Below are 45,302 nucleotides of genomic sequence, written 5' to 3'. Positions count from 1 at the left end.
CAGTGTGACGCGGTCCACCACTGCCCTGTCAATCGGAGCGGCTCCGGGGCATCCGTCACCCCGCACACTCCGCCTTAGTGACAAAGGACTCATCCTTCCCGCCGCGCGCTACGCGCGGGCGGAAGGGTCTGCAAGGAAAACCGGGCGTGCTGCTTGGCGAATGCGCGAGAGTACTGCCGAGCAAATACGCGGGAGTCCTACGAAAACGCGTGCGCCCCACTGGTTTTGGTTATGCCCGACGGCGCGCGTAGCGCCGCCGGATGGATGAGCCCTTAGTCACTCCGGGTGACGGCGCGTGGTGACAGACGCTCCGGAGCCGCTCCGATATAAGTCGAGTGGTGTACTGCGTCACACTGGCGGTTTGAGCGGCTTTCTTTTGCCTACTTTTCTTTGCCGCTGCAAAGAAAAGTAGGTGCCGCCCCGCACAGGGGCAACACCAATATACCGACATGAAAACAAGGAAAGGCCAACACCCAGCGATCCCCACCAAACCCAAAAACCTAAGACCTCCAAACCAAATAACGATATCGCAAAGCACTACATTGCCATGGCGCGTCAACCACGCGCCTGCCGCCACTGCAAATATCTCGCAGTCAATCTACGCGTGCGAAGCTGATCAACCACAAGACTATATACGGCCGAATAGCGGTGCCCAGGCCGCCCGCCGGCCGCAATCGCTCGCAGCCTGCGCTTGACGAGCGCCATAGTCGCCAGCCCGGCCATGGCCTTGTCGCGCCACCCGACGGTAATCACCGGCGCATCGACACTTTGCCCCTCGCGCCAGCGACGCGGCAGGTCCGGCACCGCAGCAAGCGCACTCGCCATACCCACAACGGCCACGCCTTCCTCGATCACAGCCTCGGCCACCGATTTCCTCCGAATACCCCCCGTCGTCATGATCGGCATGCGTGCGACCGCAGCAATCTCCTGCGCGAACGTCAAGAAATAAGCCTCGCGCGCAAGCGTTCTGCCATCCGCCGTGCGCCCCTGCATGGCAGGACTCTCATAGCTCCCGCCCGACAGTTCCACCAGATCGACGGCCTCGTCGTTCAGCCATAGCACGATCTGCCGCGCGTCCGCCTCGGAAAACCCGCCGCGCTGGAAGTCGGCGGAATTGATCTTGACCGCGACGCTAAACGACGCGCCAACGCGTGCGCGCACCGCACGCACGACCGAGAGCAGCAGCCTTGCGCGGTTTTCAAGCGGGCCGCCCCATGCATCGTCGCGCCGGTTGGTCAGCGGCGAGAGAAACTGCGACAGCAAATAGCCGTGCGCAGCATGGATCTGCACGCCATCGAAGCCGGCTTGCTGCGCGGCTCGCGCGGTATCCGCAAAGCGTTCGATCACTTCGTGAATTTCCGCTTCCGTCATCGCGCGCGGTTCGGCAAACAGCTTGCTGTGCCGCCCCAGATCGAGCGGGACAGCCGAGGGCGCCCATGCGTCGCGCCCCATCGCCGCAATGACCTGACGGCCCGGATGATTGATCTGCATCCAGATCCGCGCGCCGTGCTTGCGCGCTCCAGCCGCCCAGCGCCTGAATGGCTCGAGCGGCGTGCCGCGCTCCAGCACGACGCCGCCAGGACCGGTCAGCGCGCGTGCGTCGATCATCACGTTGCCAGTGATCAGCAGGCCGGTGCCGCCCGCCCCCCATGCCTCGTAGAGGCGCCACAGCGCCATGCCCGGCAGTTGGCCGGCATCCGCCAGGTTTTCTTCCATCGCAGCCTTCGCGATGCGGTTGGGCAGGGTGCCGCCATTGGGCAGGGTGAGCGGAGTAAACAGTGAGGTTGCCATCGAAAGACCTTTTCGGCGCTGGAGACCGGCGTATACTAAGTTTCAAGTTCACTTGAAGGTCAAGCGCGATGAAGATTGGAGAACTGGCGGCTCGCACGGGCATCGCTGCCTCGGCAATCCGCTTTTACGAGCAAAGCGGCCTGCTGCCGCCGGCAAGCCGCGGCGCGAATGGCTACCGGATCTATGACGAAGCGGCTGAGGAGCGGTTGAGGCAGATTCAGCTCGCGCAGCGGCTTGGCTTCTCGCTGGAGGACATGCGCGCGAGTGTCGAGCAAATACAGGGCTTTTCGAAGGAAGGGCTGCTCGAGCGCATCGAGCAGCGTCTGCACGAGATCGACGCGCTGCGCGTGCGGCTCGACGAGCAGCGCACGGCGCTGCTGGGCGTGCGCGAGGCGCTCGAGGCCGAATGGGCAGCGGGGCGGTGCTTCAAGGTCGAGCGGCTCGAAACACCGGCGCCGGCAGCCGCGAAACGGCGTAGCGAGAAGCGGGCGCCGGCGCAGCGCGGCTCGGCTGCACGGGCTCGGGGCGCGTGAGCGCGGGCCAGGATTTCAGGCTGCAAGCAGGTTCAAGCCTCGTCGCGATCCTCGCGTTCCACGAGGGCCGCCAGCCGCACGAGCGCCTGATCCCAGCGCGCGGAGATCTGGCCGAGGTAGCGTTGCGCCTCCTCCAGCCGCAACGGCTCGAGCCGCCACAGGCTTTCGCGGCCGCTACGCTCGCTGCATACGAGACCGGCGTCCGAGAGCGCGTGCAGATGTTTCGTCACGGCCTGGCGCGAGATGTCCGCGCCCTCGGTGAGCCGCACGATCGACAGGGGGCCCGCTTCGCACAGCCTCGAGACGATTCGAAGCCGCGCGGGGTCGCCGAGTGCCGCGAATACGGGCGCCGCACTGAGGAGCTTTTTGGCGGCGGTTGATGAGGAGTGCGTCACGATGGGAGTCGCTCGAGGTACTTCGCGATGAGCTTCGACTGATGCGTCCAGCCGCCCTCGTTGCTCGTGAAGGCCTTGGCCCGGCGCTCGAGCGGGATGGCATCGAAGCCCGATTCCGTGATCGTCAGCAGCGTGCCTTCGTTCGCGTCCTCCAACCGGAATTCGACGAGCGTCATGGCTTCGGCCGAATAGTCCGCGTTGCGCTCGACCGCGTTCGGATGCCAGCGAAACGAGAACAGGCTCATCGGCTCGATCCGCTCGATATGGAAATCGAACGGAAAGCCGGCATAGGGCTGCTGCATCTTCGCCACCTCGGGATCGACCTGGGTCGGGGCGATCCGACCTGTGATGCGGGCACCGGCCGCAAATTCGCCGTCGAACGCGACGCCGAACCAGCTGCCGAATTGCCTGGCCTCGCTAATCGCGCGCCAGACGCGCTCGCGCGGCGCGCGCAGGACGATACGTTTTTCGATACGGTCAGAAACAGGGCTCATAACGCAACCTCCAGGTTGCATAAAGACTAGCACGGGGGTTTCGGAATTGCAACCTGCGGGTTGCGTGATTTCCGTGCCGGTTGATTGAGCCCGGAGCGCATACGAGCGCATACAATCGAGCCATACGGATGAAAGGACGAGCGGCAATGCGGATTCTCGTGATCGAAGACGAACCCAAGACCGGTGCCTACCTGAAAAAAGGCCTCGAGGAATCGGGCTACGCCGTCGACGTGGCCACGGACGGCGCCGAAGGCCTGATTCTCGCGAGGGAAGAAGCGTACGACGTGATCGTGCTCGATGTGATGCTGCCGGCCATGGATGGCTGGTCGGTGCTCAAGGTGCTGCGCACGACGCACACCACGCCCGTGCTGTTCCTTACCGCGCGCGACGACGTGAACGACCGCGTCAAGGGGCTGGAGCTGGGCGCCGACGATTATCTCGTCAAGCCGTTTGCGTTCGTCGAGCTGCTCGCGCGCGTGCGCACGCTCGCGCGGCGCGGTCCGCCGCGCGAGACCGACGTGATGTCGCTGGGAGACCTCGAAATCGACGTCACGCGGCGCCGCGTGCGCCGCGGCACCGCGCGCATCGACCTCACGCCGCGCGAGTTCTCGCTGCTGCAACTGCTCGTGCGCCGCCAGGGCGAGGTGCTCACGCGCACGCAGATCGCCTCGTACGTGTGGGACATGAATTTCGACAGCGACACCAACGTGGTCGAAGTCGCCATCCGCCGCCTGCGCGCCAAGGTCGACGACGACTATCCCGTCAAGCTGATCCACACCGTGCGCGGCGTGGGCTACGTGGCCGAAATCAAAGAGAGCGCCTGATGGCCGCGCGCTCGCTGACCACTACGCTCGCGCTCTGTTTCGCGGGCACCACGCTCGCCGTGTTCGCGCTGGTGGGCAGCACGCTCTACTTCACGCTCGGCCGCGAAATCCGCCAGCAGGACGATCTGGATATCGTGCTGATCGCGCGCCATCTGCGCCGGCTCGCCGCCGAGCTGCACAACGCGGCGGACGTGCGCGAGCACGCGCCGCGCCTCACGAGCCAGGTGCTGGGCAATTCGGCGCTGGCCATGGAAGTGCTCGGCGCCGATGGCGCGCCGCTCATCGAGCACAACACACAGGGCATTGCCGACGGGAAGTTTCCCGCCACGCCGCTTGCGGCGCGCCTCGATGCGGCCCAACGCATCACCGAAGACGACGTGCACGAGTGGCGCAACGCGCGCGATGTGCCGGTGCGCGGGCTCGCTGCCGACGCGACGCTCGGCGACGGCACGCCCGTCACCGTGGTCATCGCGCGCGATATGTCCGACCGCTGGCGCGTGCTCGACCACTATCGCGAGCGGCTCTATGGGTTCGGCTTCGCGGGCATGCTGCTCGCGTTCCTGATGAGCTGGCTGCTCGTGCGCGAGTCGCTGCGCCCGCTGCGCGAGATGACCGCGCGCGCGGCCACGGTCACGGTCGAGCGGCTCGATACCGCCATCGAAGTGGACGGCGCGCCGAGTGAGCTCGATGCGCTGGTGAAGTCGCTCAACGCGATGCTCGAACGGCTGCACGGCGGCTTCGAGCGCATGTCGCAATACACTGCCGATCTCGCGCACGACATGCGCACCCCGCTTGGCAACCTGCGTGGCGCGACCGAGGTGGCGCTCGCGCGCGAGCGCACGGCGCCCGAATACGAAGCGCTGCTCGAATCGAATCTGGAGGAGTGCGCGCGGCTCTCGCGCATGATCGAGAGCGTGATCTTCCTCGCGCGCGCGGAGCATCCGCAGTTCATCACGACGCTCGCCGAATTCGACGCCGTGGAGGCCCTCGCGCAAATCGCCGACTACTTCGAGGGTCTCGCCGACGAGGCCGGCGTGCGCATCCGCGTGACGGGCGAGGGGCGGCTGCGTGCGGACAAGGAGCTGTTCCGGCGCGCGGTCAGCAACCTGCTCGCCAATGCCCTGCGCTATACGCCGCGCGGCGGCGAGATCATGCTGAGCGCCGCGCTCGAGCCCACGACGCTCGACGTCACGGTGGCCAATCCGGGCCCACCCATCGACGCCGCGCTGCTCGAGCGCATCTTCGACCGCTTCTACCGCGTGGATGCCTCACGCCACAGCGAGCCGCACGCAGCGGGCTCGGCGGGCCTCGGGCTCGCGATCGTGCGCACGATCATGACGCTGCACGGCGGCACCGCGCGCGCCGAAAGCGACGCCGCCGGCACGCGCTTCATCCTTTCGTTTGCGCGGCGCTGAGTGACGCGCTTTGAGCCGCGCTTTTTGTCGCGGTGTTCGCGTTGCTGTTGGCCTTGCTGTTTGCCGCGCTGTTTGCCTTGCTGTTGGCCTTTAGCGATTCGCTATTGCCGTTCAGCGCCGTGCGATCCCACCCGCCGCCGAGTGCTTCGAGCAGATGCACGCTCGCATCGAGCCGACGCTGCGCGATCTCATCCCCGTTGCGTTCGTTCTGGAGTGCGATGGTCTGCGCCGTCACCACGTCGAGATAGTTCACGGCGCCCGCCTGATAGCGGTTGGTCGTGAGCTTGAGCGAGAGCTCTGCAGCAGCCGTCGCGCGTTGCTGGCTGTCCGCTTCGCCCGCGAGCGTGCCGAGCGCGCTCAGGTTGTCCTCGACCTGCTGGAACGCCGTGAGCACCGTCTGCCGATAAGCGGCAACGGTCGCGTCGTATTGCGCGTCGGCGCCCTTGAGCGTGGCGTCGCGTCGTCCGCCGTCGAACAGCGTGCCCGCGAGCTGCGCGCCGAGCGACCAGAAGAGGCTGGAGGCCGTGAGCCACGGTCCGAAGAACGTGCTTTCGAGTCCCGCCGATGCCGATAGCGTGAGGTCCGGATAGAAGGCCGCGTGCGCCTCGCCGATGCGCGCGTTGGCGGCGGCCACGCGGCGCTCGGCAGCGGCGATGTCGGGGCGCCGCTCGAGCAGCGCGGAGGGCACGTCGGCGGGGATCGCCGGCACCATGGCCGGTTCGACCAACGGCGGCAGCGCGAACGTCGAAGCCGGCTCGCCGACGAGCGTCGCGATCGCGTGCTGGAGCTGCGCACGCTGCACGTCGATGTCCTGGTCCGCCGTGCGCGCGCTTTCGAGCTGCGTCTGCGCCTGCGCGACCGCCGAGGCGTCGATGGCGCCATCGGCGAGCTGCTGCTGAACGATGCGCAGCGCGGCGCCATAGGCGGTCACGGTGTCGTCGAGCAGCTTCTTCTGGCGATCGAGCGAGCGCAGATCGAAGTAGTCCGAAGCGAGATCGCTCGCCACCGAGAGGCGCACCGATTCGAGATCGGCCTGGCTCGCCTGGGCGTTATCGCGCGCCTCGACCGTGGCGTCCTTCACGCGCCCGAACAGGTCGGGCTCCCAGCTCGCACCCACGCCCACCGAATAGTCGGGAATCGTCTTGCCCGCGAGCGAGTGGTCCACGAGGTTCTGCGAAGTGCGGTAGCGCTGTTGCGCAGCGCCCGCCGTCACGGTAGGCGAGTATCCCGCGCGCTGGTAGTCGACCATCGCGCGGGCGGCCTGGAGCTGCGCGACGGCCTGCTTCACGGTCTGGTTCGAAACGTCCACGCGTGCTTCGAGGCGGTTCAGTTCGTCATCCTGAAAGAGCGTCCACCAGGGGCCGCGTGGCTGGCCGTCGGCGGGCGCCGCGACGGCCCAGCCTGGCGCCGTGGGTGGCGCGCTCGCGTAGTGCGCGGGCACGGCGACCTCGGGCACGCTGTAATGGGGCAACGTCGAGCAGGCGGCAAGCGTTGCCGCCGTGCAGACCACGACGATCCTGCGCAGTGGCGCGGAAAAGATATCGAGCATGATGGGCCTCGCCTATGCCTTGCCGCCTGGCGCGGCCGCAGCCACGGCGGGCGTGCCGGCGGCATCGGTAGAGCCCGCTGCCACGCGCACGCTCTGGCCGTTCGCGATGGCGTCGCCAGGATTGTTGATGACGCGGTCGGTGGGCGCGAGACCCGTGGCAATCTCAACGTAAGTGCCGAAGTCGCGGCCGATGCTCACCTGGCGCAACTGCACCTTGTCGTGAGCGTCCACCACGGCGACGGTCACGCCGTCGGGGCGGAACAGCAGCGCGCTCACCGGCACTTCGAGCGCCGGCGTGGTCGTCGTGAGCGCAAGATGGACCTGCGCGTAGGCGCCGGGCATCAGCGCGCCGTCGGCGTTGTCGACGTCGACTTCCACATGCAGCGTGCGGCTCACCGGATCGATCGCGTTGGCGCTGCGCGCCACCGTCGCCGGGAAACGCCGCCCCGGATACTGCTGCGTCGTGAGCCAGACGGCGGTGCCGGGCGTGACGCGGCTCGCGTCGTCCTGCGGCACGTCCACGTAGACGCGCAGCCGGTCCGTCTGCTCGATATGGAACAGCTCGCCGGGCATCGTGGCGAGACCGGGCGTGCCGCCCGCGGTCACGAGCGCGCCCACTTGAACGTTGCGCACGGTAATGACGCCGTCGAACGGCGCCGTCACGTTCTGGTAAGCGACCATCTCCTGGAGCCGCGCGACATTGGCCTGCGTGGCTTGCAGTGTGGCGAGCTTTGCGGCCGCGTCGCTCGTCTTCGCGTCGGCGTCCTGCTGGGCCACCGACTGCGTCTGCAGCATCGTCTGCCAGCGCTGCGCGGTGCTGCTCGCAAAGCGGTAGTTCGCCTGCGCCGTGGCCTCGTCGGCGCGCGCCTGCTGCAATTGCGCGTCGAGCTCGGGCGTGTCGATCTGCGCGAGCGTCTGGCCCGCCTTCACGTGTGCGCCAATGTCGGCATACCAGTGCTGCACATAGCCGCTCGTGCGCGCGTAGATCGAAGCGTCGGCCCACGGCATGACCGCGCCCGGCAACAGCAGATCCTGGGTCGCTGGCGCGGGCTTGGGCGCGACCGTGGCAACGCTCAGTTCGCGCTGCACGGCCACCTGCGCGGCCTGCGCCTTGCGCGCGTCGAGCTTCGGCACGATGCCGGCCGCGAGCAGGGCGAGCACGAGCGCGCCGAGGCCGAGCACGAGCGCGTGGCGTTTGCGCGTGCGCGTCGAAGGCACGGCGGATGGTGAAGGCGAGGGGGGCAGTGCGGAGCTGGCCTGCGCCTCGGGCTCTGGGGCAGCGTCGCGATCCTCGAGTGGGGTTTGCGTGGTCATCTGGATTCCTTATTTATTCAACGTGAGTCACGGCCGTGGCACTGGAATCGGCATCGGCGCCCGCATCGCCGGCGCGCGCCGCGCGGCGCTTCGCGAGCCAGCCGTGCACCATGCCGAACACGACCGGCACGAATACCAGCGTCGAAAGCGTGCCGATCGCGAGGCCGCCAATCACGGCGCGCCCGAGCGGTGCGTTCTGCTCGCCGCCGTCGCCGAGGCCCAGCGCCATCGGCAGCATGCCGATCAGCATGGCCAGCGCCGTCATGACCACGGGGCGAAAGCGGTTGAAGCCAGCGTCGAGCGCAGCGGCGAGCGGCGCCATGCCGGCGGCTAGCGATTCGCGCGCGGCGTTGATCACGAGGATGCTGTTGGCGGTGGCAATCCCGATGCACAGGATCGTGCCCGTGAGCGCGGGCACGGAGAGCGTCGTTTGCGTGACGAACAACATCCACGCGATGCCGGCAATCGACGAGGGCAGGCCGCTGATGATGATGAGCGGATCGAGCCACGACTGGAAATTCACAACCATCAGCAGATAGGCGAGCGCGATCGCGAACACGAGGCCGAGCGCAAGCCCGCTGAACGAGGCGTTCATCGACTGCACCTGGCCGCGCATCACGATCGACGAGCCCGGCGGCAACTGGGCGCGCGCGGCATCGACGAGCTTCGTTACGTCGGCGGCCACGCCACCGAGATCGCGCCCCTGCGTGGAGGCGAAGATGTCGAGCACGGGCTGCACGTTGTAGTGCGAGACGACGGCCTCCTGTTCGCTGCGCGAGACCGTGCCGAGCGTGCCCAACTGATTCTGCGGATTGGCGGTGACCGCTTGCGTCGTGATGGGAATATTGGCGAGCGTCTGCAGCGAATCAATGTCGTACTGCGGCACCATCGCCATGAGCGGATAGCTCACGCCGTTCTTCGGGTCGAGCCAGAAGTTCGGCGTGGTCTGCGAGCTGCCCGAGAGCGCGATCAGCAGGTTCTGCGCCACATCGCGCTGCGTGAGGCCGGCCTGCATGGCCTTGGTGCGGTCGACGTTCACGTTGAGGGTGGGCTCGTCGCCGGGCTGCTGGATGCGCGCGTCCACGAGCCCGCGCACGCCGCGCATTTGATCGAGCAGCCGGTTCGCCACCACGCGGTTCTGCGCGAGCTTGTTGCCGACGATCTGCACGTCGATGGGCGCGGGCAGGCCGAAGTTGAGGATCTGGCTCACGATGTCGGCGGGCAGGAACGCAAAGGTCACGCCCGGGAACGCCGTATCGAGCACGTTGCGCAGCTTCGCGACGTATTGCGCGGTGGGCGCGTGTTTCGGCGCGAGCGTGATGAGGATGTCCGCGTCCTCGGGGCCGATCGGGTCCGAAGAGTCATAGGTGAGATTGATGCCGCTCACCGGCAGGCCGATGTTGTCGAGCACCGAAGCCTGCTCGGCAGCCGGAATCACGGTGCGGATCTTCGCTTCCACTTCGTCGGTGATGCGCGCGGTTTGCTCGATGCGCGTGCCGGTGGGCGCGCGCAGATGCAGGCGGATCTCGCCCGAATCGACGGCGGGGAAGAAGTCGCGTCCCGTGAACGGCACGAGCACGAGCGAGCCCAGGCAGATGGCGAGCCATATGGCGACAAAGCGGCGGCGCCGGGCAATCGCACCTTGCAGCACGGCGCGGTAGCGGTTGCGCACGGCTTCGAAGCGCTTTTCGAAGCCCAACTGGAAGCGGCTCAGCTTGCCGGCGAGCCCACGCGCGGGCGCTGCGTTGTGCGCACGTGAGCGCAGCAGATACATCGCCAGCGTGGGGATGAGCGTGCGCGAGAAGAAGTACGAGGCGCACATCGCGAACACCACGGCTTCGGCCATCGGCACGAACAGATAGTGCGCGACGCCGGTGAGCAGAAACATCGGCACGAACACGATGCAGATGGAGAGCGTCGAGACGAAGGTCGGCACGGCAATCTCGCCCGAGCCGTTGAGGATCGCGTCGTGCAATGGCGCGCCGCGTTCGAGGTGATGCGTGATGTTCTCGATCGCAACGGTGGCGTCGTCCACGAGGATGCCCACCGCGAGCGCGAGCCCGCCCAGCGTCATGATGTTGATGGTCTGGCCGAGCGCCGAAAGCGCGATCAGCGAAGTGAGCACGGACAGCGGAATCGTCACCGCGATGATGAGCGTGGCCCGCCAGCTGCCGAGAAAGAGCAGGATCATCGCGGCCGTGAGGCACGCGGCAATGAGCGCCTCGCGCACCACGCCAGAAATGGCGGACTTCACGAACAGCGACTGGTCCGAGAGCGGCGTGATCTTGAGCGCACTCGGCAGGCCCGCGGCGATCTTCGGCAGCATCGCTTTGACCTGCTGAATGATCGTGAGCGTGGAGGCGCTGCCGGTCTTTTGCACCGTGAGCAGTGCGGCGCGCTTGCCGTCCGCGCGCACGATGTTGGTCTGCGGCGCATAGCCGTCGATTACATGCGCGACGTCGCGCACATAGACGACGCTGCCGTTCACGGTCTTGACGGGCAGATCGTTGAGCGCCGCCACCGTCTGCGTGCTGCCGTTCATCTCCACGTTGTATTCGCGCGTGCCGATCTTGGCCGTGCCGCCGGGCAGGATCAGGTTCTGCGCATTCACGGCGTTCACGACGTCGATGGGCGCGAGACCCTTGGCCTGCAGCGCGTTGGGATCGAGCTGCACCATGATCTGGCGGACCTTGCCGCCATAGGGCAGCGGCACGGCCGCGCCCTGAACGGTGGCAAGCTGCGTGCGGATGAAACTGTTGCCGAGGTCGTAGAGCGACTGCTCGGGCAGCGTGTCGCTGGAGAGGCCGAGTTGCAGCACCGGCACCGTCGAGGCGCTGTAGGTGATGATGTTCGGCGGCAGCGTGCCGGGCGGCAGGACGCGCAGGATCGACGCGGAGTTCGAGGCCGCTTCGGCAATCGCTCGGTTGATGTCGGCGCCCGGATGAAAGAACACCTTCACGACCGACACGCCGTTGAGCGACTGCGACTCGATGTGCTCGATGTCGTCGACGTCCGAGGTGAGGGCGCGCTCGTAGTTCGAGGTGATGCGATGCGCCATGTCCTCGGCCGAAAAGCCGTTGTACGTCCACACGATGCTGACGACCGGGATGTCGATGTTCGGAAAAATATCCGTGGGCGTGCGCATGATCGCGAGCGGCCCGAGGATGAAGAGCAGCACGGCGAGCACGACGAACGTATAGGGGCGCCTGAGGGCCAGTTTGACGATCCACATGACGGTGTCCGGTTTGAGCCTGAAATGCAGGCTGAAGCAGAGGCTGAAACACCCGCGCCCGCAGGCTTTGGGCCGCGGAGCGCCGCTGGGCGGCGAAATGACTGGGGCAATGACTGGGGCAATTGGGGGCAAGTATGGGAATCGGGCGCTTACCTCGCGCTGACCCGCACATTACGGATTTGATATCTGCGCAGATAACAAAGTCGTAATGCGCGGGTCAGCTTCGGGCAAGCGCCGGGCAACCAGAATGCATGCAACCTTCGCGGAGACCGGATCACCGGCTTTGTCGAAGGCAGGCCGGAACTGCCTCACTTCCGGATGCAGCGGCCACTCATGCAAAGGTGAACATCATGAAAGCACTCATTTCCGCATTGCTCATTTCCTGCGCGCTGGCTGCCCCGGTTTGCGCGTTTGCCCAGGCGAATGCGGCGGCCGACACGGCCAGCACCAATGGTCCGGTCACGCGCGCCGAGGTCCGCGCCGATCTCGTGCGCCTCGAGCAGGCCGGCTATCGTCCGGCGGCAAAAGATATCAACTATCCGGACGACATCCAGCACGCCGAGGCCATCGTCGCGCAACAGGATGCGCAATCCGCTGCAGGCGCCGTAGGCGGTGTGTCGATGGCTGGCAGCTCGGATTCGGGCGCACAAGGCTCGAGCGGTCCCGCTGGACAGTCGATCTACTTCGGGCACTGAGCCGGGCGGCGCCGTGCGCTTCGGCGTCGCGGCGCCGGGCAACCTCACGTGTCAATCGTCAATTGAGCGCTGGCCGAGCGATTTTTGCGGCGAGATAGCTGCATGCGCAGCCACGCGCGGCTAAAGGCACATCATGCAGTTGGTAATTTGACGTATTACGTAATATTCGCAACTTATCACGCCTCACACACGACATTAGTACTATAATGTCGTGTATGGCGTGGCCGTCGATGTCACTGTTTGCGCAACGGTATCCGGAGCCTTCCAGCCGTGAAAATACCGACCATCCCGCCATCCAACCCGTGGAAGCTAGACGAGTTCTGAGCCTCTATCGCTTTCAACGGGCATCGATACGCACGTCATTTGCGAGGCTGTCACTCGCCGTTTTCGCTGGCATGTTTCCAGCCCATTCGATGGCGATTGGCTGTCTCACGATGACGTTCGTCGTCTTCCGTGTGCAGATAGAGACTGGTTGTGTTCAGCGATACGTGGCCGAGATTGTCGCGAATGGTGCGCAGGTCCACGCCGCCATCCGCCTGATGCGAGCCAGCGGTGTGCCGCAGCCAGTGTGCCGACGCGCGGTCGAGTTCATCGGCGCGATCGGCGAAATCCGCGCCCTTGCCGCGCAGCCATGTGGCGGCGCCCGCAAAAATGCCCTTGATGGCATCGTGAACGGCGGAACGCGACAGGCAACGCGCTGTGCCCTTGAACGGCAGAATGAGTGGCAATTCCTCGGCGCGCGCGGGAATGGCGGCCAGGCCGTTCGCGGTTCGATACCGCCGCAACTCGGCAATCAATTCGGGTGACGCGGGAACGATGCGAGCCTTGTCGCCCTTACCCACTGTTTCCAGCCACCATTGGTCCTGGCCGTCGGCGCCGAGGCGCCGGAAGAAGTCGCCCATGCGAGCGCCCGCGACTTCCGAAATGCGCATGCCCTGGAGATAGAACAGCGTCGTGAGCCAGCGGCAGCGTGCGTGATATTTGCGCTCGGCCTCGCTTTCCTGAGGGAGTTGCTCGACCCAGGTCTTGACCTCGTCCCATAGTGAGATCGACAGATAGCGGGTCACACGCGGCGCCGAGCGCTTCGCGCGCTGCCGCAGGAGCGCCATGGGATTGCCGCGCAGGTAGCCGGCGTTGACGAGCCACGTGAACATCGCGTTGAGAATGATGAGCGCCTGGCGCTGGCTGGCCGGCGAAAGCGGACCGTTGAACGGGCGCCAGCGCGCGTCGCTGCGCGGGTATTTGCCGCCGGTGGCCGACACCCAGCGGTCTGCCGGCTGCGGGTTGACGAGAAACGCCTTGTACAACAGCAGATCCTCGTGCGTGAGCGAGGATAACGGCTTGCCCAACTGCACGACGGCCCACAGCAGCAGCCGTTCAGCTTCCTTGCGGTAGTTGTCGAATGTCGTCCTGGTATCGGCGTAGTTCGAGAGCCAGGCGCGCAAGGCGTCCAGGTCGTTGTCCGCTGCGAGCTGGCTGCTTCCGGCAACGCCACGGTTGCTGCCGTCGCGGCCATCGAGCGCGGACGGAACGACGAGCGATTCAACGGGCTGGACGGCGACGAGGTCGGTATTGTTCACGACTGGAAAGCTCCGGATGGCATCGAGCAGGCAGCGACATCGGCATTGATCAAACACACGACATTATAGGCCCCGCACGTATCCGTCCTGCTTCTGCATACGGTTCGTGCCGCCGGCATGGTCTACCCGTCGAGCGTCGATAAGTTCACCAAATTACTTCAAAGCAACACGAAGGCGGCGCATGAAGACGACCTGGCCGCGTACCGCCGGACGATGACCTTGATGTCGACGATCCTGGAGCTGAGCGAGACGCTTGACCTGACTCGCCGTGCCTCCTGTCATGCGCATGGACGAAACAAGTCGGAACGCGACCGCGTTCAACCGCTTGCTCCAAATTTCAAGATTGCTCGCGGGGGATCCACAAGGCTGGCTCGCCAGTCGAATGTGCGCATCGGCGAGCCCGACACGAGCGCCCTGCCGCCCAATTCGAGGTGCGTGCGCTGCACCGTTGCCAATGGATGATTGAGCTTGCGCTCGACGGGCAAGCCCTTGTAGTATTTCGGCGCCCTTTCATCGACCACCTTCAGGCAGTTTCGCTGATGAAATCCCCGTGAGACAAAGGCCTTTTTTTATCAGTAGAATGCTGCAATCGAAGAGGTCCGCATGGCTCCGAAACCGGCCTTCAGGCCCACCAGGCTAGCGAGCCTCGTCAGAACCGTAATGCCATTGGCATACGCGCTGACCAGATTTCAAACCTTCGCGTGAGTACTTACCTGGCCGCAATATTGTGTATTCCAAAACGCAAATCGATCCGGTTGTGAGCTTTCGCAACTCGCAGGGCGAGCAGGTGCGGGGCACCATCATCAATCTCCAGCGAAAGTCCCTGGTGATGGAGGTCTATAACCCGTACTCGATTGTCCAGGTCAGTGAGGTGCTGAGCGAGCTGTCGGTCAAGATGGGCGTGGACCACGCCTATTCGGGCAAGGCGGTCGTCATCAGCATGGTCAATACCGGCCTGACTGCCATTGTCTCGGTGACGCTGATCGACGAGTGGCGCGAGCTGAGCGGCGACGCGCTGGAAGCGCGCACGGTGGGGGATGAAGCCCGCCGGTTCGCGCAGGACTGGACCGAGCGTTTCCAGATCCGCCGTGACTACCAGATCGCGGTCAACCAGATCCGGGCTTTTCTCACCGACATGTCGCGCTGGGTCGAGCAGGCGGATCTCGCCGACACCCTGCCGAAGGATGGCAAAAGCCTGCGCGAGGACTTCTTCCTCGAACTGGCATCGCCGCTGATGGAAAGGACCAAGTTCTACTTCGACGAATTCGAAGGCGAGGCGCGCCTCGTCGACGAAGAACTGGCGCCTGCGCACCGTGCCTTCGCCCAGGCCGCGCTTCATCCGCTGCTGCTGCGCTCGCCCTTCGTCTTTCGCACCTTCACGAAGCCGCTGGGCTACGCCGGCGACTACCAGATGGTCAACCAGATGCTCGACGATCCCCGCCAGGGCCCGAGCACGTATTTCCAGATCGTCAACGCGGCTTTCCTGCAAACGGCCGTGGCACGCGCGCACCGCAATCGCATCGACCTGCTGATGGACTACCTCACGCGCCTCGCCAATGAAGCGCGCGCCGCGCAGCGGCCGTTCCGGGTGCTGAACGTGGGCTGCGGCCCGGCTCAGGAGATCCAGCGCTTCATGCATGAATACGACGAGCCACAGTGGCTGTCGTTCGAACTGCTCGACTTCAGCCAGGAGACGCTGGACTGGACGCGCGAGCGCCTCGGTTCCATCGCACAGGAAACGGCCAGGCGCATGACCATCAGCTACACGCACGATTCGGTTCACCACCTGCTCAAGCGCCGGATGGATCCGGACGCACCGGGTGTCCGCGAGTTCGACGCGGTCTATTGCGCCGGCCTGTTCGACTATCTGTCCGACAAGGTCTGTGCCCGGCTGAACCAGCATTTCGCCAGCCGCACCCGACGCGGCGGCCGCCTGCTGGTCACCAATGTCCACGCCGACAACCCGGAGCGCTTCAGCATGGAGCACGTGCTGGAGTGGTACCTGATCTATCGCAACGAGGCGCAGATGGCCGAAATCATGCCGGAGAACTGCGGCGAGCCGCGCCTGTATACGGACCCGACCGGCGTGAATGTGTTTGCCGAAGTGGTGATCGGCCAGCAACAAGTAGCCTGAGATGACGACATCCCTGGTTGGGCTGCAATCGAACTATCGTGAAGAACTGCGCGACTACCGGTTACTGTGCAGCAAGGCTGGCGGCCTGACCGTGATCGTGCTGGTGCTGATGGGCATGGCGATGGACTATGTCGTGTATCCGGCTGAGCAGAAGTACTTTGCCATCGTTCGGGGGCTGACCTGCGCGGCCATCGGCCTGGCATTGCTCTCGCTTTACACGGAAGCGGGCAAGCGCCACGTGCAGGTCATCACCTTTTTCTGGCTGCTGCTGCCGCAGGCCATGATCTCCTGGATGATTTATGCCACCCAGGCAGAGGAGTCGCTGTTCTATTCCGGGCTGATGCTGACGATCTTTGCGGTGGGGATCCTGTTCCCCTCCGGCTACCTGCAAACGCTGACATTCGGCCTGGCCACGGTCTCGCTCTACTACATCGCCTGCGCGGCACATCCGGGCGGCATACAGAACCCAAGCAAGTTCCAGTTCCAGCTCATCCTGATCTTCTTCTGCGCGCTGGCCAGCTCCATTTACACCTACTTCAACGAGAAGGGCCGTTTCCAGCTTTTCCGGCTAAAGGACGAAGTGGCGCACAAAAACGATCAGCTCGCCCGCACCAATGAAAACCTCTCGCAGATCAAGGGCCAGTTGCTGCAGCAGGAGAAGATGGCGGCCATCGGTACGTTGTCCGCAGGGCTGCTCCACGAGGTCAACAACCCGGTGAACTTCTGCCTGATGGCGATCGAAATAGCCATGGAGGAGCCGCAGGCCAAGGACAGCCCGACCCTGCAGGAGTGCCTCACGGATGCCAAGCAGGGCATGCAGCGCATCCAGCATATCGTCTCGGACCTGAAAACCTTTGCCTACCGCAAGCCCGATGTCGCAGCGGACGACGTGCCGTTCCTGTTCGAGAAAGCGCTTGACTCGTCGGTCCGGCTGAGCGCGCATGAGTTGCGCGGCGTGAGCATCACGCGCGAGCTGGCCGGCGACACCCTTGTGCTGGGCGACGAAGCCGCCATCATCGGCGTGCTCATCAATCTGTTCTCGAATGCCGCACTGGCCATGCAAAAGGCCGGCACCGCATCGCCGCGGATCCATGTCACGGCGCAATGGCAGGATGGCCGGTTGCACGTGAACGTGCGCGACAACGGCCCGGGGATCGCCGAGGAGAATCTGGCGCGGGTGTTCGAACCATTCTTCACCACCCGCGAAGTCGGCCAGGGCCTCGGCCTTGGCCTGTCCATCAGCTATGCGGTGGTGGAGCGGCACGGCGGCACACTGTTTGCAGAAAGCCAGTTGGGCGAGTGGACCGCATTCAACTTCGACCTGCCGCGCGCCGAGTGATATCGAAATGAGCGAGACCCAGCAAGCACGGTGCACTGTCATCTATGCCGATGATGAGGAGCTGGCGCGCAAGTACTTTGCGCGCTCGGCGGGCAGCGACTACGAGGTGCTGCTCGCCAGCGACGCGGACGAGGCCATGTCGATCCTGCGCCGCGAAGGTGCGCGGGTGGCGATCCTGGTGACTGACTTCCGCATGCCGGGCCGGCACGGCGGCGACCTGTTGCGGCAGGTGTCGCAGGAGTATCCGCATATCGTGCGGATCCTCGTGACCGCCTACGCGGACAAGGACGCGCTGCAGGATGCGGTCAATTCCGGCGAGGTGTTCCGGATCCTGGAGAAGCCGCTTAGCGTCGGCACGGTCCGCGAGGTGCTGGCATCGGCGGCAACGGCCTCGATACCGCGCTCGAAGTGATGCAGCGCCTGCAGGCTGCCCCAGTGACCACGAACGCTGCCGTAAGCGGCGTTGGCATGATTTTCTGCAATCGCGTGATGCAGTCCTTTGGCGGAACTATCAGGATCGCATCCGCGTCCCGCGCCGGCACGACCGTGACGCTGGAATTCCCAAATTTCAAGGATCGAATGCACAGGAGTTACCAATGAGCAATACGATTGCCAACCAGACACCGCCCCCGGCGATTCTGTTCGTTGATGACGAAGCCACCGCGGTCAAATACTTCGAGCGTGCCATCGGCGCGATCGCGCCGGTGGTGACGGGCGCCTCCGTGGAGGACGGCAAGGCATTGCTGGACGCCCACGCCGGCAGCCTGGCCGTGCTGGTGTCCGACCAGCGCATGCCGGGCGAATACGGCAACGAACTTCTGCGCTATGCGCGCGAGCGCTATCCCCATATCGTCCGGATCCTGACGACGGCCTATTCCGAGCTGGACCAGACCGTCGAGGCCGTCAATCAAGGCCAGATACACCGCTACATCAAGAAGCCGTGGGACATCACCGCGCTGCGCATGGAGATGAAGCAGGCGCTGGAGCTGTCGGGGCTGCGCAAGGAACGCGACCAGCTCTTGCGCGAGAAGCTGGGCGTGCTGCAGACACAGACCGTGGCCACCCGCATCGGCATGGTGCACACGCTGTGCGCCAGCCTGATCGGCCCGGGCCGCTTCCAGCCGGTGGAAACCTACCTTGCCGGCACCGAACTGGCCGGTACGCGCAATGCGGAGCCGGACTGGCAGCGCATGGACTACGCCGACGTGGTCGGTGCCGAGAGCGAATGCAGCGGCAGCTTCGGCCACGCGGTCGGCACGCGCCTCGTGGAGCTGCGTGCCCAGAACGCGGGGCGCAGCGCTGCCGAAGCGATGCAGGTGTTCAGTGACGTCCTCGGCGCCACCGTGCGCGGCGGTGACGATGCGCTGATCTGGACTTCGCCGACACTGCTCAGCGAGTTCCTTACCCGGCCGGTGGGTCAAGCCGTCTCGGCCGAGCACGCTGCCTGGCTGGCCTGCCTGCTGTGGCTGGAAGAAGCCGGCGGCGCCCTGCAGTTTGCGCGTGAAAGCGACACCATCGTCTGCCGCGCCGGCACGCGCGCTGCCAGTTTTGCCGCCGACCGTCTGGCTGTCTGGATCGAGCGGTTTTCGGAGCCGGCGCTCGACCAGGCGAAGTAGACGATCCGCTGTCGCGCGCAGTGCTGAATCGATACGGCGACGCAGTCAGGCACGGATGCACCTCGTTGCAGGGTTGCCCATTTTGGGCGGCCCTGGTGCGCATTACGGGCTATGAGACTACCGGAGCCATTTCCGAATTCCGATAGCCTTCCGATAGCCTCCACTAGCGGGTCATTGGCGCGCGAGCCGCTTGCCCGCCATGCTTTCGCCCATGTTTACGGGCCATTGCGAGCGGATTTTCGTCAAGACCAGCTCCGGTAGCGGGATGTAGTCCAGCGCATTGACCGTGTCCCCATCGTGATCGAACGCCCAATTGAAGAACTGCATCGTGGCTTCTTCACGACCCGTCTTGTCCGGCGCTTCATGAAGCAACACGTAGGTCGCCCCCATCACCGGCCATGCACCCTTGCCCGGCTGGTTGGTCAGCAACTGATCGAGCGAGCCGGACCAGTCGGCGCTGTCCGCCGCTGCCTTGAATGTGACAACGCTGGGCTGAACGACGTCGCCCGCGGCGTTGATCATGGCTGTATAGGTCAAGTGGTTCTGTTTCGTGAAGTCCCATGCGACATAGCCAATGGCGCCAGGCAGGTACCCGACGTAGGTGGCAACGCCCTCGTTTCCATTGCCGCCGATGCCGAGCGGCCAGCGCACGCTGGTCCCCTCCCCGACCCTGCGCTTCCATTCGGGGCTCACTTGTGCGAGATAGTGCGTCCAGATGAGCGTCGTGCCCGAGCCGTCCTGGCGACGCACGACGGCGATGGGGGTGTTGGGCATCCTGAGCTTCGGGTTTAGTCGCGCGATCGCGGGGTCGTCCCAGTAGATGATCTTGCCGAGAAAGATTTGCGCGAGTACCGGCCCGTTCAGCACGAGCTCACCCGCCTTGATGCCTGGCAGGTCCACGACCGGCACTACGCCGCCGATCACCGTAGGGAATTGCCGCAAGCCGTTCTTGGCCAGTTGGTCGTCGCTGAGCGGTGCGTCCGATCCGGCAAAGTCGACCTCGCGGGCGACGACCTCCTTGAGTCCATCGGAGGAGCCCGTGCCGCGATAGATCACCCTGCCCCCGCCCGACCTTTGATAATCGGTTGCCCACTTGCTGTAGAGGGGCGCGGCGAGTGTGCTGCCGGCCCCGGTAATGTCCCCGGAGTAAGCTGCGGCCGCAAAGAGACAGCAAACCAGACTTGCCATCCATGTGCACCATGTTCTCATGACTGTCTCCGGTTGGACCTCGTCGCGCGACTTGCCACGGCCCGCAGCTGTTCGCCGCGGGCACACTACAGCGTCGGAATCACGCCTGGAAACTCGAGGTGGTACTCCGCGCGCTTGACGCCGGGCACCCCCTCGACTGCAATCCGGATCGCCCGCTTTTCCTCTTCGGACTCGATCACGCCCCACAGATGCGCGATACCGTCCTTGACGAGCACGCCCCGTTTCGGCAGCCCCCAGCGCTTCCCGTGCATTTCCAGGACTATCGCGTCGCGCAAGCTCGCGTCGTCGTGCAAGGCCGAGTCAACGGGCGGCGCGGCGCTCGCCAGCGCGCGCATCAGGTTCGAGCGGCTCACGATTCCAACCAGCTTGCCGTCTTTGAGCACTGGCACGTGCTTGAGGTGCCGGCGTTCCATGAGTTCCGCAATCTGATCGAGCGGCATGTTCTCCGCAATCGAAATCACCTGGTCGCACATCACGTCGTCGACGAAATGCCCGTGCTCTCTCACGTACCTCGCGGCCTGCTCGCGCGGCGACGACAACAGGAGTTCAAGCCACCACGGACGCTTCCCGTGGCCGGTGCCATTCTCCACACGATGCAGCAGATCCCCCTGGCTGACGATGCCGACGACATTTCCGTCCGTGTCAACGACGGGCATGCCACTGATGCGGTTGTCGACGAATAGCCTTGCAGCGTCGTATATCGTCATATCCGGCGTGGCGGTAACGACGGGCGTAGTCATGACGTCAAATGCGCGCATGGTCGCTCCTTCATCGAGTCGCGACCGGTCCCCATCTGTTGCACCCGTCGCACGATTTCGGCAGACACACCGGCGGCGAGGCGCCCGGTGTTGAGGCATTCTGGTTCGACAAGCCGATGCGGCAATTGCCGGAACCAGCGTGGTGCATTGAGATTGCCGACGCGGGACGCCGGCAGTTAGGACTGTATTCGCTGAGCGAATGCCAATGCATCAGGCCGCCATCCTAAAAGCCCCTCGGGGATTGCCCTATTCTTCAGCAGGCGGGCTACGCCCTACTGGCTCTCCATCCACTGGATCGCGAATCGCATCAGCTCCTTGCCGCTGCGGATATTGAGCTTTTCTTTGATATTGGCCTGGTGCGCTTCGATGGTCTTCACGCTCCGATTCAGCTTCTGTGCAATTTCGCGGGTGCTGAAGCCGAGTCCTATCAAGTGCAAGACCTCGAATTCCCGTTCCGAAAGACCTGCGATTCGGCCCTCCGGCTTTGTATGGGGCACCGCAAGGGCTCGCGCCAGCTTCTCATGCATGGTGGCGCTGAGGTAAATATTGCCCGCCAGAATCTCCCGGATCGCGCTCAAGACGTGCTCCGTGGCCTCGAGTTTCATCAGATACCCGTTTGCCCCGGAGCGCAGTGCGCGTTCGGCAAACAGGCTCTCGTCGTGCATGCTCAGGACGAGGATCGCCAAGTCCGGGTAGCGGTGGCGCAGGGTCCTGACAAGCTCGAGGCCGGAGTCCGATTGCAGACTGATGTCCACAATCGCCATGTCGGGCTGGCGCACCATCGCCACAAGGGCTTCTTCGGCGCTGCCGGCTGCACCACAGACGTGCAGATCTTCCTGCAAATTCAGCAAGAGCGTCATCCCCTCCCGGATGATGGGGTGGTCATCCACGATCAGGATTTGAGTCGCAGGGCCTCGGCTATTGGACTTCCCGTGCATGGCCGGGGCCCTCCGGTAGCGGATAGCTGATGGCGACCGTGGTGCCGCCCAAATCATTGCGGGTCACGGTGCAGGAGCCGCCAAGAAGGCTTGCCCTGTGACGCAGGTTGTGCAGTCCCAGTCCCGAGGCGCGCTCCATTTCTTCCAGGGCGATCCCTATTCCGTCGTCACTGATCGAAAGCGTCAGCAAGCCGCCCGCCCGCGCCAGGTCGATCCAGATGCGGTGACCCTGGCAATATTTCAGCGCGTTGCTGACCGCTTCCTGTGCTGCACGGTAGAGGTTAATCTGCATCAGCGAATCCAGCGAGTCCACTTCGGGCGCGACCCTCAGCATGCAATCCACGCCATTGAGCGTGCGCGCCGTCTCCGCCAACCCATGCAGCGCGGCCGCAAGACCGCCATATTCCATCGCGACCGGTTCCAGGCCATGGGCAATCCTGCGGGTCATCGAGGACGCCTGCTTCACCAACTGGACGACGGTAGCGGCGTCGGCCGCAGCTGGGTGACCTTGCGTCTGCAATTTCTGATTCAAGGCGGAACAGTACAGCCCCAGGCTGGTCAGGTGTTGCCCGAGTCCGTCATGCAGTTCCCGGCCAATGAGTCTCTGGTGCTGATCGCCGATCTGGATCAGTTCTCCTTCCAGCAGACGGCGTCGCGCCATTTCCTCCTTGAGTTCGTTATTTGCCGTCTCCAGTTCTGTGGTTCGCTCCTGGACACGTTGTTCCAGTTCGATGTGGGCCGCCTGCAGGAGGCGATAGACCCGCCGCTCCTGCGCTCGTGCCGCCACCAGCAACAGTCCGGTGATGGAGACCACGTTCGCGAAGGTGCACCATCTCACGAGGCTATCCACTGGAGACTCTGCCGCGAAGGGGCCCGTGCCGTGGGTCGTGCCCCAGATGGCCAGGCCTGAAACCACCAGGGTCCCGATGCTGGTGCCCAGATGACCGAAGCGCAGAGCCGCCCAGATGATGAACGGGAAAATTGCGAGCGCGGCAGGATAGTAGCCGTGCCCGGCAAGTTCTGGCGCGCCGAAGATGAGGTAGCTGGCCCAGAAGGTCGCGATGGTCAGTCCGCACGCCTCCACGATCTGAGCCGCGGAGCGCACAGGGTTCGAATACGCCAGAAAGCTCAAGATGGGCGGCGCCACGACCAGGACCCCCATCATGTCGCCGAGCCACCACTTCAGAAACGCCGCGACGTACCCGGCGCCCGGCACCAGACCTCCGCCTAGCAGCGCGGTCGTGCCAACCAGTGCACTGACTGCCGTGCTCATCACCGCACCGAGGCCGATGAAGGCCAGCACGTCACTGATGCGCTCGAGGGTGATCTGGAATCGGGTCACGCGGTCCAGCAATATGGCTGCGCTCAAGGATGCAACCATCGACCCGGTGCCAATCACCACGGCCGCGGCTACCGGCACGCCCCCCGAAACGTTGGCAAGGAACGAGCCAATGGCAATACCCGGAGCAACTGCAGGGCCCAGAGTGAGCACCGCGACAAGCGCGATGCCGCTGGAAGGCCAAACCAGAGAGATTGCGCCGCCCACCACCGCATAGGCAAGACCCATCCTCGCTCCGGCGTAATAGCCCAATGCGACAATCCCGATGGACAGGAAAAGGCTGAACCTGGATTGAATTCGAACGCTAGCCATTGCTCGCTGCTTCCTGAAGCCGGATTGTGGATACGCACCAGCATGACGACACTTGCAAGACAGTGGGTATGCTCCGATACCCCGGGGCGCCAAACGACCAAGGCTACGCGGATCACTGGCGATACGGCGCGGTAAAAACGCCAGCAATGTGCCTTTCAACTGACATTTGAAAACTGTGCCGTTCGTTTTCGCGCAGTTGCGGCTGCGTCGGCGACGCGTGCAAAGTGTTTCTCGTTGTCGATATTTCACTTCCCGCGCAGACTGAAGGTGAGGAACTCGCCGTTCACTCAGCGTGTGACCTGATTCCTGTTTGGCCCTGACGCCATGAGTGTGCTAATAGCACCCGCGTTAATCAAACGCTACACGGCACTTTCAGCGCCGCGCCAATCAACGCTCCATCGAGCAGGCTTTTTCTTCGACTATTGAATCGCTGCCCGTCGCCGAACGCGGTGCTATAGTTGGTCACTCTTCCAGCGCCACTGAGACACCCATGTCCTGCGAAGCCTGCGAAAGAATGCAACTTGGCGACACGGCCCAACCCCACGACGGGCTGCGGATAAGCGGCGGGCAGCATCGGCTGCGACCGCTCGGGCGTCGCCCAGTGCTCCTGCAACGTTACTGTTGCAGGCTATGCAACACGAACTGGTTACGCGAACTCGATCCACTGCAGCCGGAGCACTCGGATTGGGTTTGCCTGTATCAGGCCTCAAGCATTCTCGCCCCCGTCTCGGCGGCTCATCAGGGTACCCGGTCGTCGATTCCGCCTTCTACACGGGCTGACGCCGCACGCGGCGCGACGCCCGAGCAACTGCGCCACAGCCTGACCTGACGAGACGCCTCCCTGAAACCGGATTTCGACGTGCGGCCCCGACTGGGGTTTTTGCTCTTATGCCGTTCCAGCACACGGTGTTGCGTTGCTGCGTCGGGAACCGTCGATCGGGCGGGCACCGGAAGGCTGGCCGCTGGCGGGTGGTTTGCAGGACGTCGGGTATCTGGCTAGATATCCAGGCTACTTCCTGCGCCGCTGACTCATGAGCTTCACGATATCGGTCGTCGGCCCGCTGGTCATGAGGTCAGGGAGATCGTCCAGGTGAACCCAGCGACATCGTGATATTTCGTTGCTCGGGCGAGCTTTTGCGCGATTCGGGATTTCGCAGGTGAACACGTGATGGTGCTTCTGCTTGCCACGGAAGTCGAAGAGGTGCTTGGCTGACTTCCCGGATAGTTGCGTTTCTTCTTTGAGCTCGCGAAGTGCGGCGTCCGCGCGATGTTCTCCACGCTTGAGAATGCCGCCCGGCAAAGCCCACTTTGATTGACTGCGTGCAACCAGAAGGATTCGCTTACCTCTGCGGCAGATCACGGTGGCGCGTTTCTTCAAACCGATCTCCCACTTATGCCCCAGGCCTCTTCGAGGCTCGCTCGATGCGCCAGCGTATCAGTCGGTGCTGGACCTGGGTCAGTATCCTAATACAGAACCGCAAAAACCGCGATATTGTGATGCGAGGGCCGTATTCTCGCGACACCATAATGGTTTTCATCAAGACGTCACAATAACGGCGCTCGAAATTGGCTATGGTAAGGTTCGGGCGAAGTCTATTTTCGTCCCACTCGAGGCTGCTATGGATATGGATGGTGACTGGCCCTTGCCGCGGCCAAACAGTCTCTTCAAAGTCAACCGGCGGCCGGCTGACTCATCGCTTTCAAAAGCGAGCTCGATCGCCAGTGCCTTCTCGTCACTGGCGACACCGGTGGTGGCCGAAGCAGTGCAACGAGCGAAAGCGCTATCCACAGAGAGCGATGTAGAGGGTTTTCATCAGCTTCGAGTCGCTTTCAGAAAGCTTCGCGCCTTGTACTGGGCATACTCGCCCTATCTCGGGGAGCAAGCGACCGCGCAAGCCACCGATGAGTTCAAGCGTCTCGCGGCAGTGGCAGGCGGAACGCGTGATTGGGACATAGCAGGCGATCTCCTGAGAACCGCCCAGGCGTGCGGCGCATCGATTGAATTGCTCGTGGCCGCGGCGCATGAGAAGCGCACACAGGCGGTATTGCATAGCCAGACGATGATCAAAGGCGACGATGTCGAGGCGTTCCTGAACGATGCCCTGCTTCAGGCCCAAACCACACTGCAGTCGCGTTGCGACGATCTCCCCATTCGGGCGTTCGCCGAGAAGCGCATCCGTCTGGCGCAGCGCACACTTCGAAAGCGCAGCAGACGCGCAGTGCGTAGCGAGACCACCCAGGAGGAAGATCTTCACGACGTGCGAAAGGCGGGCAAAAAGCTGCGATACCTGCTCGAGTTTTTTCAACCCGTTATCAAAAGCGGGCACGGCCGCACCATTGAGGCGTTGACCTCCGTGCAGAACAAATTGGGGCAGTTCAACGACATCGCCGCAAGCGAAACGCTGATTCGCAGCGCGTCATTCAAAGAAGTTCCGCCCGAGGTCGTGCAGGAATCGCTGCAATGGCTGGAAGAACAGAAGTGCCGGCGAATGCGTGCGGCATCGCGACGGGTCCGGGCTATCTCTGGCGCAGACGGTCGCGATCTCAAGCAATGAACATCACACCGGCCGTACACCGATAGTCAATATCGGACGATCCGCGCTGGCATGTGCATTGCAATTGTCTATCTTGCAATGAGTCGGCTCGCCGTCATGGCGCGCCAACCAGACACATGACAGGAGGCATCCGTGAGTCCGACCGCTTCGCCAACGTCCGGCTGCCAGCGCGCGCTCGACACCGAACCACAATCCATCGACGCGCCGATGTCGCCGGTCGCTGCGTTCCTGGTCCTGGTCGTCAAGGACGATGACGCATCGATCGGCACAGCCCGCTCCGTGTTGGCCAGCACCGACGACCTCATCAAGGACGTCAGGATCCGTGCCAACGGCACCGCCTTCACCTGTAACGTCGGAATCGCCCATCGCGCCTGGGCGCAACTGACCGGAAAGCCAGCGCCGCGCGAGCTGGCGCCGTTTCGGGAAGTGCGAGGTGCCGCGCATGTCGCGGTGGCCACAGCGGGCGACTTGCTGTACCACATTCGCGCAGCCTCGACTGACTTGATCGTCGAGTTCGAAAAGATTCTGCTGGAGGCCTTCGGCAACGCCGTCTCGGTCGTCGACGACGTGGCCGGATTTCGCTACTTCGGCGGGCGCGACCTGCTCGAGTTTGTCGACGGCACCGCGAATCCCGACGGCCTCGATCTGCCCAACGCAACGATCGTCGGTGACGAGGACCCCGCCTGCGCCGGCGGCAGCTATGTCGTGGTCCAGAAATACCTGCACGATCTCGCGGCCTGGCGTGCGCAGAGCGTGGAGGCCCAGGAGGCGATCATCGGTCGAACCAAGTTCGACAACGTTGAGTTGCCGGACGCGGCAGAGGGCCAGAAGTCACACAAGACACTCTGCACGATCCAGGACGCCGAAGGCGAGCACGACATCCTGCGCGACAACATGCCGTTCGCTGTTCCCGGGCGCGGCGAATATGGCACCTACTTCATCGGCTATTCGCGCCACCTCTGGGTGATCGAGAAAATGCTGGAACGGATGTTCATCGGCGACCCGCCGCCATTGCACGACCGGATACTGGACTTCTCCAGGGCGGTGGCCGGCGTCACATTCTTCGCTCCTGCACGAAAATTCCTCAGTGGCCTTGCCGATTGACGGCTAGACGCCGCCATGGCCGGCAACCAAGATGACGTGGCAGCCTGGCTGCGCGAAGTGCTGGAACAACTCGCCCCGGGTGACGCGATGCCTCGCCTTCCATCCGATCAGCCGCAAGGCTGCCGAGCCAATGCTGGTTGAATGGCTGGCGGGCCGCATCGCCTGAATGCAGACAGGTCGTGCGCGCCAGATCCGGCACAGACGACAGTGTTTGGCCATTGCTCTTTCTGGTGGCTCGTGCCGCTCATTTATTTAGGATTCTTATTCATCTGGTCGTTATAGAACGACTCTTGAGCGTATGCGTGATCGACGTCCCGCCTTCCCTCTGGAATCCACTCCCGAACGCAACACCGGTCGCAATATATGCAATTCAGGCTTTCATTGCCGACATGCCTGAATGGATTTCCATAACGTGACTGCCGTTCGGCACCGCCACGCTCCCGACCATCTCAACGGTATGCGGCGGGGCTGTTTTGAGCACAACCATCAGCGTCACAAGCAGTGCGGCGGCGATCATTAGCAAAATTGTTATCGTGAACCGCTTCATCGTTCCATCCCTTCGCATCGAAGTCGTCTATAACGGGCCTCGCCGATTTGAGATGGTATCAAGTGCGAGTCGGGAAGATGGTCAACTATGGTCAAATGTGCGGGATGGGCACAACAAGCCGCGAAAGGCATCACGGGGAACCCGTGATGCTCGCGCGAATCGATGCCCGCCTCGAGGACGAAATGCCGAAGCCGCCTGTCAACAACGACGGCCCCCTGGCGTTGGCACAACCTTCGGTCACAGCCTACTGCGCGGTCGTCAGCTTTAAACTCGGGCGCAACTCGTGCGTGACCGATTCACGTTGCCCCTTGCGCTGATCCGATACCTGCTCGATGCCCGCCTTCAAGACCTCTTCGCAAAACGCAATGCGCATGCGGTAATACTCAGCCTGCAATTGCGCGTCCAAAACCCTCTGCTCGGCCTGAAACAGCGCCATGCGTAATTCACCTAGCCCGCGTTCGGCCTGCTTCTCCGGCGTCGGGGCATTATGAGCAATCAAGTTTGAAAGCCAGCGCAACATGGATAGGCCCTCCAGTCTTCGATTCGACGTTTCGCACACGTCAGGGCGTTGACCAGCCCGAACTGTGGCTGGAAAAAGGCTATCAGAGTCGAATGAAAATCATACGTGCACTAGCGAACGTGTTGTATAAAAGATGCATATTTCCTGCCAATGATGCGCCGGGAGCGGCGGTCGAAATTGGGGCCGTCATCGAGCCCGTCCAACGGGCTGCCGGCCGTGTAATCTTTACCGCGCCGGGGCAACGCAAAGCCCGATCGCCTCAGCATAGAGCCATTTGACCGGCCGTGCGACGCAAACAGCAACAAGCCGCTGCAAACCGCTTCACCACCGGTAACCAATACCGGCCAGGATAACGTCGGTGTCGCGGTTATAGTTCGTCACGACACGATTCCATTCGAGCCGCGCATCCCAGTTCTGGCTGAAGCGATACGAGCCGGCGATCGTGACGAGCCCGGAGAATTTGCCGGCGCCTGGCCCCGGCGAGGCGCTGTCCTCGTTCTCGTTGATCGCGTAGTACGCGCCGGCACCCACGCCAAGCGTCACCGCGTCGTTGAGGAACGCACGCGTGAGCCAAAGCTGGCTGGTGATGCCGTCGCGGCGGGCGACCTTGCTGCTGCCTTCGTGCATATAACCGACCGTCCAGTCGAGATATTTCGCGAGGCCGCGGCGATATTCGATCGACCCGCCGAATGCGCCCGGCGAGCTGGTGGAGTTGACGATGGTCTTGCCGAGGTACAAGGCCACTTCGTTGTTGGTCGTCTTCTTCGTCGAGCCTGCCGCCCAGTCGCGCGGCCCCGGCGTGTCGGGCGCGTCGAGCTGATAACCCACGCCGAGCATCACGCCCGTGGAATCCGGGCCACGCTGCACGTGCACGCGGTTCAGTTGCAACTGCGTGACCCACCGGTTGGTTGCATACCAGGACGCGCGCACGCTGTACACGACACCCCAGCCATGCACGTCCGAGTAGCTGCCGCCCTGTTGCGCGGTGGTCGTATCGAAGTAGCGATACGGCCCAATCCCGGCCTGCAGCACGAACTGCGGACTGCCCACAGGCATGCGGGCCCACAGCTGGACGAGCTGGCCATCGCGGTGATGATTCGGAATGTGCCCTTCGTTGAGCCAGGTGAAGCTCGCCGCGAAGTACTTGCCGAGTCCTTCCTGATAGTTGAAGGCCCACGTATAGGTGTTGATGTCGCTCGCACGCGAGCCGCCGCCAAACAGCGAGAACTCCTGCGCGTGCGCCTGCGTTGGCATGGCGAGCCAGACGAGCGCGGCCGCAACGGCCGCGGCGGGCCGCGCTGCGATCCCCTCCGGCCGTGCACGCGAGCACCGCTGCGCTCGCGGTGAGTTGTCGTCGATCGATTCGAAGGGGTTCATCGACCTATGCTCCAGGAACGCCTTTCGGTGAAGGTGCCGGCCCGCGGACCCGCGTACGAAACCTGCGCGCAGCGTAGCACGGCAGGTCAATCGGGGTTCGCTTGCGTGCCCAGCAATCACGCATGACGCCGTATCACTTCCCTCAGCCGTTCGCAGCTTCGAACGAGGTTTCTCTCCGGCGAAGTCGCGATGCCCAGCAGAAGCCCCGATCGCGCAGACGCCGGCGATATATACCAGGGCGACAACGGCGCCGGGCCCAATCCGAACGCCAGCGCTTCCCTGAAGATGGCTACGTCGGGCGCGCCGTCGGGCAGCCGCACGAGCACGGCCAGGCCGGCGCTCTTCGTCTCGAAGTCGAGTGCGCCGAGGCATTCGAGCAAGCTGTCGCGCTGCGCGGAATAAAGACGCTTCAGGCGGCGCAGATGGCGCATATAGTGACCCTCGCGCATGAACTGCGCCGTCGCGAGCTGCACGGATGGCCACGGCGCGGGCGCAAGACACGCCGCGACTTCCGCAAACCGGGACGCCAGCGTCACGGGCGCGACGACGAACCCCAGGCGCAGTGCCGGGCTGATCGTCTTGCTGAATGAGCCGATATGAATGACGCACTGGCCGCGATCGAGCGATGCGAGCGCGGGCGCGGCGCGCGCGCTCAGTTGCAGTTCGCTTAGATAGTCATCCTCAATGATCCAGGCGCCCCGCTGCGCCGCCCAGTCGAGCAGTTGCAACCGTCTTGCCAGCGAGAGCGTGGGGCCGAGCGGCGCCTGCTGGCCGGGCGTCACGACGGCCAGCGCCGCGTCTGGCGCATGCCGCAGGCCGTAATCGACGTCGATGCCGTCCGCGTCCACGGGAACCGGCGCGAGTTCGAGCCTCGCGAGTTCGAGGCCGTGCCGGGTGAACGGGAAGCCCGGCTCTTCGAACCAGGCCTTGTGCCCATCGAGGCCCAGCACGCGCAGCGCGAGTCCCAGGCCACCGCTGAACCCGCTCGTGACGATGATCTGCGCGGGCGAGCATGTCATGCCTCGCGCAATGGCCAGATAAGCAGCGATTTCCCGCCGCAGCTCCGGCTCGCCGCGGGGATCGGGATAGCCCACCGAGGCGCTCGACTCCGCGCGCAGCGCAAACGAGCGCACTTTGGTGAAGAGCCTGGCGGGCAGCGTTTCCTGGGCGGGCACGCCCATCTGGAAGATGGCCGGGCCGGCGGTGAGCTCCCGGTACATCTCCATGAACGAGCCCGGATCGCTGCTCTCCTCCGCTTCGGGCCGCGCGCGAGGCCGGTCCGCCACGCGCGTTCCGCTCGCCCGGGAAGCGACGATCAGTTGCGCGTCGGAGAGCCGGTCGTAGGCGAGGCGCACCGTGCCCCGCGCAACGCCCAGTTGCGCGGCGAGGTCGAGCCACGAAGGCAGACGGGCGCCGGGCGCAAGCACCCCGCCCTCGATGGCGGCACTGATTGCCGAGCGGATCTGCTCGGCCAAGGGCGTCTTCGCGGACCGGTCGAGTTCGATTTTCAGCGGCTGGGACATCCGCTCATGGTACATAAAGAATGTTTGTTTCTGGTGCTTTCTTGTGGCCCAGCGTGCGCCCACAATAACCCCGGTCGCAAGGAGAAACCCTGTCATGAACATTCGAGCCGCCCTCGGCACCGCCTGCGCAGCGCTTGCGCTCACTATCGCCATGCCGGCTTTTGCGCATGGCGACGGTGAAACCGTCACGCCCAACTTCACGCATGCCATCCCGAACATCCCCGGCAAGTCGTTGACGGCCGTGGTGGTCGACTACGCGCCCGGCGGCGCGTCGCCAGCGCACGAGCATGCGAAATCGGCGTTTATTTATGCCTATGTCGTCTCGGGCGCCATCGAATCGCAAGTGAATGACGGACCGAAGCGCATCTATCACGCCGGCGAAAGCTTCTTCGAAGAGCCTGGCGCCATTCATCGCGTAAGCCGCAACGCGAGCAAGACGCAGCCGGCGAAGCTACTCGCGGTATTCGTCGTCGATACCGGCGACACGGCTCTGACCACGCCGGTCAAGTAAGCCATTCAAGTCAAACAGGAGAAAACACATGAGCAATCGTCTCGATTACAACCAGATCGCACCCGCTGGCGTCAAGGCCCTTGGCGGTGTCTACGGCTATGTCATGCAAAGCGGGCTTGCACCGGTGCTCGTCGATCTGGTGTACCTGCGCGTCTCGCAGATCAACAACTGCGCGTATTGCCTGGACATGCACACGCGCGACCTGCTGAAAAAAGGCGTGAAAGTGGAAAAGCTGGCGCTGGTCCAGGCATGGCGCGAAGCCGGCCATCTGTTCGATCCGCGCGAGCGTGCCGCGCTTGCGTGGGCCGAATCTGTCACGCTCGTCGCGCAGACCGGTGTGCCCGATGCGGCGTATGAGGAAGCGCGCGCGGTATTCGACGAGCGTGAACTCGTCGATCTCGCCATCGCCATCGGCTTGATGAACACGTATAACCGCATGGCGATCAGCTTCCGCAATACGCCTCAGGCGGTACTGGAGCAGTAAGCGCACGCGGCGCGTCCGGCAGGTCTGCGGCGTCAACCAGCTTTGGCACAATATAAACCGTATATACTGTTTATATTGTTTCCAGTTGGAGAACCTGACATGACCACAGCAAACGTACGCAAACCTACCAAGAAGGCCTTTCATTTCCCGACATCGCCGGACGCGGCGCAACAGCCGGAACAGGAGCAGCCCGAGGCAGCAACGCCCGCCGCCAGTGCGGATACCGCTAAAACCCGGCGCGCAAAACCCGGTGCCAAGACCAGCACGAAGCGCAGCGCCACCAAGGCCAATACCAAAGCCGGCAAAAAGGCTAGCACCAAGGCCACGACCAAGGCCAGCACCAAGGCCGCTGCGAAGCCCGGCGCCAAGACCCGTACCAAGGCCGCGGCACCCGCAGCCGAGGTAGCGCAAGCACCGGCCCAGGTAGCGGAAACACCGGCACCGAAAGCCGCAGGAAAGGAAAAGACCAAGCGCGCCAAGAAGGAAAAGGTCGTGCGTGACAGCTTCACCATGCCGAAGGCGGACTACGAGCGGATCTCGGTCCTCAAGCGCAAGTGCCTCGATGCGGGCGTGGCGGTCAAGAAGAGCGAACTCCTGCGCGCGGGCCTGCAATTGCTCGAGTCGGCATCGGCCAAGCGTTTGCTGGCCGCCATTGCCGCGCTCGAAGCGGTAAAGACGGGTCGTCCGTCGCAGAGCGAATAAGCAGCGGCGCGCTTGCGCTCGTCACGCAAGCACCCAGCCGGCGGCGTCGATCTCGACGGTGAAACCGTCGAGTGCCGCGCCCGCGCACGGGCCTTCGATGCAATGGCCGTCCTCGAAGCGAAACAGGGCGCTGTGGTGCGCGCACATCAGCACCTGGGAGCGGTAGCAGGAAATCAGCCCGGGCTCGAAATCGAGCGGCACGGAAAAATGCGGACAGCGGTTGGCATAGGCCCACACGCGTTCGCCGCGCCGCACGACGATGACGGGCTTGCCCGCGGGTCCTTCGTCGACGACGCGTGCGCCGCCGTCCGGCACGTCGCTCACACGACACAAGCGGCGGCCCGGGTGTTGACCTGAGGGTTGACCCGAATGCAGGCTCAAGCGCGACGCGTTCATCGCTCAGATCCTCCGCTCGGGGTTGCCGAGGCTCCAGTCCCATGGGCGGACTTCGACGCGCTCGAACAGTCCCGCCTGCATGTACGGGTCGTGCCTCATGAACGACATCACGTCGTCGATGCCCTCCGCTTCGATCACGAGCAGCGTGCCGTTCATCGCATCGCACTGCGGCGCGAGCGTCGATCCGCCGAGGCGTACGAACACGCCGTGCTGCGCGGCGTTGCGCAGCCAGGTCCGATGCACGGGACGCATGCGCTCGCGCTCCGTGCGCATGCCGGGTTTGTCGGTGGCGAAGATCGCGAAATAGCGCGCCATGGTGTGTCTCCGAATCTTCTCTTGTTGAAAGGGCGGCGCCGATCAGGCCGGCGCCACGCCCTGCCACGCCCGCTGCAGCAACGCACGAATGGCCTCGCGCTCGACGGCGCGCGGGTTGGCATACGGGTTCTTGCACGCGAGATCGGCGGCTTCGTCGAGCCCCTGCTCCGGCATGCCGATTTCGGCGAGCGCCACGGGAATGCCGAGCGCCTGGTTCAACGCAAACAGCAACGCTCCTGCTTCGGACGCCTCATTTCCGCCCAGCGCGCGCGCCACGCGCGCGAGCGCCTCGGGCGCCGCCGTGTGGTTGTAGTGCGCCGTGTGTGGGAGCATGGCCGCATGAGTCTGCGCATGCGGCAGATTGAAGGTGCCGCCGAGCGTGTGACATAACTTGTGATGCAGCGCCATGCCGACCGCGCCCAGGCACGTCCCCGCGAGCCACGCGCCGTATAGCGCGCGGCCGCGCATTGCCGCGTCGTCGGGCGCGCGCACGATGGCCGGCAGCGCCTCGCCGAGGGCGCGGATCGACTCCTCGGCCATCAAGCTGATGACCGGATTCGCGTCTTCGGAGTAGAGCGCCTCCACCGCGTGCGCCATGGCGTTGATGCCCGATGCCGCCGAGACCGCCACCGGCAGCGAGAGCGTGAGCGCCGGGTCGTAGATCACGGTGCGCGGCAGCACGCGCATGTCGCGCCCCGTGCGCTTCAAGCGCCCTTCGGTGAGGCCGTAGATCGGCGTCATCTCCGAGCCCGCATAGGTCGTAGGCACGGCCACGATGGGCAACGTCGACTCGAGCGCGATGGCCTTGCCGAGCCCGATCGTCGAGCCGCCGCCCACGGCCACGCAACAGTCCGCGTCGAGCGCCGCCGCCGCGTCGCGCGCGGCGTGCGCCACTTCCACGGGCACGTGCATCACGGCCTGCGCGTGCACGCCCGCCGCGCGCTCGCCGAGCACCTGCGCGACCTGGTCGGCCAGCGCGCGCTGCTCGGGCGTCGAGAGGATCAGCGCGCGCCTCGCCCCCAGCCGCTCGACTTCCGCGGGCAGCGTGGCAAGCGCGCCCCACGCAAACACCACACGCGAAGGCGTTCCCTGATAGACGAACGGTTTCATGCCGGCCTCAGCGCTTGAAGTGCGGCGGCACGTTGCCGTCCACGTTGACCCAGACCGAACGCGCTTCGGTGTAATCGTGCATCGCCTCGAAGCCCATCTCGCGGCCGTAGCCCGACTGCCCCACGCCACCGAACGGGCTGCCCGGATTCACGCGCTTGTAGCAGTTGATCCAGCACATGCCGGCATGGATCTGCCCGGCCATCCGGTGCGCGCGCGAGAGGTCGCGCGTCCACAACCCGCTGCCCAGGCCATAGGCCGTGCCGTTGGCGATGGCGAGCGCCTCTTCGTCGTTACGGAAACGCAGCACCGTAACGAACGGGCCGAACACTTCCTCTTGCGCGACGCGATCGTTGGGCGTCGCCGCTTCTACGATCGTCGGACGCACGTAATAGCCGTTCGCGAGCGCGGCGTCCTGCGGAGCGCTGCCGCCCGTGAGCACGCGTCCGCCCTCCCCGCGCGCCACGTCGACGAAGGCCAGCACGCGCTCCTGGTGCTGCTTCGACGTGAGCGGCCCCATCTCGGTGTCGGGATCGAGCGGATTGCCCACGCGAATCGAAGATGCGAGCGAGACGAAACGCTCGAGGAACGCATCGGCGATGCGCTCGTGCAGGACCAGACGCGAGCCCGCGATGCACGCCTGCCCCTGGTTGTGGAAGATCGCCCAGGCCGCGCCGTTGATGGCCGCGTCGAGATCGGCGTCTTCGAACACGATGTTCGCGCCCTTGCCGCCCAGTTCGAGCTGCACGCGCTTGAGATTGCCCTGCGAGGCCTCGACGATGCGCCGCCCCGTCGCTGTCGATCCCGTGAACGCAATCTTGCCCACGCCCGGGTGCTCGGCGAGCCGCTGCCCCGCGGTGTGCCCATAGCCCGTCACGATGTTGACGACGCCTGCGGGAAAGCCCACTTCGGCCATCAACTCGACAATGCGCAGCGTGGAAAGCGGCGTGATCTCGGAAGGCTTGAGCACGACCGTGTTGCCCGCGGCGAGCGCCGGGCCCATCTTCCAGCTCGTGAACATGAGCGGAAAATTCCACGGCACGATCTGCCCCACCACGCCGATGGGCGCGCGCTGCACGTAGTTCAGAAAGCCGGTTTCGACGGGAATCACCGAGCCCTGCAGCTTGTCGGCCATGCCGCCGAAGTAGCGGAAGCATCCGGCCGTGCGCGGCACGTCGAGCGCGCGCGAGTCGCGGATCGGATGGCCCGTGTCGAGCGATTCGAGTTGCGCGAGTTCCTCCGCATTCGCCTCGATGGCGTCGGCCAGACGCAGCAGCAGGCGCCCGCGCTCGGCGGCGGGCATGGCCGCCCACTTCGGAAAGGCGCGCGTAGCGGCGTCCACGGCGAGATCGACATCGGCGGCCGTGGCGGCGGCGATCTTCGTGATCAGCGAGCCGTCGTGCGGATTGAGCACGTCGATCGTGCCGCCTTCTACGGCATCGGTGAAGCGACCGTCGATGAAGAGTTGGGTTTGCATGAGCAGTCCTTAGTTAATGCGGATGAGCGGGTTCGGAATGCGAGCGCTCAAAATTCGACCGGATACGGCTTGAGCTCGCCGCTCTCATAGCGCTTGGGCAGATTCGGCGTGGCGTTCTCCCACACCAGCAGCATCGAGCGCTTGGTCGAATAGCCTTGATGGCGGATATCGGCCGGCATCGCGCAGATGTCGCCCGCACGCATCGTGATGCGGGCACGCGGCGCGCCGGTGTTCTTGTCGCCGATGTCCCAGACGATTTCGTCGGAGAGCTGCAGGAACCATTCGACGCGGTCGTTGCCGTGGAACACCGGCAGGATGAATTCCTCGGTGGTCGGGCAGAACAGGCTCTGGCCGCAGACCGAAGTCACGGATGGATTCCACGTGACGTCCGAGCGCGACAGATACTTGAAGAGATTGAAGGCGTGCAGCTCGCCCTCGAAGCCGGGCTCGCAGTGCACTTCAGGCTCGTCCTGCTCCACGTCGGTGAACGCGCGGTTCACGGGCAGATCGTTGCGCAACGGCGAGTCGCCTTCGAGGCCCGGCATCCGGCGCGTGGCAATGCGCGTGCGCTCGATCGCGGCACCATTCTCGCCATGCTTGCGGCCGTAGGCGCTGCCCGTCTCGGCCGGCGCCGCGAACGGGTCGAAGCCTTCGTTGGTCCAGTCGTGCAGGATGGCCTTGAAGGTCGCCATGATCGTGGGCGTTTCGAAGGTCTCCATGTAGTCGACGCCGGCTTCCTTCATGATGCCGTTGAACGAGCCCGCGTAGACATCGACCTTGCCGTAGTGATTGCGCGTGCCGAACACGTGATCGAAATTGACCCAGCCGTAGAAGAAGCCCCACGCGACGTCGCGCATCATTGCACGCAGGAAGGCGTCGGCGGGAATGGCGTGGGTGCGCGTCTGGCCTTTCGCGGGCCAGTTGATTTTGACGAAGTACTCGTCGCGCAGGAATTCAAACGAGCCTAGCGTGAAGCGGCGATAGCCGGTCACTGCGTCGGGAACGCTGGCCTTGACGGCGTCGGCGGCAAAGCCGGCCGTGGGGAGGTTGTCTTCGAGGGATGCCATGATGTCTTGTCTCCAGATCTCTTCGGTTGATCGTTGCCGCGCTTGGTTAGTGCAGGCAGATATCGGCCCACTTCTGCACGGAGAGCTCGCCGATCATCGTCTGCACGAGCGCCACGCCGGCCTTCGGCGCGCTGAAGCGATACGCGCAGCCCGCGGGCAGCAGCGCCTGATGGCCCCGGCGCAGCACGACATGGCCCATCGGGCGGCCTTGCGGATGCTCGCCGGCGGCCATGGTGCCCGTGCTGTTCTTCGGCGGATTGTCGAGCTTGATGAAGTCGATGCGGACTTCGCCGTCCATCAGGATGACGAACTCATCGTGGGCGCAGGCGAACCATGCCGATTGCCCTTCGGTGCGCAGCACCTCGATCACGTATTCGAGGTTCTTGCCGGCCACGACCTTTTCATAAGGCGCCGACTTCGAAGCGACTTCGAAGACGTTGGAAAAGACGTAGTGGCTGGCGCGGCCGCTGGTGATTTCGATCTCGCCCTTGCGGTAGCCGTCGAGCGAGCCAAAGACGGTTTTGAATGACGTCTCGGTCATTGCTGTCTCCTTGAGTGGAATCCCTTCGTTGGAACATCTTGTCGTTGGATTCAACTTTAGGAGCGTACTGGGGCGGCAACAACCGGCGCGGCAGCGATTACGGCATTCGCGCTTCGCGAATAATCGGATCAAAAGCGCGGACTAAACGCGCAGACCGAGCGTGCGGGCCGAGCGTGCGGGCCGAACGCGCGGACCCAAGGCCCCGCTTCAGCTCACCCAGCCGCGCTCGATGAGCGGCAGGTCCCATGCGGGCTCGGGGCCCAGCCAGTCGGCGAGGAATTCGACGAGCGCTTTCACTTTCAGCGCCTGTCGCTGCGTTGCGGGATAAACCGCCGCGAAGCTGAGCGGCGAAAGCACATAGTCGGTCAGGATCGGCACGAGCGAGCCGTCGAGCAGCGCGGCGCTCGCGACGAGCGTGGGCAGGCACACGACGCCGCCGCCCGTGAGCGCATAGTCGCGCAGCAAATGGACCGAGTTGGAGCGGATCATGCCGGGCAGCTCCATCTCCACGACCTCCTCGCTGCGCGTCATGGTCCAGCGGTTGCGTGAGGGATAACCCGAATAGAGCGCCGTGGTGTGCTGCAGCAAATCACGCGGATGCTGCGGTGTGCCATGCTCGCGCAAATAGGCCGGCGACGCGCAAAACAGGCGCCGCACGGTGAACAGGCGCCGCTCGATCAGCGAATCGGAGATGGGGGGAAAGATCTGGAAGGCGACGTCGAAGCCCTCTTCGATCGGATCGACCACGCGGTCGTTGACGATCACATCGAGCTGGATGCCGGGATAGCGCTTGTTGAATTCGGCCAGCGGCGTCGCGAAGTGGCTCAGCGCGTAGCCGGGCAGGATCTGGATGCGCAGGCGGCCCGTGGGCGTCGCGCGCAGCTCGCGCATCTGGTCGGTCAGCTCGTTCACGCGCCCCACGACTTCGGCGCACTCGCGATAGAAGGTCTCGCCGACTTCGGAGAGCCGCACGTGCCGCGTGCTGCGGTGAAAGAGCGGCGCGTTGACGAACTTCTCGAGCTGCTGGATACGGTTCGTGATGACCGAGCTCGTGACACCCAATTGCCGCGCGGCCTCGGCGAAGCTGCTCGTTTCGGCCACGCGCACGAAGGCCTCGATACTCAAAAAACGGTCCATGCTGCTCCCTTCTCCCCCAGTGTCGCCCGTCAGTTTATACGCTGGCGGGCGAGCACGGTGGCGCGCGGAGCAAGCGCTGGCGGCTTACTCCGGCTGCTCGGCCGCGGCGAAAGCGGCTGCCTCGCCGCCCCGGCGGCGCAGCTTCGCGGGCGCGGTCTCCGTGAGCAGCAGGCTCACGCCGATGCCGAGCACGACCGCGCAGATCGGCAGCCAAAGGATGTTCTGAATGCCGAAGCGAGTGGCGACGAAACCTGCGAGCGCGGGCGCCACGCCGCCGCCGAAGATCTCGCCCGCGCCCACGACGATGCCGATCGCAGTGGACACCATGCCCAGCGGCGCGGCTTCCGTCGCGACCGGTCCCGAGAGCAGCGAAACGAGGCCGAGCGTGAAGAAGGAGGCAACGAACAGCACTACGAACAATTCGAGCGGCTGCGCGCCGATTCCACGGAAGAGGTACAGCATCACCGCGGTGCCCGCGAAGCCGACGACGCTCGCCACGCGCCGGCCCAGCAGATCGGAGAGTCCCGGCAGCCCGAACTGGCCGACGAAGCCGCCGAAGCCGATAGCGGAGACCACCACGCCCATATGCTGCGTATCGAGCGAGAGGTAGTTGGTGAGGTACAGCGGCAGCATGGCGCCCAGCACGAACACACCGGTCATGGCGCAAAAGAGCGCGACCATCGCAATGGGGATATTCCGGTTCTTGAACACGGCGCGCCAGTTGCCGCGCTCGCCCGGTGCGTGTGGGCTGGCGTGAGCCGTCACGAGTTCGGCTTGCGGCGCCTGCTGCGATCCTGGCTCGCGAATCACGCGGAACATCAACAGGCCCAGGATCAGCCCCGGAACCGACACGAGCGCGAAGACCCAGCGCCACGACACGAAACTGAGCAACTGCGTGGCGATGATCGGCGCAAGCGCAAGCCCGAAGAGCGCGAAGCCGCTTTGCTGCAGCCCGAGGTTGAAGCCGCGGCGCTTGGGATGCGAGGCGTCGGCGGTGGCGGCGAAGCTGGTCGGGCAGAACGAGCCCTCGGCCACGCCCATCAGCGCGCGCACGGCCAGCAGGCTCATGAAGCCGCCCGCGAGCCCGGAAAAGCCGGACAGCAGCGAAAACACGATGATGGCCGGAATCAGCACCTTGCGGCGCCCCACTTTGTCGGAAATGCCGCCCATGAGCGCCGCGAAGATTCCCCATGAAAGGCCGAGGATGCCGATGCAGTTACCCACATCCTGGGCGCTCAGATTCAGGTCTTTCATGATGGACGGGAACAGCGGCGCGATCAGCCACCGGTCGAGTCCGACCAGCCCGAAACCCAGGGCCAGCAGCACAACGGCCTTCCATTCGTAGGCCACATCCCAATCTTGCGATTTCATCTGTGTCTCCTGTCGATGGGACTTGGCGCTTTAGCGCTTAGTCCCGTCCCATGCAAAGCTCCAGACGGCTCCATCGGCCACCGGTGGGGGAAAGATAGAGGCAAGCGCAGCGCGACGGGTATGGGCTAAGGGCCGAATGCGCCATTCGCGAAACGCGAACAATCGCGTGGCGCCGCGCCTGGCGGGGCTGGGCGGGCTGGCGTGCAGGATGAGAAACGCCAAAGCGCATGCCGTGCGGCACGCGTATCGCGCCGCACGGCAAACAGCACTTCAGCAGGCGCCACAGACACGTGGTGCGCCATAGGTGCCAGCTGCCTTATGCCGGCAGCTTCGGCGCGGCGGGGAAATCGACCGGCACGCGGGTCACGCCATGGAGATAGTTGGTCACGACCTTGTCGCCGACCGCGACGATCACGTCCACGAGGTTTTCATTCGTCCACCCCGCGGCCAGGAACGCATCGACGCGCGCCTGATCGGCGTGACCCCGGCGCACGGCGATGTCCTTCACGAGGCTCGCGAGCGCGTCCAGCTTCGGGTCGAAGCTCGCGCGGCCGCTGCGGATTTCAAGGATTTGCTCGTCAGAGAAGCCGGTCTTCTTGCCGATCATCGTATGCGCGGCGAGGCAATACTCGCAATCGTTCACCTCGCTCACGACCAGATTGACGACCTCGCGCGCCTTGCCCGTGATGCTGCTCTTCGCATTCTGGAAGGCCAGATAGCTGCCGAGCGCATGTTCGGAATACGCCAAAGTTGCATACAGGTTCGGCACGACGCCAAGGCCGGCCTTGAGCTTGTCGAAGATGGCCTGGTTGGCGGGCGAGACGGATTCGCGGGTGGGGACGTTGAATGTGCTCATGCTGATTCTCCGGTTCGTGAAGGTGTCTGGTCGACGCTACGACGATGTGACGATGCGACGTTGACCGCTGCGGCATCGCCTGGCATGCGTTCGGCGACGCTGCGGTGTGGATGAAATTTGACGCAAGAGCCGCCGCTGCGGTAGGCCGGCGCCACGCATATCAGCGATTCCTGGCGGGCATGGCCGCGCTGCCGGCCGCGCCATGCCGTGGAGGAATGACTGCTATCGCCGCCACCGGTCTTCTTGCGCAACGCTTTTGCCGCGAACATGGCCTCACCGCAAACCCCGCAGGAAGGAGCACCAAATGAAGCTGTTCAGCCAAACGCAGGTCGGTTCGCTTGCCCTCAAGCATCGTGTCGTGCTCGCGCCGCTCACGCGCATGAGAACCGAGCCCGGCAATGTTCCCGGCGACCTGATGATCGAGTACTACGCCCAGCGGGCGTCTGAAGGCGGTCTGCTGATTACGGACGCCACGGCCGTCACGCCGCTCGGCATCGCTTATGTGGATGCGCCGGGCATGTGGACGCGCGAGCAGGTAGCCGGCTGGAAGCGCGTGGTGGACGCCGTTCACGCAAAAGGCAGCGCGATCTTCGTGCAGCTCTGGCACGCGGGCCGCCAGGCGCACTCGGCCAACACGGGCGGCCTCACGCCGGTTGCCCCTTCCGCGCTACGCTCGCTCGAGCACGCCGCGATTCGCGACGCGCAAGGCCAGATCGCCGAAGCCGAACTGCCCGTGCCGCGCGAGCTGGCAACCGATGAAATCCCGGCCATCGTCGAGCAGTTCCGCCACAGCGCAATGCTCGCGAAGGAGGCAGGCTTCGACGGCATCGAGCTGCATGCCGCCAACGGCTATCTGTTCGAGCAATTCCTGCTCGATGGCTCGAACCATCGCACGGATGCCTATGGCGGCTCGCTCGAAAACCGCGCGCGGTTTCTGTTCGACACGCTCGACGCGGTCGTTGGCGTCTGGGGCCCGGGCGGCGTCGCCGTGCGTCTTTCGCCGAGCGGCACCTACGGCACCATGTCGGACAGCGATCCGCACGCCACCTTCGGCTACGTCGCAACGCGCCTGAACCGCTACGCGCTGGCCTATGTGCACGTGATCGAGCCGCGCATCCGCGGGATCGAGGAGCGCGAGGCCGCCGAGTCGGACGTCTCGTCGAAGGACATCCGCCGCTTCTTCAAGGGCACGCTCGTCGCGGCTGGCGGCTTTACGCGCGAAAGCGCCGAGCAGATCGTGATCGACGGCCACGCCGACCTCGTCGCGTTCGGCCGGATGTTCATCGCCAATCCCGACCTGCCAGAGCGCCTGCGCACGGGCATGCCGCTCAATCGCTACGACCGGACGACGTTTTATGGCGGCGACGCGCGCGGGTATATCGACTATCCGTTCGCTGCGAGCACGGCTTCAAGTACGGCTTCAAGTACGGCTTCGACCTCGTCCGCAGCACGCCAGGCAGCCGGGCGCGCATCGGGAGCGCTGGCATGAACGCGCGAACCTTTCTCGTGACGGGCGCGACCAAAGGCATCGGACTTGCGCTTTCGCACCGGCTCGCGGCGGCCGGGCATCGCGTCGTGGGCCTCGCCCGCCATCGCGAGGATTTTCCTGGCGACTTCGAGAGCGTTGACCTGGCCGACCGCACGGCCACCGAGCAGGCGCTCCGTGAGCTGTCCAGCCGCTACGCTTTCGACGGCCTCGTCAACAATGTTGGCCTCGTGCGTCCGCAGGCGATTGGCGAAGTGCAACTCGACGATCTCGACAGCGTGCTTGCCGTCAATCTCCATCCCGCGCTTCTGGCCATGCAGGCCATCCTGCCGGGCATGCGCTCGCGCGGCTGGGGGCGGGTCGTGAACATCGCAAGCCTCACCGTGCTCGGTGCGGTCGAACGAACCGCCTATGCCGCTGCGAAGGCCGCGCTCGTGAGCTTCGCGCGCTCATGGGCGCTCGAACTCGCGCCGACCGGCATCACGGTGAATGCCGTCGCGCCGGGGCCGACGGAGACCGAGCTGTTTCGCGCCAACAATCCGCCGGGAAGCGCCGGCGAAAAGCGCTACCTCTCGGGGGTGCCGATGCAGCGCTTCGGCACGCCGGACGAGATCGCCGCCGCCATCGCCTTCCTGCTTTCCGAAGACGCCGGGTTCATCACCGGGCAGACGCTCTTTGTCGACGGCGGTGCATCCATTGGCAAGGCGTCGATTTGATCCGCTGACGAGGTCAAAGCAGGCCCTGCGCGCAGTGTGGCGTGCAGGGCCCATTCGTTCACAAAGTCATCCTCACTAATTGCGTATGCCCGGCCGCGCTTCATCGCGGCCGGGCATACGCGTCGCCGTCATCACTCAAACCTGCGCCAGACCGCCATCGACGAAGAGATCGATACCCGCCACATAGCTGCTCTCGTCGCTCGCGAGAAAGAGCACGGCGGCCGCCACTTCCTCGGGCCGGCCGATGCGTCCGAGCGGCGTGGCTTCGGCGAACTTCGCGCGCAGCGCATCGGCCTGCGCGGGCGTCGAGACCTGGCTCTCGATGATGGGCGTGTCGATCGCGCCCGGGCTCACCGCGTTCACGCGAATCCCGCGTCCCTTGAGCTCCGTCGTCCACGTGCGCGCGAGCGAGCGCACGGCCGCCTTGGCCGCGCTATAGGCGCCATGTGCCTGCAGTCCCTTCACACCGGAAACCGAGCTGGTGAGAACGATGCTTGCGCCCTCGCGCATCAACGGCAACGCCTTTTGCACCGTAAAAATCAGCCCGCGCATGTTCACGTTGAACGTCGCGTCGTAATGCTCGGGCGACATCTCGTCGATCGTGCGCTGCTCGATGAAACCGGCGTTGGCGAACAGCACGTCGAGCTGCGTGCGCTCGGCGCGCACGCGCGCAAACAGACGATCGAGGTCTTCGAGATTTGTCACGTCGCCGCGAAACGGAACCACGTTGTGGCCGATTTCCGCGGCGGCGCGCTCGAGCTCGGTCTCGCGCCGGCCGACGATGTACACGTGCGCGCCTTCCTCGGCAAAGCGCTTTGCCGTTGCAAGGCCGATGCCGCTCGTGCCGCCGGTGACGACAGCCGTTTTTCTATCCAGCTTTCCCATGAGTTTCTCCTCAACGGTTGATGTGTGCGTTGAGGATCGCAGGCGACGCCCGCGCGCAGAAGCCGCCGCGAGGCAATATCTGCTATGCCGCGCGGGAATCCGCGCGAGGCATGCCGTGCTGGAATGGCACTTATGCATGCGGGCCGTCTACTGGCGGTTGTGCCTGGCGCCGATCATGAAGCCATGACGAGTTGCATCGATCGTCTCACTTTCAACTTTTATCGGAGGCCATCATGTCGCTTCAGGACAAGCTCGACGCATTCAAGGCGGACTTCAAGGCCGGCAAGGGGCCCTGGTTCGCATCGCCGGACATTCATCCGATCATGGAGCGCGCAACGGCCGAACTGATTGCGAGTGGTCAGGCTGGCCGCGCCGTGAAAGCGGGCGAGCGCGCCCCAACCTTCCGGCTGAAAGACCAGCATGGCAATGAAGTCTCGTCGGTCGAACTGCTCGATAAGGGCCCGCTCGTCGTGACGTTCTATCGTGGTGTCTGGTGTCCCTATTGCAATATGGAGTTGCAGGCGCTCAACGAAGCGCTGCCCGATCTGCAGCGGTATGGCGCCAGCCTGGTGGCGATTTCACCGCAGTCGGCCGTCAATAGCCGCAAGTCGGAGCGCGTGAATGGGTTGAGTTTTCCTGTGCTCAATGATCCGCACAATGACACCGCTGCCGCGTTCGGGTTGCGGTTTGTGTTGCCGGATTATCTGATCGATGTGTATAGGGCGCGGAAGAACGATCTGCCGATGTTCAATGGTGACCAGAGCTGGACGCTGCCGATGCCGGCGCGATATGTTGTAGGTATGGATGGCGTCGTTGTGTATTCGGAAGTCAATCCGGATTATACGCAGCGTCCTGATCCTTCGGAAATGATTCCGGTGCTGCAAAGGCTCGCATTGCCGGCCTGAGCCGCTGGTGTCGTGGTGGGATTTTTTTACTGGGACAGAGTTGTCTGAAGGGGCGCAATTTTAAAAAAAACAATGTTGTGATTATCGATTGGATGTTCGAACAGTTATAAAGTTATAAGTGATTCTGTTGGATCTGTGATGTGGTACGGTGTTTCGAACTTTCTTTTCATCGTTGATTCTGGTGAGAGATCGTTTTATGGATCATGGATAAGTGGTTCTGCACCATGTATTGTTTTTTCGTGAATTATGGGGC

The 45,302-nt window shown here is 64.3% G+C and carries 45 protein-coding genes; 18 read left to right on the top strand and 27 right to left on the bottom strand.

What is annotated here, in order from left to right; translation table 11 throughout:
- Positions 1 to 555: 555 nt before the first annotated feature.
- On the bottom strand, positions 556 to 1,791 hold the full coding sequence (locus tag EYW47_RS19175; protein WP_133196415.1) for an NADH:flavin oxidoreductase/NADH oxidase family protein: 1,236 nt from the start codon (positions 1,789 to 1,791) through the stop codon (positions 556 to 558).
- A gap of 68 nt (positions 1,792 to 1,859) precedes the next feature.
- Between EYW47_RS19175 and EYW47_RS19170 the strand changes: the two genes are divergently transcribed.
- Positions 1,860 to 2,324, top strand: coding sequence for a MerR family transcriptional regulator (locus EYW47_RS19170; protein ID WP_133196414.1), 465 nt, complete (start codon positions 1,860 to 1,862; stop codon positions 2,322 to 2,324).
- A 32-nt stretch (positions 2,325 to 2,356) separates the two neighbouring features.
- Here EYW47_RS19170 and EYW47_RS19165 read toward each other — a convergent pair whose 3' ends face one another.
- Positions 2,357 to 2,719 (bottom strand): ArsR/SmtB family transcription factor, encoded by a 363-nt coding sequence (locus EYW47_RS19165; RefSeq protein WP_240763801.1) that lies wholly within the window; start codon positions 2,717 to 2,719, stop codon positions 2,357 to 2,359.
- Positions 2,716 to 3,213 (bottom strand): SRPBCC family protein, encoded by a 498-nt coding sequence (locus EYW47_RS19160; protein ID WP_133196412.1) that lies wholly within the window; start codon positions 3,211 to 3,213, stop codon positions 2,716 to 2,718. The genes EYW47_RS19165 and EYW47_RS19160 overlap by 4 nt, the downstream gene beginning before the upstream one ends.
- 146 nt (positions 3,214 to 3,359) lie before the next feature.
- On the opposite strand from EYW47_RS19160, the gene EYW47_RS19155 reads away from it, so the two are divergent.
- Positions 3,360 to 4,037 (top strand): heavy metal response regulator transcription factor, encoded by a 678-nt coding sequence (locus EYW47_RS19155; protein ID WP_133196411.1) that lies wholly within the window; start codon positions 3,360 to 3,362, stop codon positions 4,035 to 4,037.
- Positions 4,037 to 5,452 (top strand): heavy metal sensor histidine kinase, encoded by a 1,416-nt coding sequence (locus EYW47_RS19150; protein WP_133196410.1) that lies wholly within the window; start codon positions 4,037 to 4,039, stop codon positions 5,450 to 5,452. Before EYW47_RS19155 ends, EYW47_RS19150 begins: the two co-directional genes overlap by 1 nt.
- On the opposite strand, the gene EYW47_RS19145 is transcribed toward EYW47_RS19150, so the two are convergent.
- The 3 genes from EYW47_RS19145 to EYW47_RS19135 are packed head-to-tail and all read right to left on the bottom strand — an operon-like array spanning position 5,427 to position 11,547.
- Positions 5,427 to 7,001 (bottom strand): efflux transporter outer membrane subunit, encoded by a 1,575-nt coding sequence (locus tag EYW47_RS19145; RefSeq protein ID WP_133196409.1) that lies wholly within the window; start codon positions 6,999 to 7,001, stop codon positions 5,427 to 5,429. The genes EYW47_RS19150 and EYW47_RS19145 overlap by 26 nt on opposite strands.
- Before the next feature lie 12 nt (positions 7,002 to 7,013).
- Positions 7,014 to 8,315 carry an efflux RND transporter periplasmic adaptor subunit gene (locus tag EYW47_RS19140; RefSeq protein WP_133196408.1) on the bottom strand — a complete coding sequence of 434 codons (1,302 nt, stop codon included), beginning with the start codon at positions 8,313 to 8,315 and terminating at the stop codon, positions 7,014 to 7,016.
- A 13-nt stretch (positions 8,316 to 8,328) separates the two neighbouring features.
- Positions 8,329 to 11,547, bottom strand: a complete 3,219-nt coding sequence (locus tag EYW47_RS19135) for an efflux RND transporter permease subunit (RefSeq protein ID WP_133196407.1) — start codon at positions 11,545 to 11,547, stop codon at positions 8,329 to 8,331.
- Between the two features lie 350 nt (positions 11,548 to 11,897).
- On the opposite strand from EYW47_RS19135, the gene EYW47_RS19130 reads away from it, so the two are divergent.
- Positions 11,898 to 12,242 carry a DUF4148 domain-containing protein gene (locus EYW47_RS19130; RefSeq protein ID WP_133196406.1) on the top strand — a complete coding sequence of 115 codons (345 nt, stop codon included), beginning with the start codon at positions 11,898 to 11,900 and terminating at the stop codon, positions 12,240 to 12,242.
- 374 nt (positions 12,243 to 12,616) lie between these two features.
- On the opposite strand, the gene EYW47_RS19125 is transcribed toward EYW47_RS19130, so the two are convergent.
- Entirely contained in the window at positions 12,617 to 13,822 is a 1,206-nt protein-coding gene (locus EYW47_RS19125) for a tyrosine-type recombinase/integrase (RefSeq protein WP_133196405.1), read from the bottom strand.
- Positions 13,823 to 13,939: 117 nt separating this feature from the next.
- Here EYW47_RS19125 and EYW47_RS19120 point away from each other — a divergent pair, with 117 nt between their 5' ends.
- From EYW47_RS19120 to EYW47_RS19100, 6 genes are all read left to right on the top strand, one after another.
- The gene (locus EYW47_RS19120) at positions 13,940 to 14,284 is read left to right on the top strand and encodes a hypothetical protein (RefSeq protein ID WP_133196404.1); all 345 of its coding nucleotides are present in this window, start codon (positions 13,940 to 13,942) and stop codon (positions 14,282 to 14,284) included.
- Positions 14,285 to 14,549: 265 nt separating this feature from the next.
- Positions 14,550 to 15,956 (top strand): class I SAM-dependent methyltransferase, encoded by a 1,407-nt coding sequence (locus EYW47_RS19115; RefSeq protein WP_133196403.1) that lies wholly within the window; start codon positions 14,550 to 14,552, stop codon positions 15,954 to 15,956.
- 1 nt (position 15,957) lies between these two features.
- Positions 15,958 to 17,295: a sensor histidine kinase gene (locus EYW47_RS19110; protein WP_133196402.1), complete on the top strand. Its 1,338-nt coding sequence runs from the start codon at positions 15,958 to 15,960 to the stop codon at positions 17,293 to 17,295.
- 7 nt (positions 17,296 to 17,302) lie between these two features.
- Positions 17,303 to 17,707, top strand: coding sequence for a response regulator (locus EYW47_RS19105; protein ID WP_240763799.1), 405 nt, complete (start codon positions 17,303 to 17,305; stop codon positions 17,705 to 17,707).
- Positions 17,707 to 17,895 (top strand): ATP-binding protein, encoded by a 189-nt coding sequence (locus tag EYW47_RS42570; protein WP_338117831.1) that lies wholly within the window; start codon positions 17,707 to 17,709, stop codon positions 17,893 to 17,895. Before EYW47_RS19105 ends, EYW47_RS42570 begins: the two co-directional genes overlap by 1 nt.
- On the top strand, positions 17,892 to 18,911 hold the full coding sequence (locus EYW47_RS19100; RefSeq protein ID WP_133196401.1) for a response regulator: 1,020 nt from the start codon (positions 17,892 to 17,894) through the stop codon (positions 18,909 to 18,911). The genes EYW47_RS42570 and EYW47_RS19100 overlap by 4 nt, the downstream gene beginning before the upstream one ends.
- A gap of 171 nt (positions 18,912 to 19,082) precedes the next feature.
- On the opposite strand, the gene pstS is transcribed toward EYW47_RS19100, so the two are convergent.
- The 5 genes from pstS to EYW47_RS19075 form a co-directional block, all read right to left on the bottom strand.
- Complete coding sequence (pstS, locus tag EYW47_RS19095; protein WP_133196400.1) at positions 19,083 to 20,120, bottom strand: phosphate ABC transporter substrate-binding protein PstS; 1,038 nt, start codon at positions 20,118 to 20,120, stop codon at positions 19,083 to 19,085.
- Between the two features lie 65 nt (positions 20,121 to 20,185).
- Positions 20,186 to 20,878, bottom strand: coding sequence for a CBS domain-containing protein (locus EYW47_RS19090; RefSeq protein WP_133196399.1), 693 nt, complete (start codon positions 20,876 to 20,878; stop codon positions 20,186 to 20,188).
- A 272-nt stretch (positions 20,879 to 21,150) separates the two neighbouring features.
- Positions 21,151 to 21,816 (bottom strand): response regulator transcription factor, encoded by a 666-nt coding sequence (locus EYW47_RS19085; RefSeq protein ID WP_133196398.1) that lies wholly within the window; start codon positions 21,814 to 21,816, stop codon positions 21,151 to 21,153.
- Positions 21,797 to 23,467 (bottom strand): MASE1 domain-containing protein, encoded by a 1,671-nt coding sequence (locus EYW47_RS19080; RefSeq protein ID WP_133196397.1) that lies wholly within the window; start codon positions 23,465 to 23,467, stop codon positions 21,797 to 21,799. The genes EYW47_RS19085 and EYW47_RS19080 overlap by 20 nt, the downstream gene beginning before the upstream one ends.
- 1,009 nt (positions 23,468 to 24,476) lie before the next feature.
- Complete coding sequence (locus EYW47_RS19075; protein WP_133196396.1) at positions 24,477 to 24,845, bottom strand: NUDIX hydrolase; 369 nt, start codon at positions 24,843 to 24,845, stop codon at positions 24,477 to 24,479.
- Positions 24,846 to 25,086: 241 nt separating this feature from the next.
- Here EYW47_RS19075 and EYW47_RS19070 point away from each other — a divergent pair, with 241 nt between their 5' ends.
- Positions 25,087 to 26,022, top strand: coding sequence for a CHAD domain-containing protein (locus EYW47_RS19070; RefSeq protein WP_133196395.1), 936 nt, complete (start codon positions 25,087 to 25,089; stop codon positions 26,020 to 26,022).
- Between the two features lie 132 nt (positions 26,023 to 26,154).
- Complete coding sequence (locus EYW47_RS19065; protein WP_133196394.1) at positions 26,155 to 27,126, top strand: Dyp-type peroxidase; 972 nt, start codon at positions 26,155 to 26,157, stop codon at positions 27,124 to 27,126.
- Between the two features lie 370 nt (positions 27,127 to 27,496).
- Here EYW47_RS19065 and EYW47_RS40935 read toward each other — a convergent pair whose 3' ends face one another.
- The 4 genes from EYW47_RS40935 to pdxR all read right to left on the bottom strand — a co-directional run bounded on the left by EYW47_RS40935 (position 27,497) and on the right by pdxR (position 31,093).
- Positions 27,497 to 27,673 (bottom strand): hypothetical protein, encoded by a 177-nt coding sequence (locus EYW47_RS40935; RefSeq protein WP_165976615.1) that lies wholly within the window; start codon positions 27,671 to 27,673, stop codon positions 27,497 to 27,499.
- A gap of 244 nt (positions 27,674 to 27,917) precedes the next feature.
- Positions 27,918 to 28,193 (bottom strand): hypothetical protein, encoded by a 276-nt coding sequence (locus tag EYW47_RS19060; RefSeq protein WP_133196393.1) that lies wholly within the window; start codon positions 28,191 to 28,193, stop codon positions 27,918 to 27,920.
- 321 nt (positions 28,194 to 28,514) lie between these two features.
- A complete protein-coding gene (locus EYW47_RS19055) occupies positions 28,515 to 29,570 on the bottom strand; it encodes a hypothetical protein (protein WP_377785346.1) in 1,056 nt (351 codons plus the stop codon).
- 116 nt (positions 29,571 to 29,686) lie between these two features.
- Positions 29,687 to 31,093, bottom strand: coding sequence for a MocR-like pyridoxine biosynthesis transcription factor PdxR (gene pdxR / locus EYW47_RS19050; RefSeq protein WP_133196392.1), 1,407 nt, complete (start codon positions 31,091 to 31,093; stop codon positions 29,687 to 29,689).
- 94 nt (positions 31,094 to 31,187) lie between these two features.
- On the opposite strand from pdxR, the gene EYW47_RS19045 reads away from it, so the two are divergent.
- From EYW47_RS19045 to EYW47_RS19035, 3 genes are all read left to right on the top strand, one after another.
- Positions 31,188 to 31,604, top strand: coding sequence for a cupin domain-containing protein (locus tag EYW47_RS19045; RefSeq protein WP_133196391.1), 417 nt, complete (start codon positions 31,188 to 31,190; stop codon positions 31,602 to 31,604).
- A gap of 28 nt (positions 31,605 to 31,632) precedes the next feature.
- The gene (locus tag EYW47_RS19040; RefSeq protein ID WP_133196390.1) at positions 31,633 to 32,088 is read left to right on the top strand and encodes a carboxymuconolactone decarboxylase family protein; all 456 of its coding nucleotides are present in this window, start codon (positions 31,633 to 31,635) and stop codon (positions 32,086 to 32,088) included.
- 99 nt (positions 32,089 to 32,187) lie between these two features.
- Positions 32,188 to 32,790, top strand: coding sequence for a hypothetical protein (locus tag EYW47_RS19035; protein ID WP_133196389.1), 603 nt, complete (start codon positions 32,188 to 32,190; stop codon positions 32,788 to 32,790).
- A 21-nt stretch (positions 32,791 to 32,811) separates the two neighbouring features.
- Here EYW47_RS19035 and EYW47_RS19030 read toward each other — a convergent pair whose 3' ends face one another.
- The 10 genes from EYW47_RS19030 to EYW47_RS18985 form a co-directional block, all read right to left on the bottom strand.
- Positions 32,812 to 33,186 (bottom strand): Rieske (2Fe-2S) protein, encoded by a 375-nt coding sequence (locus tag EYW47_RS19030; RefSeq protein ID WP_133196388.1) that lies wholly within the window; start codon positions 33,184 to 33,186, stop codon positions 32,812 to 32,814.
- Positions 33,187 to 33,189: 3 nt separating this feature from the next.
- A complete protein-coding gene (locus EYW47_RS19025; RefSeq protein WP_133196387.1) occupies positions 33,190 to 33,501 on the bottom strand; it encodes a YciI family protein in 312 nt (103 codons plus the stop codon).
- A 42-nt stretch (positions 33,502 to 33,543) separates the two neighbouring features.
- Positions 33,544 to 34,611 (bottom strand): maleylacetate reductase, encoded by a 1,068-nt coding sequence (locus EYW47_RS19020; RefSeq protein ID WP_133196386.1) that lies wholly within the window; start codon positions 34,609 to 34,611, stop codon positions 33,544 to 33,546.
- Between the two features lie 7 nt (positions 34,612 to 34,618).
- Entirely contained in the window at positions 34,619 to 36,085 is a 1,467-nt protein-coding gene (locus EYW47_RS19015) for an aldehyde dehydrogenase family protein (protein ID WP_133196385.1), read from the bottom strand.
- 47 nt (positions 36,086 to 36,132) lie between these two features.
- On the bottom strand, positions 36,133 to 37,152 hold the full coding sequence (locus tag EYW47_RS19010; RefSeq protein ID WP_133196384.1) for a hydroxyquinol 1,2-dioxygenase: 1,020 nt from the start codon (positions 37,150 to 37,152) through the stop codon (positions 36,133 to 36,135).
- Positions 37,153 to 37,198: 46 nt separating this feature from the next.
- Positions 37,199 to 37,693 carry a cupin domain-containing protein gene (locus EYW47_RS19005; RefSeq protein WP_133196383.1) on the bottom strand — a complete coding sequence of 165 codons (495 nt, stop codon included), beginning with the start codon at positions 37,691 to 37,693 and terminating at the stop codon, positions 37,199 to 37,201.
- Positions 37,694 to 37,900: 207 nt separating this feature from the next.
- Positions 37,901 to 38,830, bottom strand: coding sequence for a LysR family transcriptional regulator (locus EYW47_RS19000; RefSeq protein ID WP_133196382.1), 930 nt, complete (start codon positions 38,828 to 38,830; stop codon positions 37,901 to 37,903).
- A gap of 84 nt (positions 38,831 to 38,914) precedes the next feature.
- On the bottom strand, positions 38,915 to 40,201 hold the full coding sequence (locus EYW47_RS18995; protein WP_133196381.1) for an MFS transporter: 1,287 nt from the start codon (positions 40,199 to 40,201) through the stop codon (positions 38,915 to 38,917).
- A 316-nt stretch (positions 40,202 to 40,517) separates the two neighbouring features.
- Positions 40,518 to 41,057: a carboxymuconolactone decarboxylase family protein gene (locus EYW47_RS18990; protein WP_133196380.1), complete on the bottom strand. Its 540-nt coding sequence runs from the start codon at positions 41,055 to 41,057 to the stop codon at positions 40,518 to 40,520.
- Positions 41,054 to 41,326 carry a hypothetical protein gene (locus tag EYW47_RS18985; protein ID WP_133196379.1) on the bottom strand — a complete coding sequence of 91 codons (273 nt, stop codon included), beginning with the start codon at positions 41,324 to 41,326 and terminating at the stop codon, positions 41,054 to 41,056. The genes EYW47_RS18990 and EYW47_RS18985 overlap by 4 nt, the downstream gene beginning before the upstream one ends.
- A gap of 35 nt (positions 41,327 to 41,361) precedes the next feature.
- On the opposite strand from EYW47_RS18985, the gene EYW47_RS18980 reads away from it, so the two are divergent.
- Positions 41,362 to 42,546 carry an alkene reductase gene (locus EYW47_RS18980; RefSeq protein WP_133196378.1) on the top strand — a complete coding sequence of 395 codons (1,185 nt, stop codon included), beginning with the start codon at positions 41,362 to 41,364 and terminating at the stop codon, positions 42,544 to 42,546.
- Positions 42,543 to 43,259 (top strand): SDR family oxidoreductase, encoded by a 717-nt coding sequence (locus tag EYW47_RS18975; protein WP_133196377.1) that lies wholly within the window; start codon positions 42,543 to 42,545, stop codon positions 43,257 to 43,259. The genes EYW47_RS18980 and EYW47_RS18975 overlap by 4 nt, the downstream gene beginning before the upstream one ends.
- Before the next feature lie 135 nt (positions 43,260 to 43,394).
- Here the strand turns inward: EYW47_RS18975 and EYW47_RS18970 are convergent, their stop codons facing one another.
- The gene (locus EYW47_RS18970; RefSeq protein ID WP_133196376.1) at positions 43,395 to 44,144 is read right to left on the bottom strand and encodes an SDR family NAD(P)-dependent oxidoreductase; all 750 of its coding nucleotides are present in this window, start codon (positions 44,142 to 44,144) and stop codon (positions 43,395 to 43,397) included.
- 233 nt (positions 44,145 to 44,377) lie between these two features.
- Between EYW47_RS18970 and EYW47_RS18965 the strand changes: the two genes are divergently transcribed.
- Positions 44,378 to 45,049, top strand: a complete 672-nt coding sequence (locus tag EYW47_RS18965) for a peroxiredoxin-like family protein (RefSeq protein WP_133196375.1) — start codon at positions 44,378 to 44,380, stop codon at positions 45,047 to 45,049.
- Positions 45,050 to 45,302: the final 253 nt, after the last annotated feature.

Origin of the sequence: Paraburkholderia silviterrae (assembly GCF_004353915.1) — a bacterium.
Lineage (GTDB): Bacteria > Pseudomonadota > Gammaproteobacteria > Burkholderiales > Burkholderiaceae > Paraburkholderia > Paraburkholderia silviterrae.
This window is presented reverse-complemented; position numbering and strand designations above follow the sequence as displayed.

Excerpts from the sequence above, each read along its gene's own strand:
- EYW47_RS19010 (WP_133196384.1), bottom strand. The coding sequence starts at position 37,152 with ATGGCATCCCTCGAAGACAACCTCCCCACGGCCGGCTTTGCCGCCGAC.
- EYW47_RS18990 (WP_133196380.1), bottom strand. The coding sequence starts at position 41,057 with ATGAGCACATTCAACGTCCCCACCCGCGAATCCGTCTCGCCCGCCAAC.
- EYW47_RS19035 (WP_133196389.1), top strand. The coding sequence starts at position 32,188 with ATGACCACAGCAAACGTACGCAAACCTACCAAGAAGGCCTTTCATTTC.
- EYW47_RS19140 (WP_133196408.1), bottom strand. The coding sequence starts at position 8,315 with ATGACCACGCAAACCCCACTCGAGGATCGCGACGCTGCCCCAGAGCCC.
- EYW47_RS19000 (WP_133196382.1), bottom strand. The coding sequence starts at position 38,830 with ATGGACCGTTTTTTGAGTATCGAGGCCTTCGTGCGCGTGGCCGAAACG.
- EYW47_RS18965 (WP_133196375.1), top strand. The coding sequence starts at position 44,378 with ATGTCGCTTCAGGACAAGCTCGACGCATTCAAGGCGGACTTCAAGGCC.
- EYW47_RS19080 (WP_133196397.1), bottom strand. The coding sequence starts at position 23,467 with ATGGCTAGCGTTCGAATTCAATCCAGGTTCAGCCTTTTCCTGTCCATC.
- EYW47_RS19040 (WP_133196390.1), top strand. The coding sequence starts at position 31,633 with ATGAGCAATCGTCTCGATTACAACCAGATCGCACCCGCTGGCGTCAAG.
- EYW47_RS19025 (WP_133196387.1), bottom strand. The coding sequence starts at position 33,501 with ATGGCGCGCTATTTCGCGATCTTCGCCACCGACAAACCCGGCATGCGC.
- EYW47_RS19110 (WP_133196402.1), top strand. The coding sequence starts at position 15,958 with ATGACGACATCCCTGGTTGGGCTGCAATCGAACTATCGTGAAGAACTG.
- EYW47_RS18975 (WP_133196377.1), top strand. The coding sequence starts at position 42,543 with ATGAACGCGCGAACCTTTCTCGTGACGGGCGCGACCAAAGGCATCGGA.
- EYW47_RS19120 (WP_133196404.1), top strand. The coding sequence starts at position 13,940 with ATGGTCTACCCGTCGAGCGTCGATAAGTTCACCAAATTACTTCAAAGC.
- EYW47_RS40935 (WP_165976615.1), bottom strand. The coding sequence starts at position 27,673 with ATGAAGCGGTTCACGATAACAATTTTGCTAATGATCGCCGCCGCACTG.
- EYW47_RS19070 (WP_133196395.1), top strand. The coding sequence starts at position 25,087 with ATGGATATGGATGGTGACTGGCCCTTGCCGCGGCCAAACAGTCTCTTC.
- EYW47_RS19160 (WP_133196412.1), bottom strand. The coding sequence starts at position 3,213 with ATGAGCCCTGTTTCTGACCGTATCGAAAAACGTATCGTCCTGCGCGCG.
- EYW47_RS19005 (WP_133196383.1), bottom strand. The coding sequence starts at position 37,693 with ATGACCGAGACGTCATTCAAAACCGTCTTTGGCTCGCTCGACGGCTAC.
- EYW47_RS19155 (WP_133196411.1), top strand. The coding sequence starts at position 3,360 with ATGCGGATTCTCGTGATCGAAGACGAACCCAAGACCGGTGCCTACCTG.
- EYW47_RS42570 (WP_338117831.1), top strand. The coding sequence starts at position 17,707 with ATGCAGCGCCTGCAGGCTGCCCCAGTGACCACGAACGCTGCCGTAAGC.
- EYW47_RS19170 (WP_133196414.1), top strand. The coding sequence starts at position 1,860 with ATGAAGATTGGAGAACTGGCGGCTCGCACGGGCATCGCTGCCTCGGCA.
- EYW47_RS19100 (WP_133196401.1), top strand. The coding sequence starts at position 17,892 with ATGAGCAATACGATTGCCAACCAGACACCGCCCCCGGCGATTCTGTTC.
- EYW47_RS19085 (WP_133196398.1), bottom strand. The coding sequence starts at position 21,816 with ATGCACGGGAAGTCCAATAGCCGAGGCCCTGCGACTCAAATCCTGATC.
- EYW47_RS19055 (WP_377785346.1), bottom strand. The coding sequence starts at position 29,570 with ATGAACCCCTTCGAATCGATCGACGACAACTCACCGCGAGCGCAGCGG.
- pstS (WP_133196400.1), bottom strand. The coding sequence starts at position 20,120 with ATGAGAACATGGTGCACATGGATGGCAAGTCTGGTTTGCTGTCTCTTT.
- pdxR (WP_133196392.1), bottom strand. The coding sequence starts at position 31,093 with ATGTCCCAGCCGCTGAAAATCGAACTCGACCGGTCCGCGAAGACGCCC.
- EYW47_RS19175 (WP_133196415.1), bottom strand. The coding sequence starts at position 1,791 with ATGGCAACCTCACTGTTTACTCCGCTCACCCTGCCCAATGGCGGCACC.
- EYW47_RS19045 (WP_133196391.1), top strand. The coding sequence starts at position 31,188 with ATGAACATTCGAGCCGCCCTCGGCACCGCCTGCGCAGCGCTTGCGCTC.
- EYW47_RS19150 (WP_133196410.1), top strand. The coding sequence starts at position 4,037 with ATGGCCGCGCGCTCGCTGACCACTACGCTCGCGCTCTGTTTCGCGGGC.
- EYW47_RS19135 (WP_133196407.1), bottom strand. The coding sequence starts at position 11,547 with ATGTGGATCGTCAAACTGGCCCTCAGGCGCCCCTATACGTTCGTCGTG.
- EYW47_RS18970 (WP_133196376.1), bottom strand. The coding sequence starts at position 44,144 with ATGGGAAAGCTGGATAGAAAAACGGCTGTCGTCACCGGCGGCACGAGC.
- EYW47_RS18995 (WP_133196381.1), bottom strand. The coding sequence starts at position 40,201 with ATGAAATCGCAAGATTGGGATGTGGCCTACGAATGGAAGGCCGTTGTG.
- EYW47_RS19060 (WP_133196393.1), bottom strand. The coding sequence starts at position 28,193 with ATGTTGCGCTGGCTTTCAAACTTGATTGCTCATAATGCCCCGACGCCG.
- EYW47_RS18980 (WP_133196378.1), top strand. The coding sequence starts at position 41,362 with ATGAAGCTGTTCAGCCAAACGCAGGTCGGTTCGCTTGCCCTCAAGCAT.
- EYW47_RS19020 (WP_133196386.1), bottom strand. The coding sequence starts at position 34,611 with ATGAAACCGTTCGTCTATCAGGGAACGCCTTCGCGTGTGGTGTTTGCG.
- EYW47_RS19145 (WP_133196409.1), bottom strand. The coding sequence starts at position 7,001 with ATGCTCGATATCTTTTCCGCGCCACTGCGCAGGATCGTCGTGGTCTGC.
- EYW47_RS19105 (WP_240763799.1), top strand. The coding sequence starts at position 17,303 with ATGAGCGAGACCCAGCAAGCACGGTGCACTGTCATCTATGCCGATGAT.
- EYW47_RS19130 (WP_133196406.1), top strand. The coding sequence starts at position 11,898 with ATGAAAGCACTCATTTCCGCATTGCTCATTTCCTGCGCGCTGGCTGCC.
- EYW47_RS19090 (WP_133196399.1), bottom strand. The coding sequence starts at position 20,878 with ATGCGCGCATTTGACGTCATGACTACGCCCGTCGTTACCGCCACGCCG.
- EYW47_RS19030 (WP_133196388.1), bottom strand. The coding sequence starts at position 33,186 with ATGAACGCGTCGCGCTTGAGCCTGCATTCGGGTCAACCCTCAGGTCAA.
- EYW47_RS18985 (WP_133196379.1), bottom strand. The coding sequence starts at position 41,326 with ATGTTCGCGGCAAAAGCGTTGCGCAAGAAGACCGGTGGCGGCGATAGC.
- EYW47_RS19015 (WP_133196385.1), bottom strand. The coding sequence starts at position 36,085 with ATGCAAACCCAACTCTTCATCGACGGTCGCTTCACCGATGCCGTAGAA.